The sequence below is a fragment of the Plantactinospora sp. ZYX-F-223 genome (assembly GCF_039649625.1).
Taxonomy (GTDB): Bacteria; Actinomycetota; Actinomycetes; order Mycobacteriales; family Micromonosporaceae; genus Plantactinospora.
Genome location: NZ_JBDJAV010000054.1, coordinates 1 through 56,634, shown reverse-complemented (window position 1 = coordinate 56,634; position 56,634 = coordinate 1). Strand labels below are relative to the sequence as shown.

At 72.2% G+C, this 56,634-nt stretch carries 56 protein-coding genes and 3 tRNA genes (1 of these 59 only partly in view); 39 read left to right on the top strand and 20 right to left on the bottom strand.

Annotated elements, in window-relative coordinates:
- Nucleotides 1-1,489, top strand: partial view of a hypothetical protein gene (locus AAH979_RS36230; RefSeq protein ID WP_346262637.1) — the 3' portion only. The gene continues 32 nt to the left of window position 1, outside the view; the window shows 1,489 of its 1,521 coding nt (coding positions 33-1,521); its start codon lies off the left edge, out of view; the stop codon is at nt 1,487-1,489.
- A gap of 16 nt (nt 1,490-1,505) precedes the next feature.
- Here the strand turns inward: AAH979_RS36230 and AAH979_RS36225 are convergent, their stop codons facing one another.
- The 9 genes from AAH979_RS36225 to AAH979_RS36185 all read right to left on the bottom strand — a co-directional run bounded on the left by AAH979_RS36225 (nt 1,506) and on the right by AAH979_RS36185 (nt 11,723).
- Nucleotides 1,506-2,675, bottom strand: coding sequence for an aminotransferase class I/II-fold pyridoxal phosphate-dependent enzyme (locus AAH979_RS36225; RefSeq protein ID WP_346262636.1), 1,170 nt, complete (start codon nt 2,673-2,675; stop codon nt 1,506-1,508).
- A gap of 74 nt (nt 2,676-2,749) precedes the next feature.
- Nucleotides 2,750-3,280, bottom strand: a complete 531-nt coding sequence (locus AAH979_RS36220) for a hypothetical protein (protein ID WP_346262635.1) — start codon at nt 3,278-3,280, stop codon at nt 2,750-2,752.
- 190 nt (nt 3,281-3,470) lie between these two features.
- The gene (locus AAH979_RS36215; RefSeq protein WP_346262634.1) at nt 3,471-3,800 is read right to left on the bottom strand and encodes a hypothetical protein; all 330 of its coding nucleotides are present in this window, start codon (nt 3,798-3,800) and stop codon (nt 3,471-3,473) included.
- A gap of 384 nt (nt 3,801-4,184) precedes the next feature.
- The gene (locus AAH979_RS36210; protein ID WP_346262633.1) at nt 4,185-4,691 is read right to left on the bottom strand and encodes a hypothetical protein; all 507 of its coding nucleotides are present in this window, start codon (nt 4,689-4,691) and stop codon (nt 4,185-4,187) included.
- A 117-nt stretch (nt 4,692-4,808) separates the two neighbouring features.
- Complete coding sequence (locus AAH979_RS36205; protein ID WP_346262632.1) at nt 4,809-6,710, bottom strand: ABC transporter ATP-binding protein; 1,902 nt, start codon at nt 6,708-6,710, stop codon at nt 4,809-4,811.
- Nucleotides 6,711-6,987: 277 nt separating this feature from the next.
- Nucleotides 6,988-9,330, bottom strand: a complete 2,343-nt coding sequence (gene lon / locus AAH979_RS36200) for an endopeptidase La (protein WP_346262631.1) — start codon at nt 9,328-9,330, stop codon at nt 6,988-6,990.
- A 172-nt stretch (nt 9,331-9,502) separates the two neighbouring features.
- The gene (locus AAH979_RS36195) at nt 9,503-10,504 is read right to left on the bottom strand and encodes a cellulose binding domain-containing protein (protein WP_346262630.1); all 1,002 of its coding nucleotides are present in this window, start codon (nt 10,502-10,504) and stop codon (nt 9,503-9,505) included.
- A 119-nt stretch (nt 10,505-10,623) separates the two neighbouring features.
- Complete coding sequence (locus tag AAH979_RS36190) at nt 10,624-10,863, bottom strand: DUF397 domain-containing protein (RefSeq protein WP_346262629.1); 240 nt, start codon at nt 10,861-10,863, stop codon at nt 10,624-10,626.
- A gap of 5 nt (nt 10,864-10,868) precedes the next feature.
- On the bottom strand, nt 10,869-11,723 hold the full coding sequence (locus AAH979_RS36185; protein WP_346262628.1) for a helix-turn-helix transcriptional regulator: 855 nt from the start codon (nt 11,721-11,723) through the stop codon (nt 10,869-10,871).
- Nucleotides 11,724-11,989: 266 nt separating this feature from the next.
- Between AAH979_RS36185 and AAH979_RS36180 the strand changes: the two genes are divergently transcribed.
- Both AAH979_RS36180 and AAH979_RS36175 read left to right on the top strand, forming a co-directional pair.
- On the top strand, nt 11,990-12,295 hold the full coding sequence (locus AAH979_RS36180) for a hypothetical protein (protein WP_346262627.1): 306 nt from the start codon (nt 11,990-11,992) through the stop codon (nt 12,293-12,295).
- Complete coding sequence (locus AAH979_RS36175; RefSeq protein WP_346262626.1) at nt 12,292-12,603, top strand: hypothetical protein; 312 nt, start codon at nt 12,292-12,294, stop codon at nt 12,601-12,603. The genes AAH979_RS36180 and AAH979_RS36175 overlap by 4 nt, the downstream gene beginning before the upstream one ends.
- 122 nt (nt 12,604-12,725) lie before the next feature.
- Here AAH979_RS36175 and AAH979_RS36170 read toward each other — a convergent pair whose 3' ends face one another.
- From AAH979_RS36170 to AAH979_RS36160, 3 genes are all read right to left on the bottom strand, one after another.
- Nucleotides 12,726-13,328, bottom strand: coding sequence for a hypothetical protein (locus tag AAH979_RS36170; protein WP_346262625.1), 603 nt, complete (start codon nt 13,326-13,328; stop codon nt 12,726-12,728).
- The gene (locus AAH979_RS36165) at nt 13,328-14,203 is read right to left on the bottom strand and encodes an ATP-binding cassette domain-containing protein (RefSeq protein WP_346262624.1); all 876 of its coding nucleotides are present in this window, start codon (nt 14,201-14,203) and stop codon (nt 13,328-13,330) included. The genes AAH979_RS36170 and AAH979_RS36165 overlap by 1 nt, the downstream gene beginning before the upstream one ends.
- An 81-nt stretch (nt 14,204-14,284) precedes the next feature.
- Entirely contained in the window at nt 14,285-14,587 is a 303-nt protein-coding gene (locus tag AAH979_RS36160; protein WP_346262623.1) for a hypothetical protein, read from the bottom strand.
- 186 nt (nt 14,588-14,773) lie between these two features.
- Between AAH979_RS36160 and AAH979_RS36155 the strand changes: the two genes are divergently transcribed.
- The 5 genes from AAH979_RS36155 to AAH979_RS36135 all read left to right on the top strand — a co-directional run bounded on the left by AAH979_RS36155 (nt 14,774) and on the right by AAH979_RS36135 (nt 21,434).
- On the top strand, nt 14,774-16,984 hold the full coding sequence (locus tag AAH979_RS36155; protein ID WP_346262644.1) for an ATP-dependent RecD-like DNA helicase: 2,211 nt from the start codon (nt 14,774-14,776) through the stop codon (nt 16,982-16,984).
- Between the two features lie 171 nt (nt 16,985-17,155).
- Nucleotides 17,156-17,461, top strand: coding sequence for a CU044_2847 family protein (locus AAH979_RS36150; protein WP_346262622.1), 306 nt, complete (start codon nt 17,156-17,158; stop codon nt 17,459-17,461).
- A 6-nt stretch (nt 17,462-17,467) separates the two neighbouring features.
- Nucleotides 17,468-18,322, top strand: coding sequence for a hypothetical protein (locus tag AAH979_RS36145; protein ID WP_346262621.1), 855 nt, complete (start codon nt 17,468-17,470; stop codon nt 18,320-18,322).
- Nucleotides 18,303-20,768 (top strand): sigma-70 family RNA polymerase sigma factor, encoded by a 2,466-nt coding sequence (locus AAH979_RS36140; RefSeq protein WP_346262620.1) that lies wholly within the window; start codon nt 18,303-18,305, stop codon nt 20,766-20,768. The genes AAH979_RS36145 and AAH979_RS36140 overlap by 20 nt, the downstream gene beginning before the upstream one ends.
- An 87-nt stretch (nt 20,769-20,855) precedes the next feature.
- Entirely contained in the window at nt 20,856-21,434 is a 579-nt protein-coding gene (locus AAH979_RS36135) for a CGNR zinc finger domain-containing protein (RefSeq protein ID WP_346262619.1), read from the top strand.
- Nucleotides 21,435-21,577: 143 nt separating this feature from the next.
- Here AAH979_RS36135 and AAH979_RS36130 read toward each other — a convergent pair whose 3' ends face one another.
- Nucleotides 21,578-22,486, bottom strand: coding sequence for an A24 family peptidase (locus tag AAH979_RS36130; protein WP_346262618.1), 909 nt, complete (start codon nt 22,484-22,486; stop codon nt 21,578-21,580).
- A 431-nt stretch (nt 22,487-22,917) separates the two neighbouring features.
- Between AAH979_RS36130 and AAH979_RS36125 the strand changes: the two genes are divergently transcribed.
- From AAH979_RS36125 to AAH979_RS36070, 12 genes are all read left to right on the top strand, one after another.
- Nucleotides 22,918-23,478: a hypothetical protein gene (locus AAH979_RS36125; protein ID WP_346262617.1), complete on the top strand. Its 561-nt coding sequence runs from the start codon at nt 22,918-22,920 to the stop codon at nt 23,476-23,478.
- Nucleotides 23,472-24,425, top strand: a complete 954-nt coding sequence (locus tag AAH979_RS36120; protein ID WP_346262616.1) for a hypothetical protein — start codon at nt 23,472-23,474, stop codon at nt 24,423-24,425. Before AAH979_RS36125 ends, AAH979_RS36120 begins: the two co-directional genes overlap by 7 nt.
- Nucleotides 24,422-25,081 (top strand): SAF domain-containing protein, encoded by a 660-nt coding sequence (locus tag AAH979_RS36115; protein ID WP_346262615.1) that lies wholly within the window; start codon nt 24,422-24,424, stop codon nt 25,079-25,081. Before AAH979_RS36120 ends, AAH979_RS36115 begins: the two co-directional genes overlap by 4 nt.
- 2 nt (nt 25,082-25,083) lie before the next feature.
- The gene (locus tag AAH979_RS36110; protein ID WP_346262614.1) at nt 25,084-25,887 is read left to right on the top strand and encodes a ParA family protein; all 804 of its coding nucleotides are present in this window, start codon (nt 25,084-25,086) and stop codon (nt 25,885-25,887) included.
- Between the two features lie 55 nt (nt 25,888-25,942).
- Complete coding sequence (locus tag AAH979_RS36105; protein ID WP_346262643.1) at nt 25,943-27,442, top strand: CpaF/VirB11 family protein; 1,500 nt, start codon at nt 25,943-25,945, stop codon at nt 27,440-27,442.
- A gap of 94 nt (nt 27,443-27,536) precedes the next feature.
- A complete protein-coding gene (locus AAH979_RS36100; RefSeq protein WP_346262642.1) occupies nt 27,537-28,433 on the top strand; it encodes a type II secretion system F family protein in 897 nt (298 codons plus the stop codon).
- Nucleotides 28,434-28,614: 181 nt separating this feature from the next.
- Complete coding sequence (locus AAH979_RS36095; protein WP_346262641.1) at nt 28,615-29,484, top strand: type II secretion system F family protein; 870 nt, start codon at nt 28,615-28,617, stop codon at nt 29,482-29,484.
- 34 nt (nt 29,485-29,518) lie between these two features.
- A complete protein-coding gene (locus AAH979_RS36090; RefSeq protein ID WP_346262613.1) occupies nt 29,519-29,764 on the top strand; it encodes a hypothetical protein in 246 nt (81 codons plus the stop codon).
- A gap of 3 nt (nt 29,765-29,767) precedes the next feature.
- Nucleotides 29,768-30,253 (top strand): TadE family protein, encoded by a 486-nt coding sequence (locus AAH979_RS36085; RefSeq protein ID WP_346262612.1) that lies wholly within the window; start codon nt 29,768-29,770, stop codon nt 30,251-30,253.
- Between the two features lie 11 nt (nt 30,254-30,264).
- A complete protein-coding gene (locus AAH979_RS36080) occupies nt 30,265-30,747 on the top strand; it encodes a TadE/TadG family type IV pilus assembly protein (RefSeq protein ID WP_346262640.1) in 483 nt (160 codons plus the stop codon).
- Entirely contained in the window at nt 30,744-31,217 is a 474-nt protein-coding gene (locus AAH979_RS36075; protein ID WP_346262611.1) for a hypothetical protein, read from the top strand. The genes AAH979_RS36080 and AAH979_RS36075 overlap by 4 nt, the downstream gene beginning before the upstream one ends.
- A 15-nt stretch (nt 31,218-31,232) precedes the next feature.
- Nucleotides 31,233-32,426, top strand: a complete 1,194-nt coding sequence (locus tag AAH979_RS36070) for a LysM domain-containing protein (protein ID WP_346262610.1) — start codon at nt 31,233-31,235, stop codon at nt 32,424-32,426.
- Nucleotides 32,427-32,536: 110 nt separating this feature from the next.
- Here the strand turns inward: AAH979_RS36070 and AAH979_RS36065 are convergent, their stop codons facing one another.
- Entirely contained in the window at nt 32,537-33,853 is a 1,317-nt protein-coding gene (locus AAH979_RS36065; RefSeq protein ID WP_346262609.1) for a S1 family peptidase, read from the bottom strand.
- Nucleotides 33,854-34,092: 239 nt separating this feature from the next.
- Between AAH979_RS36065 and AAH979_RS36060 the strand changes: the two genes are divergently transcribed.
- Nucleotides 34,093-35,238, top strand: coding sequence for an ATP-binding protein (locus AAH979_RS36060; protein ID WP_346262608.1), 1,146 nt, complete (start codon nt 34,093-34,095; stop codon nt 35,236-35,238).
- A complete protein-coding gene (locus tag AAH979_RS36055) occupies nt 35,235-35,933 on the top strand; it encodes a LuxR C-terminal-related transcriptional regulator (RefSeq protein WP_346262607.1) in 699 nt (232 codons plus the stop codon). The genes AAH979_RS36060 and AAH979_RS36055 overlap by 4 nt, the downstream gene beginning before the upstream one ends.
- 54 nt (nt 35,934-35,987) lie before the next feature.
- Here AAH979_RS36055 and AAH979_RS36050 read toward each other — a convergent pair whose 3' ends face one another.
- Entirely contained in the window at nt 35,988-36,836 is an 849-nt protein-coding gene (locus tag AAH979_RS36050; RefSeq protein WP_346262606.1) for a Rieske 2Fe-2S domain-containing protein, read from the bottom strand.
- Nucleotides 36,837-36,942: 106 nt separating this feature from the next.
- Here AAH979_RS36050 and AAH979_RS36045 point away from each other — a divergent pair, with 106 nt between their 5' ends.
- The 5 genes from AAH979_RS36045 to AAH979_RS36025 all read left to right on the top strand — a co-directional run bounded on the left by AAH979_RS36045 (nt 36,943) and on the right by AAH979_RS36025 (nt 40,970).
- Entirely contained in the window at nt 36,943-37,986 is a 1,044-nt protein-coding gene (locus AAH979_RS36045; protein ID WP_346262605.1) for an NAD-dependent epimerase/dehydratase family protein, read from the top strand.
- A gap of 114 nt (nt 37,987-38,100) precedes the next feature.
- Entirely contained in the window at nt 38,101-38,460 is a 360-nt protein-coding gene (locus AAH979_RS36040) for a nuclear transport factor 2 family protein (protein ID WP_346262604.1), read from the top strand.
- Nucleotides 38,461-38,530: 70 nt separating this feature from the next.
- Nucleotides 38,531-39,058 carry a DUF402 domain-containing protein gene (locus AAH979_RS36035; RefSeq protein WP_346262603.1) on the top strand — a complete coding sequence of 176 codons (528 nt, stop codon included), beginning with the start codon at nt 38,531-38,533 and terminating at the stop codon, nt 39,056-39,058.
- A 119-nt stretch (nt 39,059-39,177) separates the two neighbouring features.
- Nucleotides 39,178-40,140, top strand: coding sequence for an EamA family transporter (locus AAH979_RS36030; RefSeq protein WP_346262602.1), 963 nt, complete (start codon nt 39,178-39,180; stop codon nt 40,138-40,140).
- A 62-nt stretch (nt 40,141-40,202) separates the two neighbouring features.
- Nucleotides 40,203-40,970 (top strand): crotonase/enoyl-CoA hydratase family protein, encoded by a 768-nt coding sequence (locus AAH979_RS36025; protein WP_346262601.1) that lies wholly within the window; start codon nt 40,203-40,205, stop codon nt 40,968-40,970.
- A gap of 34 nt (nt 40,971-41,004) precedes the next feature.
- Here AAH979_RS36025 and AAH979_RS36020 read toward each other — a convergent pair whose 3' ends face one another.
- The 4 genes from AAH979_RS36020 to AAH979_RS36005 all read right to left on the bottom strand — a co-directional run bounded on the left by AAH979_RS36020 (nt 41,005) and on the right by AAH979_RS36005 (nt 46,353).
- The gene (locus AAH979_RS36020) at nt 41,005-41,589 is read right to left on the bottom strand and encodes a pyridoxamine 5'-phosphate oxidase family protein (protein WP_346262600.1); all 585 of its coding nucleotides are present in this window, start codon (nt 41,587-41,589) and stop codon (nt 41,005-41,007) included.
- Nucleotides 41,590-41,808: 219 nt separating this feature from the next.
- Nucleotides 41,809-43,446, bottom strand: a complete 1,638-nt coding sequence (locus AAH979_RS36015; RefSeq protein WP_346262599.1) for a glycoside hydrolase family 13 protein — start codon at nt 43,444-43,446, stop codon at nt 41,809-41,811.
- Between the two features lie 410 nt (nt 43,447-43,856).
- Nucleotides 43,857-44,858 carry a LacI family DNA-binding transcriptional regulator gene (locus tag AAH979_RS36010; RefSeq protein WP_107262679.1) on the bottom strand — a complete coding sequence of 334 codons (1,002 nt, stop codon included), beginning with the start codon at nt 44,856-44,858 and terminating at the stop codon, nt 43,857-43,859.
- Between the two features lie 52 nt (nt 44,859-44,910).
- Complete coding sequence (locus AAH979_RS36005; RefSeq protein ID WP_346262598.1) at nt 44,911-46,353, bottom strand: NAD(P)/FAD-dependent oxidoreductase; 1,443 nt, start codon at nt 46,351-46,353, stop codon at nt 44,911-44,913.
- Between the two features lie 332 nt (nt 46,354-46,685).
- Between AAH979_RS36005 and AAH979_RS36000 the strand changes: the two genes are divergently transcribed.
- From AAH979_RS36000 to AAH979_RS35990, 3 genes are all read left to right on the top strand, one after another.
- Nucleotides 46,686-48,062, top strand: coding sequence for an extracellular solute-binding protein (locus AAH979_RS36000; protein WP_346262597.1), 1,377 nt, complete (start codon nt 46,686-46,688; stop codon nt 48,060-48,062).
- Between the two features lie 85 nt (nt 48,063-48,147).
- Nucleotides 48,148-49,104: a sugar ABC transporter permease gene (locus tag AAH979_RS35995; protein ID WP_346262596.1), complete on the top strand. Its 957-nt coding sequence runs from the start codon at nt 48,148-48,150 to the stop codon at nt 49,102-49,104.
- 12 nt (nt 49,105-49,116) lie between these two features.
- Complete coding sequence (locus AAH979_RS35990; RefSeq protein WP_346262595.1) at nt 49,117-50,004, top strand: carbohydrate ABC transporter permease; 888 nt, start codon at nt 49,117-49,119, stop codon at nt 50,002-50,004.
- On the opposite strand, the gene AAH979_RS35985 is transcribed toward AAH979_RS35990, so the two are convergent.
- Nucleotides 49,994-50,941 (bottom strand): phytoene/squalene synthase family protein, encoded by a 948-nt coding sequence (locus AAH979_RS35985; protein WP_346262594.1) that lies wholly within the window; start codon nt 50,939-50,941, stop codon nt 49,994-49,996. The two genes, AAH979_RS35990 and AAH979_RS35985, sit on opposite strands and share 11 nt — an antisense overlap.
- 217 nt (nt 50,942-51,158) lie before the next feature.
- Between AAH979_RS35985 and crtI the strand changes: the two genes are divergently transcribed.
- The 9 genes from crtI (at nt 51,159) to AAH979_RS35940 (ending at nt 56,585) form a co-directional block, all read left to right on the top strand.
- Nucleotides 51,159-52,646, top strand: a complete 1,488-nt coding sequence (gene crtI, locus AAH979_RS35980; protein WP_346262593.1) for a phytoene desaturase family protein — start codon at nt 51,159-51,161, stop codon at nt 52,644-52,646.
- 182 nt (nt 52,647-52,828) lie between these two features.
- The gene (gene idi, locus AAH979_RS35975) at nt 52,829-53,476 is read left to right on the top strand and encodes an isopentenyl-diphosphate Delta-isomerase (RefSeq protein WP_346262639.1); all 648 of its coding nucleotides are present in this window, start codon (nt 52,829-52,831) and stop codon (nt 53,474-53,476) included.
- The gene (locus AAH979_RS35970) at nt 53,466-54,392 is read left to right on the top strand and encodes a MerR family transcriptional regulator (protein WP_346262592.1); all 927 of its coding nucleotides are present in this window, start codon (nt 53,466-53,468) and stop codon (nt 54,390-54,392) included. The genes idi and AAH979_RS35970 overlap by 11 nt, the downstream gene beginning before the upstream one ends.
- 90 nt (nt 54,393-54,482) lie before the next feature.
- A complete protein-coding gene (locus tag AAH979_RS35965) occupies nt 54,483-55,280 on the top strand; it encodes a polysaccharide deacetylase family protein (RefSeq protein WP_346262591.1) in 798 nt (265 codons plus the stop codon).
- Between the two features lie 138 nt (nt 55,281-55,418).
- Nucleotides 55,419-55,491: transfer RNA gene (locus AAH979_RS35960), tRNA-Glu, on the top strand.
- 35 nt (nt 55,492-55,526) lie between these two features.
- Nucleotides 55,527-55,603, top strand: a tRNA-Asp gene (locus AAH979_RS35955).
- A 104-nt stretch (nt 55,604-55,707) separates the two neighbouring features.
- Nucleotides 55,708-55,781, top strand: a tRNA-Phe gene (locus tag AAH979_RS35950).
- Nucleotides 55,782-55,941: 160 nt separating this feature from the next.
- A complete protein-coding gene (locus tag AAH979_RS35945) occupies nt 55,942-56,205 on the top strand; it encodes a hypothetical protein (protein ID WP_346262590.1) in 264 nt (87 codons plus the stop codon).
- Nucleotides 56,202-56,585, top strand: a complete 384-nt coding sequence (locus AAH979_RS35940; RefSeq protein WP_346262589.1) for a hypothetical protein — start codon at nt 56,202-56,204, stop codon at nt 56,583-56,585. The genes AAH979_RS35945 and AAH979_RS35940 overlap by 4 nt, the downstream gene beginning before the upstream one ends.
- Nucleotides 56,586-56,634 lie beyond the last annotated feature (49 nt).

The following is a 56,634-nucleotide window of genomic DNA, read 5'->3' as shown; positions in this document are numbered from 1 at the left end:
CGGGGCCGGGATCCGGCCGGGCGCGGTGGCGGTGCTGACGCTGCCGCGCGGCGGGTACGGCGCCGTCCAGGTGGTCTCCGTCGGCGACGAGACTCTGCTCGCGTACGCCCTGGACTGGTATTCGGCGCAGCGGCCGACCCTGGCGCAGCTCGCCGGAGCCGGTCCGCTGCGCCTGCGGCACCACAGCCACGACGGCGGGGTGGCGGCGATCAACGTGCGGCGGGACGGCCCCGTCCCGCTCGACTTCGACTGGCTCGGTGACCAGCCGCTCCGGCCCGGCGCGCCCGAGACCTCGGCCAGCTACGCCGGCTGGTCCTACCTGCCCGACCAGGTCTACCGGCAGCGCGAGTGGGACCTGCGGCTGCCGGAGCGGGTGAAGGCGGAATACCGGGCGGCGCGGACCCGGGGCCAGGTCGAGGTCGATCTCGGCGGCGAGCCGGCGACGATGGGCGCGGCCACCTGGCGCCTCGACCTCACCGGCTCCGCCCTGCTGCCGCCGACCGGCGACGTACGCTGGGCCGGCCTCGACGCGCTGCCCCGGTGCAGCACGCTGACCTGGCGCGGCCCGGCCCGCGGGTTGCCCGAGGCGCTCGCGGCCCGGCCGATCGTCTCCAGCCTGACCTGGCACGATCCCCCGGCCGAGGTCGACCTCGCGGCCAGCAGCCTGACCGACCTCACCCTGCACGGCTCGGGCGTGCGGACCCTGCGGCTGCCGCCCACCCTGCTGCGCTGCCGACTCGCCGGCAGCGTGCCGGCCACCGTCGACGCGGCCGAGCGGGGGCGGTGGATCAGCCTGAGCGTCGAGGTCACCGACACTCCGGTGCCGGTCCCCGCCGGGCTGCACGGCGTACGCCGCCTGGGGCTGCGCGGCGGCGGGGTGATCTCGGCGGCGTCGCTCGGCGAGCTGGCCGACCTGGAGACGCTCCTGTTGAGCTGGCAGAAGGCGCCCGGCCTGCTGGTCGACCCCGACCCGCTGGCGACGCTGCCCCGGCTGTACGCCGTCGAACTGCTCGACGGGTTCGGCTGCGCCGCCGACACCCTGCCCGAGCTGCCGGCCCTGCGCCATCTGGAGGTCGACGGGCTGCGCCGCTCGGTGGTCGCTCCCCTGCGGTCCCGCTACCGGGGCACCGGCGCCGCGCTGCTGCTCCGGGGCGCGAAGTCCGACGCGTGGCTGGAGGCAAACTTCGGCAACCCGTTCCGGGACTGGGTCGATGACGATCCGCGCGGCGGCACGGCCGCCTGCCGGGCGTACGCGACCGCGCTGCGGGCCGTCGACCGGCTGCCGGCCGACGGCGCCGGGCGGGTCGAGGCGGCCGAGCCGATCCTGCGGGCCCTCGTCGACGCGCTCAACCGGATCGAGCAGCGCTACGAGATTATCGACACCGTCAACCGCGAGCAGGCTGGGGACGCGTTCCTCGCCCTGGCCGACCGGGCCGGCGTACCGGCGGATCTCGCCGACACCTGGTTCGACGACTGGCGCGACTTCTGAGCCGCCGCCAGGGCGGTCAGCGCAGTGCGGCGGCCATCCGGCGGACCGCCTCCGTGACCAGTTCCGGAGAGGCCGCCAGGTTGAACCGGGCGTGTCCGGCACCACCGGTCCCGAACAGCGGCCCGGAGACCAACGCGACCCGGCCGCGATCCAGGAACACCTGCGCGGGGTCGGCGGGTGCACCGGAGTCGCCGACCGGCAGGGTCAGGCCCCGGCAGTCCAGCCAGGTGAGATAGGTGCCCTCCGGCGGCCGGTACCGCACCTGCGGCAGGTGCTCGGCGAGCAGGTCACCGAGGAGCCGGCGGTTCTGGTCGAGCCCGGCCAGCAGCTCGTCGAGCCAGCCGCCGCCGTAGCGGAGTGCGGCGGTGTGCGCGAGCGCGCCCAGATGGCTGGCACCGTCGCCGGCCACCTTCGGCATCCGGGCCAGGTCGTCGGCGGCCGCCGGCCCGGCGACCGCCAGCGCCGCCTTCACCCCGGCCAGGTTCCACGCCTTCGACGCGGAGTACAGCGCGAGGCCGCGTTCACCGCCGGGCATCGAGAGGTACGGCCGGAACGTCACGCCCGGATAGATCAGCGGCGCGTGGATCTCGTCCACCACGACGCGTACGCCGTACCGGTCGGAGAGCTCGATCACCATGGCGAGTTCGTCGGCGGTGTGCACGGTGCCGGTCGGGTTGTGCGGGCTGCACAGCAGGTAGGCGGCCCGCCGGCCCCCGGCAACGGCATCGGCGAAGGCCGCCGCCAGGGCGTCCGGGTCGAGCCGGTACTCCGCGTTCAGCGGTGCCTCGACGACCCGCCGGTCAGCGCCCCGGAGAAAATCGTAGAACGGCGGATAGACGGGCGGGTTGATCACCACCGCGTCGCCGTACCCGGTGACCAGCTTGACCATCTCGACGACGCCGAGCATCACGTCGGGGACCAGCCGGGTGTGCTCGATCTTCGGGGCCCAGCCCCAGCGTTCCCGGGCGAATCCGGCGAGCGCCGAGGCGTAGTCCGTACCGTCCGGCGGGTAGCCGGTGTCACCGAGCGCGACCGCCTCGGTCAGCGCCCGCGCGACCGGCTCGGCGAGCGGCACGTCCATCTCGGCAACCCAGAGCGGCAGTACGTCCGGCGGGTACCGCCGCCACTTCTCGCTGGTACGGCGCCGCAGGTCGGCCAGGGAGAGGGTCTGCAAGGGGTTGCCCACCAGGCAACGGTACTTGCCCAGGCACTCCAGCTGCCGGGGCCCGGGCCGACAGGCGCAATCCGGGTTCGGCCCGGTCAACCGTCGATGACCGGGCCGAACACCCGGTCGCGGTCGAACGGGCAGGTGGAAGTCTCGTCGCCGCCGAACAGCTCGGCGACGAGGTCACGGGCGCTCGGCAGCACCGGAGGCGGCATCCGCCTCCCGTCCCGCCACTCGGCGTCCCAGCCGCCGTCACTGTGGATGGCGAACCCGTCCGGCAGCAACCGGTGGCAGCGGAGCAGGATGGCGCTGACGGCGAGGTCGTAGGGCTGGCGTCCGGTCTTGCAGAACCCGGTCACCCGGCCGTCGGCGCTCTCGTGGCGGTAGCCGGGCCAGCGGGGTGCCAGCACCAGCGGCTCACCGTCCTCCTCGTCCTCGCCGCTGCCGTTGACGGCGATGACCTCGTACTCCGGTGGCAGCGTTCCCTCGAAGGGATCCCGGCAGAGCCGTACGCCGGCCGCCGCCACCCGGTCGAGGATGCGCTCGGCGTCGGCCCGCATCTGGGGCCACGCTTCGAGAAACGGCGTGCTCCGGGGGTGGTACGAGAAGTAGTGGGTGTAGCCCATGGCTGGGATTGTCGCCCGATCAGGGCAGGCCCGCTGCCCCGGCCGGTGCACACCTGCCACCCTGGCCGGGAAGAGTCGGCTACCCGTGGTACACGGAGTTTCCCGGCGGACGAACGCCCGCGAGAATGCCGGGGCAAAGGCCCGGACCGGTCGGCTGACCGGCCCGGACCTTTACCCGTGATCGGCACTGTCAGCCAGCGCCCTGGCAGCCACCCCTCACACTGTTGCTCATCGGTGAGATGTAGTTCCCCGACTGGTCTATAGCGCGAACGCTCCAGATTATGTCCGGGTCCCAGCCATAGAAGACGTCGATTGTCGAGCGGGTACCGGATACCCAGACTCCGTCGGCGAAGATCCGATAGCCGAATGCGCCCGGTACGGCCGTCCAGCTCAGCGACATCTCCTGACCGATACACACCGGACGCAGCATGGTGGGTGCCTGCTGTGTCGCGGTGGCGCCCGCGACCGGCTCAGCGGAGGCCGGGGCGGCCCCCAGCAGCAAGGCACCGGCAACCAGCACGGCCGCTCCCCACACGCGCGCCGCGCGTAATGGTTCCGTTGGCATCGTCGTTCGTCCTTCCTATCGTCGGAAGTGATTGCGTGTGAGGCCTCGTCTGGTCACACGCCGAACTAGGACGTCCGGTTCATCCTCGCGCCAAGCTCCATCCCGGCCCTGTGCGCCCGACTGCCGGCGAGCGGCCGTGACAAGGGCCCAGCTCCGCCCCTGGGTCAGCGTTCGCCGCGCATGCCTGGCAGGGACGTGCCCTGAAGCACCGGTGACGGGCCGGCGGCACGGCGGCCGGGCCGACCCACCCCGCGAGCGGATATCCGCCGCGGGTGGGCAATCACCGCCGGATCCGGCACCACCACGGCGGCTCGGCCCGCGTACCTCCGCACCCGTCGGTTACGGCATCTGTACGGGATATGACCCCGGTCCGTACGGCATCGAGCTCGGCTGCACCGGATAGGTTTCCCGGCGCTCCGCCTGGGCGAACCCGGCGGCCCGGCTGTTCACCTGCGGCCAGCCGCCGGCCTCGTGGAACAGTCGCAGCGCGGTCGCCACCACCTCGGCCAGCGACTCGTTCGCCTCGATCTCGATGGTGGCGCCGGGGGTGTCGATCCGGACCTTGGTCGGACTGGCCGAGCCGTCGCCCGACGACCTCGACGCCCCCTCGTCGGTCGGGGCCGACGCCGGCTCGGGCGCCGCAGGTGTCGGCGTCGCGGGGTGCGGAGTCGGCGCCTCGGCGGTGGCCGGGGCGTCCGGCGCACCGGGAGTGGCCGGTACCTCCGGCGGCGAGGTCTCGGGGGTCGGCGAGGTCTCCGGCACGACCTCCGGTGCGATCTCCGGCGGCGCCGGCTGGGCGGGAACCGATCCGGCAGACGACACGGGTCGGGATGGCTCGGCTGTCACCCCACCATTGTCGGGTCGGGCCGCGCCGGTCTGCCATGCCACCCCCGGTGCCGTGCACCTCCTCGGCGACGAACCGGTCGAGCACCCGTCCCCCACACCGTCACCGCGTCGCGGCGGTCAGCCGGCGACCAGCGCCTCCTCCTCAGCCCGGGGCCGCTCGTCCTGCTCGAACTGGGTCCGGTAGAGCTCCTCGTAGCGGCCACCGGCGGCGAGCAGTTCGTCGTGGGTGCCGCGCTCCACGATCCGGCCCTCCTCCACCACCAGGATCTGGTTGGCGGCCCGTACGGTGGAGAGCCGGTGCGCGATCACCAATGCCGTACGGTCGGCCAGCGCCTCGCCGAGCGCCGCCTGCACCGCCGCCTCGGAGGTGGAGTCGAGGTGTGCGGTCGCCTCGTCCAGGATCACCACCCGGGGCCGGGCCAGCAGCAGCCGGGCGATGGTCAGCCGCTGCCGCTCGCCGCCGGAGAGCCGGTAGCCGCGCTCGCCGACCACGGTGTCGAGCCCGTCGGGCAGTCCCTCGATCAGGTCCGCGAGCCGGGCCCGGCGCAGCACGTCCCACAGCTCCTCCTCGGTCGCCCCGGGCCGGGCCAGCAGCAGGTTGGCCCGGATGGTGTCGTGGAACAGGTGCCCGTCCTGGGTGACCAGGCCGAGGGTGTCCCGGATCGAGTCGGCGGAGAGGTCCCGGACGTCCTGCCCCGCCAGGCGTACGGCACCGGAGTCGGCGTCGTAGAGCCGGGGTACGAGCTGGGCGATGGTGGACTTGCCGGCCCCCGAGGAGCCGACCAGGGCGACGAGTTCGCCCGGCTCCACCCGGAACGACACGTCGTGCAGCACGTCGACCCCGCCCCGGGTGTCCAGGGTCGCCACCTCCTCCAGCGAGGCCAGCGAGACCTTGTCGGCCGACGGATAGCCGAAGGTCACCCCGTCCAGCTCGACCGAGACCGGCCCGTCCGGCACTCGGCCCGCGTCGGGCTTCTCGGTGATCAGCGGCTTGAGGTCGAGGATCTCGAAGACCCGCTCGAAGCTGACCAGCGCACTCATCACCTCGACCCGGGCGCTGGCCAGCGCGGTCAGCGGGGCGTAGAGCCGGGTCAGCAGCAGGGCGAGCGCGACCACCGCACCCGGCTCCAGTTGGCCGCGCAGCGCGTAGAAGCCACCGAGGCCGTACACCAGGGCGAGCGCCAGCGCCGAGACCAGGGTGAGTGCGGTGATGAAGACCGACTGGACCATCGCGGTGCGTACCCCGATGTCGCGGACCCGGCGGGCCCGGTCGGCGAACTCGGCCGACTCCTCCGCCGGCCGGCCGAAGAGCTTGATCAGGGTCGCCCCGGGCGCGGAGAACCGCTCGGTCATCTGGGTGCTCATCGTCGCGTTGTGGTTGGCGGCCTCGCGCTCCAGCCGGGCCAGCCGGGTGCCCATCCGGCGGGCCGGCAGCACAAAGACCGGCAGCAGCACGAGTGCGAGCAGGGTGATCCGCCAGGAGATCCCGATCATCACGACCAGGGTGAGCAGCAACGTGACGAGATTGCCGACCACCCCGGAGAGGGTGTCGGAGAACGCCCGCTGCGCGCCGATCACGTCATTGTTGAGCCGGCTGACCAGGGCGCCGGTGCGGGTCCGGGTGAAGAAGGCGACCGGCATCTTCTGCACGTGGTCGAAGACCGCCGTACGCAGGTCGAGGATCAGCCCTTCGCCGATGCTCGCCGAGAGGTAGCGGGTCAGCAGCGCCAGGCCGGCCTCGGCCAGCGCGACGACTCCGATCAGCACGGCCAGCCCGACCACCAGGTCGGTGCTCCCGCCGCCGACGATCCCGTCGACCACCCGGCCGGCCAGCACCGGCGTGGCCACCGCGAGCACCGCCATCACCACGCTGAGCAGCAGATAATGGGTCAGTCGCCGGCGGTGTGGCCGGGCGAAGCCGGCGATGCGGCGGAGCGTGGCCATGGAGAACGGGCGCCTGTCCTGCTGGGCGTGCATCGCGTGGTACAACGAGTTCCACGCCGTGACTTCCATATCCATCGCTGGCACCCTCCGTGAACACCGAGTCGCCCGGACCCTACCGGCGCCCACCGACATTAGGACCTCAAGCAATATCGAGGTCAACGTCCGGCGGAATCGTCGGGCCGGTACCCGTTACTGGCACCCGCAGGCCAGGCGACCGTGGCCGGATACCACCGCCACCCGGCGCCGCCACCGACCTGAAGGCCCGGCGACGCGGACGGCAGGGCCCGGCGGCGGAGACGGCGACGGGCCGCCCGCGCATCGCGGACGGCCCGTCGGTGGTTGTCGGGTCAGGTCAGGCGGCGGCCAGCGCCGGGCCGTCGGCGGTGTCGAGCAGCCCCGGGTCGTCCGCCGGCCGCAGGGCCAGCGCCAGTACGTCCGCCACGTCGGCCAGGGTGTGCACGGTCAGTGCCTCCCGGACCTCGGTGGGCAGGTCGTCCAGGTCCGGCTCGTTCCGGGCCGGGATGATCACCTCGGTCAGCCCCGCCCGGTGCGCGGCGAGCAGCTTCTGCTTCACCCCGCCGATCGGCAGTACCCGGCCGGAGAGGGTGACCTCGCCGGTCATGCCGAACTCCGGGCGTACCGGCCGGCCGCTGGCCAGCGAGGCCAGCGCGGTGACCATGGTGATGCCGGCGCTCGGCCCGTCCTTGGGCACCGCACCCGCCGGTACGTGCAGGTGGATCCGCCGCCCGGCCAGCGCGTTCGGGTCCAGCCCCAACGCCCGGCCGTTCGACCGGAGGTAGGAGAGCGCGATGTGCGCCGACTCCTTCATCACGTCGCCGAGCTGCCCGGTCAGGGTCAGCCCCGGCTCGCCCTCCATGCTGGTCGCCTCGATGAACAGCACGTCACCGCCGGCACCGGTCACCGCCAGCCCGGTCGCCACTCCGGGCACCGCCGTCCGCTCCGCCGACTCCGGCGTGAACTTCGGCCGCCCCAGGTAGCTGGCCAGGTTGTCGGTGTCGACGCGTACCGGACCCTCGGTCGAGGCCAGCGCGACCGCGACCTTGCGCAGGATCTTCGCCAGCGCGCGTTCGAGCTGGCGTACCCCCGCCTCGCGGGTGTGCTCGGCGGCGATCCGGCCCAGCGCCTCGTCGGAGACGCTCACCTCGTCGGCGGTCAGTCCGGCCCGCTCGATCTGCCGGGGCAGCAGGTGGTCCCGGGCGATCGCGACCTTCTCCTCCTCGGTGTAGCCGTCCAGCGTCACCAGCTCCATCCGGTCCAGCAGCGGGCCGGGGATCGCCTCCACCACGTTGGCGGTGGCCAGGAAGAGCACGTCCGACAGGTCGAGGTCGACCTCCAGGTAGTGGTCCCGGAAGGTGTGGTTCTGTGCCGGGTCCAGCACCTCCAGCAGGGCGGCGGCCGGATCACCGGCGTACCCCGCCGAGATCTTGTCGACCTCGTCGAGCAGCACGACCGGGTTCATCGAGCCCGCCTCGCGCAGCGCCCGGACGATCCGGCCGGGCAGCGCGCCGACGTACGTCCGGCGGTGGCCACGGATCTCGGCCTCGTCCCGGATGCCGCCCAGGGATACCCGGACGAACTTCCGACCCAGCGCCCGGGCGACCGACTCGCCGAGGCTGGTCTTGCCGACTCCGGGCGGGCCGCCGAGGGCGAGCACCGCGCCCGAGCCACGGCCGCCGACCACCTGGAGGTTGCGGGCCGCGCGCCGGTTGCGCACCGCCAGGTACTCCAGGATCCGGTCCTTCACGTCGGCCAGGCCGGCGTGGTCGGCGTCCAGCACCTGCCGGGCCTGCACCAGGTCGGTGTTGTCCTCGGTACGCGTGCTCCACGGCATCTCCAGCACCGTGTCCAGCCAGGTACGGATCCAGCCCGCCTCCGGGGAGGCGTCGCTGGCCCGCTCCAGCTTGCCGACCTCGCGCAGTGCCGCCTCGCGTACCTTGTCGGGCAGGTCGGCGGACTCGACCCGGGACCGGTAGTCGGCCGAGCCGTCCGGCTCGTCCTCGCCCAGTTCCTTGCGGATCGCGGCGAGCTGCTGGCGGAGCAGGAACTCCCGCTGGGACTTCTCCAGCCCCTCGCGGACGTCCGTGTTGATCCGCTCGGTGACCTCCTGCTCGGCCAGGTACGCCTTCACCCAGCCGACCAGCAGTTCCAGCCGGGCGGTCACGTCCGGTGCGGCCAGCAGTTCGATCTTCTGTTCCAGGGTGAGCCACGGCGCGTAGCCGGCCGAGTCGGCCAGTTCGGTCAGGTCGGTCATCCGCTCGACCGCGTCGATGACCTGCCAGGCGCCGCGCTGTTGCAGCAGTGACGTCACCAGTGCCCGGTACTCCCGGGCGAGTTCCTTGGCCCGGCCGGCCGGTGCCGGCTCGGTGACCTCCACGGTCTCGACCCAGAGGGCCGCACCGGGGCCGGGCACACCGGAGCCGATCCGGGCCCGGGACAGCCCGCGCACCACGGCGGCGGGTTCGCCGCTGGGCAGCCGGCCGACCTTCTCGATCGTGGCGATGACGCCGATGGAGCCGTACTCCCCGTCGACCCGGGGCACGGCCAGAAGCTTCTTGTCGCCCGTGGCCCGGGCGGCGTCCACCGCTGCCTGGGTGGTCGCGTCCAGGGTCACCGGGATGACCATGCCGGGCAGCAGGACAGCGTCGGTCAGAGGAAGAACCGGAAGAGTTGCCATCACACACCTGCCATCGTTAGTTGAGCTTGTACGACTCAAGTAACAAACGGTGCCCCATGTTCCGGCTTGTGATCCAGACCACTACGACGATCCGGAGTCCTCGACCGGACCGGACGGTCAGCCCAGTGGGGCCCGGCCGGCGCAGGGCCCCTCCAGCAGCAGACCGATGCCGCTATCCGGCCTGGCAGGGCTGGCCGTTCAGCGCGATACCGCTGGGTGGGAAGGTCCCGGCGGCGAGGTACCCGACGGTCACCGTGACGCCCGGCGCGATCACCGCGTTCCAGCCGAGGTTCCGGGCGGTGACGATGCCGCCGGTGTGGCCGACCAGGGCCGCGTTCCAGATAGCGGCGATCCGCTGCGAATCCGGCAGCCCCCAGGACAGCGTCCACCCGTCGACCGTGGTCGGGGCTATGTTCCGGACCGAGATCCAGGTCTCCGGGCCCCGGCGGTAGTAGGAGGCCGCGCAGGTCGGCGCCGGTCCCGTGGTCACGGTCACCACGTTGGACAGCGCCGAGGGATTGCCCGCCTCGTCCACCGCCCGCACCGCCAACCGGTAGGTGGTGCGGGGCGCCAGTCCCGAAACGGTGGTGCTGGTGCTGGGATAGGCGGGTGGCAGCAGGTAGACCCGTCCGACCACGGTGTTGCCGGTCAGGGTGAGCGACAGCACCTCGTACTGGGCGAGCAGCACGTTGTCGGTGGACAGGCCCCAGCTCAGGCCGACGGTGGTCTCCCCGACCGCTCCGACGGTGAGGGCGACGGGTGGGGTCGGCGGCTGGCTGTCCCCCGGCGGCATGGTGAAGCGCAGCGACGGCGGCGCCGCCGAACGGTTGCCCGCCGCGTCCAGCGCCCAGACCCCGAAGGTGTACGTCCGGGACGGCAGCATTCCGCTGATCACGATGCTGTTGGTGGGAGTCCGGTGCAGCATCGCGATGTCGGTGAAGATCTGCGACACGTGGTACTCGGCCACCCCGACGTTGTCGGTCGAGGCGGCCCAGGTGAGCTTCACCGAGTTGGCGGTGGTGCCGGCGACGGTGATCGGGCCGGGCGCGGTCGGCGGCTCGGTGTCCTCCGCCGCATGTGCGGTGCCGGCGGTACCGGCCAGGGCGACGACGAGGAAGGGCAGGATCAGGGTACGGGGCCAGTGGCGGGCCGGTCGGGACGGACGACTGCGCACGGGAATCCTCGCTCTCGACTACCGACGCCGGGACGCCCAGACGTCGGGATATTCATCGTGAACGATGGATTGGCGCCCGGGATCCCCCACCCGGCCAGTAGTCGACGGGTGCGGCTCCGTCAGTTCTCCGGACCGAGAAGGCCGCTCCGGACGGCGCCGAGAAAGGCCGCCCAGCCGGCGCCCCGGTAGACGAGTACGGGCCCACCACGGTCCTTGCTGTCCCGCACCGCGACCCGCCCACTGCTGTCGAGCACCGGACCCGCCTCCACACAGTTTCCGTCCCCGTTGCCGCTGCGGGTACTGACGTGCCAGGCCACCTCGGGCAGCGCGACGGCCCGCACTGCGTCGTGTGTCGCCATGTGGCTCACTCCAGATGTGCTTCCAGATCCGACAGGAACGCGAGAGTGGCCTTCTCCGACAGGGCCACCTTGCGCAACCGATCGTACGTCCGGAGCAGAGTCTCGGCCGAGTCGCCTTCCACCACGACGTTGCCGGCTGTGGTCGAGATGTAGCCGGCCACCGGGTAGGGCGGGCGCATCTGGAACACGTCGAAGGCACCGTTCGGGCTCGGGTGTGCACCAACCTCCGCAGGAAGCACCAGCACCTCGACGTGCCGATACCGGGACACCTCGCGCAGATGGGCAAGCTGCGCCCGCATCACCTCGGCGCCACCGACCAGCCGCCGCAACGAGCCCTCGTCGATAACAGCAGAGAGCCGGACTGGCTCGTCGCCCTCCAGCCGCTGCTGTCGAGTCATCCGCAGCTCGATGAACCGGACGATCTGCTCCTCCGTGACATCGGCATGAGCTGCGCGGATCAGTGCTTCGGCGTACTCGCGGGTTTGCAACAGGCCAGGCAGCACGCCGACCTGGAAGGAACGGATCTCGGTCGCCCGGCTTTCCAGCCAGATCCAGTCGATGAGCGAAGCCGCGACGTTGGCGGTGAAGCCGTCCCACCAGCCCTTCTGCCAGGCGTCCTCGGACATCGTCTTGAGGTCTTCCCGGCGCTGCCGGTCGTCGATCCCGCAGATGTCCAGGTAGGCGAGCACTTCGGGCACTCGGGCCGGCAGCATGCCGGACTCGATGCGACTGACGGTGGACGGGTCGCGCTTGATGAAATCGCCGACCGCCTTCAAGGTCAGCTTCCGCGACTCGCGCATCTCGCGGAGCTGTTGACCGAGCCACTGCGCCCGCAGTGTGAACGCCTGCTCGTTCGGCATGACACCCCTCCTCGCCGCCGATTGCCCGGAAGCAGCATCCAGCAAGACCCGACAGGATGCAAGCTTGCACAGACCTCGATTGATGTGCATGCTGAACGTACATCCACAGTCACCTGATGCGATACCCCGGAAGCCGGATGGGCGCTCGGTCGCCGACGGCACGGCCCGCCGGACCCGCCTCTTCCCCGCAGAGCGGCGGGCTGGGCGGTCGGGCGCCCATCCACCTGCCCGAACGACACCGACCCTCGGGACTGAGGGGACAGCCGATGACGACATACCGCTCCCGGGCGAGCGTCGAAGCAGAGGCGGCGCACCAGATGCTCGCCGCGCACGTACCCGATGTGGAGACCGGAGTCTGTCCGATCTGCCTGGTCGCCGGCCCGTGCCAGCCGGCGAACACTGCGGCGAACCGCCTGGTCGAGCTTGGCCTGCCAGTACTGCCACCGACCATCCCACGCCCCGGGCGAGCCCGACTTCTGGCGTACGTCGGGCCGGTGCTCCGGGCGGCACCGCTGCTCACCTTCGGCTGGCGCCGCCGCCTCGGACTTCTGGACCGCGACGGTGCCGGATGACCGCGCTGCCGTTCGACCCGCTGGACCCGCCCGCCGAGCCGCCGCCGGGCTGCCCGATGCCCACGCTGTGGCGAATCGCGTACGCCCTGCATCAACTCCATCGCACCGACGGCGACCACTGCGTCTGCGGTGCACGCCATCCCTGCACCCACCGGCGAGCCGCCCTGCGTGCCCTGGTCGAAGCCTGCGGCATACGCCTGCCGGTGCCGCGCGCCGACATCTTCGACCTCTGGCACGGCATCCTCCTCCTCACCCCCGCCACCCGCCCTGCTCACCTGGACAACAGAGGCGCTACGCCGCAGTGGTAGCGCATCTGATGTCCAGGTCGATGCCGGGCCGGCGGTGACTTTCCGACATTTCGGGTCGCGTGGGCAGCCGCCCCGGTGCCCGCCGGGTGGCCAGGTCGGGGACAGTCAGTCGGCCAGGTCAGTCAGTCGGTGGTGAGGTCGCGGCGGGTGGCTATCGCGGCGGCGGCCAGGGCCAGCGCGGTCCAGGCGGCGGCGATCAGCAGGCTCGTCCGGTCACCGCCGCCGGCGCCCAGGAACGCGGAGAACGGCAGCGGCGCGGAGAGCCGGCCGAGTAGTCCCTCGACGAAGACGAACCAGCCGGCGTACCCGAGGAACAGCCAGGTGGGGCGGCGTACCACCGCTGCGTTGGCGGCGCCGAAGACCGCCATCACCGGCACCAGGGTGAGGGTGTTCCGGTACTGCGTCAGGTCGCCCTTGGCCAGCACGGTCACCCCGCTGACGGCGGCGAACCCGACCGCCACGATCACGCTGGCCACCACCTGGCCGAGCAGGGTGAGCAGTCGAGCCGGTCGGGCCAGATAGAGCAGCACGGCCGTACGGTGCTGGAAGTGCTGGGTCACGCCCAACACAGCGAGGCCGAACGCGCCCATCCCGGCCAGCAACGCCCAGGCGTCCACGTTCACCGCGCCGAAGAGCGCACCCAGCACACTGAACACGGCGATCGAGACCCAGCTCGACCGGATCGTGGCCATCCGGTACAGCTCGCTGCGGACCAGTGCGATCATCAGGCCGCCGCCAGGTTGAGGAAGATCTGTTCGAGGTTCGGGGCGTCCTCGGTCAGCTCGTAGATCGGCACCCGCGCCTCGAAGGCGATCTCACCCGCGTCCTCCGGGGAGAGGCCCACCACCTCCAGCACGTACCCGTCCGCACTGACCCGGCCGCCGGCCCGCTCGAACGCCTGCCACAGCCGCCGGGGGTCACGGCCCCGGATCCGCAGCCGGCGGGTGGCGCCGCCGTACAGCTCGGCGAGGGGGGCGGCGCAGCTGACCCGCCCCCTGGCGATGATCACCACGTCGTCGATGAGCTGGGCCAGCTCGGCGAGCAGGTGGCTGGAGATCAGGACGGTGCCACCTGCCCGGGCGTGGTCGCGCAGCAGCTCGCGCAGCCAGGCGATCCCCTCCGGATCGAGCCCGTTCGCCGGCTCGTCCAGCACCAGCACCGGCGGGCTGCCCAGCAGCGCGGTGGCCACCGCGAGCCGCTGCCGCATGCCGAGCGAGTAGTCGCCGGTGCGCTGGTCGGCGGCGTGCGCCAATCCCACGTACTCGATCAGGTGGTCGACCCGGGACCGGCCGGCGCCGGCCAGGACGGCCTGGGTGACCAGGTGGGCCCGGCCGGTCTGGCCGGGATGGCTGACGCCCTGTTCAAGGACGGCGCCGACCTGCCGCAGCGGGTGCGCCAGATCGCGGAACCGCCGCTTGTTGACCAGCGCCCGGCCGGACGTCGGCCGGCTGAGCCCGAGCAGCATCCGCAGGGTGGTGGTCTTGCCCGAGCCGTTCAGCCCGAGGAATCCGGTCACCCGGCCCGGTACGGCGGAGAAGGTCACTCCGTCCACGGCCCGGACCCGCCGGTACTGCTTCGTCAGTTCGATGGCCTCGATCATCCCGGCCATTCTTACCCGGCCCGCCGCGCCACCGGGGACAGCGGATCCCCCTCCCCGGTGGTCGCGACCCCCGCAGCGCGGCTACATCCGCTGGAGTTCGCCGGTCTCGTCGAGTTCACGCAGCCCGGCGGCGCCACCGAACTCGCGGTCGACCATCTGCTGGAAGGCCGGCGGAACCGGCCGGCCGGTCGCCGCGTACAAGCGCTTGATCGCCGCGCCTGGGCGGCGGATGTCGTCCAGCATCCCCGGGTTGATCCGGTCGAACTCCGCCTCGATAAGGCGGGTGGCGGTCTCGCCGACCGTCTCGCCCCGGGCGTTGGCCAGCATCACCAGGAGTTCGTGCAGCTCACCGTCGATAACCAGGGCCCGCTCCCCGTCGTCCATGGCCTCACGCTAAGCCGGGTCGCCCCGCGACGGGCGCGGATCGACCGAGGTGGCGACTGCCGGGGACAGCGGGCTCAGGGTGGCGGCTGGCCATCGGGTGGCACGGCTGTGTTGCATGATGCTCCGGTGACCGGAGAGCAGGCGCCGACCGCCGAGCGCCGACCCACCGACCGGCCGCCGGGTGGGGTGGTGCTGGAGGCGGTGCTGGAACGGATCACCTACGCCAACGAGGAGACCGGCTACACCATCGCCCGGTTCGCCACCGAACGGACCGGGTCCGACCTGCTCACCGTGGTCGGCTCGCTGCTGGGGGTGCAGCCCGGCGAGAGCGTACGGCTGGTCGGGCGCTGGAGTTCGCACCCGAAGTACGGGCGGCAGTTCGAGGTGCAGTCGTACACGACGGTGCTGCCGGCGACGGTGCAGGGCATCGAGCGGTACCTCGGCTCTGGGCTGATCAAGGGGATCGGGCCGAAGATGGCCGAACGGATCGTCGCGCACTTCGGCGTCGACACCCTGCGGGTGATCGAGGAGGAGGTCGGGCGGCTGGTCGAGGTCCCCGGGCTCGGTCCGAAGCGGACGAAGCTGATCGCCGCCGCCTGGATCGAGCAGCAGTCCATCAAGGAGGTGATGGTCTTCCTCCAGGGCGTCGGGGTCTCCACCTCACTGGCCGTACGCATCTACAAGAAGTACGGCGACGGGTCGATCTCGATCGTCCGCAACGAGCCGTACCGGTTGGCCGCCGACGTCTGGGGGATCGGCTTCAAGACCGCCGACACCATCGCCCAGGCCGTCGGCATCCCACACGACAGTCCGCAGCGGGTCCGGGCCGGCATCCAGTACACCCTCTCCGAGGCCGCCGACGCCGGGCACTGCTACCTGCCCGAACCGAATCTGGTGGCGGACGCCGCCGAGATCCTCGGGGTCCCCGTCGAGCTGGTCCGGGACTGCCTGGCCGACCTCGCGGCCGACGAGGGCGTGGTCCGGGAGGCGGTGCCGAACCCGAGCAGCGAGGGCGGCACGATCCCGGCGGTATATCTGGTGCCGTTCCACCGGGCCGAGTCCGCGCTCGCGGCCAGCCTGCTCCGGCTGCTGCGGCACCACAGCGACCGGATGCCGGCGTTCGCGAGCGTGGACTGGGCGAAGGCGCTGGCCTGGCTGCGTACCCGGACCGGTGCCGACCTGGCCCCGGAGCAGGAGGCCGCGGTCCGGCTCGCGCTGACCTCGAAGGTCGCGGTGCTGACCGGCGGACCCGGCTGCGGCAAGTCGTTCACCGTCTCGTCGGTGATCAAACTCGCTGCCGCCAAGGGCGCGAAGATAGTGCTGGCCGCGCCGACCGGCCGGGCCGCGAAACGGATGACGGAATTGACCGGATATCCGGCCGCGACCGTGCACCGGCTGCTGCAACTGCGGCCCGGCGGCGACCCGACGCACGACCGGGACAACCCGATCGACGCCGACCTGGTGGTGGTGGACGAGGCGTCGATGCTCGACCTGATCCTGGCGAACAAGCTCGTCAAGGCGGTCGCGCCCGGCGCGCACCTGCTGCTGGTCGGCGACGTCGACCAGTTGCCCTCGGTCGGTGCCGGCGAGGTGCTCCGGGACGTGCTGGGCGCCGAGTCGATCCCCCGGGTCCGGTTGACGAAGATCTTCCGGCAGGCGCAGAAGTCCGGAGTGGTGGTCAACGCGCACCGGATCAATGCCGGCCAGTCGCCGCTGCTCGGCGAATATCCCGACTTCTTCCTTTTTCCGGTGGACGAGCCGGAGGCCACCGCCGAACTGGTGGTGGACATCGTCGCCCGCCGGGTGCCGCGCAGGTTCGGCCTGCGTCCCCGGGACATCCAGGTGCTCACCCCGATGCACCGGGGGCCGGCCGGCGCCGGCAGCCTGAACACCGCACTGCAACAGGCGATCTCGCCGTACCGGGAGGGGCAGCCGGAGCGCCGGCACGGTGCGCGGATCTTCCGGGTCGGCGACAAGGTCATCCAGATCAGGAACAACTACGACAAGGGCGCCGCCGGGGTCTTCAACGGCACCGTCGGGGTGGTCACCGAACTGTCGGTGGAGGACCGGAAGCTCACCGTCCGCACCGACGAGGCCGAGGAGATCGGGTACGACTTCGACGAGCTCGACGAGCTGCAACACGCGTACGCCATCACGGTGCACCGGTCGCAGGGCAGCGAGTATCCGGCGGTGGTGATACCGGTGACGATGAGTTCCTACACGATGCTGCAACGGAACCTGCTCTACACGGCGGTGACCCGGGCCCGGAAGCTGGTGGTACTGGCCGGGTCGCGCAAGGCGCTGGCCATCGCGGTCCGCACCGCCGGCACCGGTCGCCGGCACACCGCACTCACTCACCGCCTGAGCGGCCCGAGCTCGCTCCGACCCGCTATGTGACGTGAATCACGCGCCCAGTCTCAGCGGATAGACCTGCAAAAATCCGGATAAGACCCGCTGATACACCATTCGACAGCGTCTCCGCCGCATCGATGTCTCGTTAGGACTCTTGCCGTCCGGCGTACGCCCGCCGCAGCGGCCCGAGTGTCCCCCTGTCACCGGACGGAATACATGTCGAACACAACGGTCAGAGTCGAGGTCTTCCCGACGGACGACGCCGGTCTCCGCCAGATCGGGCCGAGTCGCCGACTCACGACGCTGCTACAGGAACGCGCCGACGAGATCGGCACCGCCGTCCGGGACATCTCCCGGATGCTGCGCGAGTCGGTGGACACCGAACCCGACGACACCGGATTCCGGGTGTCGAACGTGACCTCGACCTTCGGGCTCAGCCTCGCCACCAGCGGCGGTGTCGTGGTCACGCGCGCGTCGGCGGAGGTCTCGTTCGAGGTCACCCTCACCATCGAACGTGCCTGAGCCCTCGTGGAGTCGCGGAACTCGTACCTGGTCAGGATCCGTCCGCGCGACAAGCCCGACGCACCACCCGGATACACCGTCGGGTTCCTGGTCAGCAGCCACTGGGTGATCACCGCCGGGCACTGCCTCTCCAGGCTGGCCGAGGACGAGCCGGTCCGGATGACCCTGGCCGGCAGCGGAACGGTCGACGGGCGGGTGGTGCGGATCGCGCAGCGGGACGACCTCGGCCTGATCTGCGTCACCGGCACGCCGCCCCGGGCGGTGGTCCGGCCGGTCCTGGCCAGGGCCGCGGACAACGACGGATGGGTGGCACCGGCCCGACCCGAGGCCAGCCCGCACCGGTTGACGGGCTCGGTGCTCAACGCCGACCTCCGGCACCGGTGCGCCGGTGGCGGTGAGATCGCCGCCCTCGAACTCAAGGTCGAACAGGAACTCGGCGACTACCACGGCTACAGCGGCGGTCCGGTCGAACGGGTACCGCGCCCGTCCGACGAGCCCGGCCCGCCGGTCGTACTCGGCATGCTCGTCGAGCAGGCACCGAAGTGGAACCGTTCCGGAGACGCCACCAACGTGCTGATCGCGGTGCAGGCCGAGTACGCCCTCGCCGAACTCGACGTCCTCGCCGACGCCCGGCGGCTGGCCCAGGAGAACACCCGGGCACTGCAACGGGCGTCCGACGCCGAACCGGTCGCGCTGACCCAGGAGCTCAGGGAAATCAACGTGATGGGCGACCAGCTCGACCGCATGATCAGCCGGGGCCTGCTGGGGCGCCGGAAGGCCCGCCGTTTTCTGCACAAGGTCCTGGATCGGACCCTCCGGTACTGGATCGCCAGGAGCAACCGTGACCGAATCCGCACCTGACGAACTCGTACTCGACGAGGTGTTGCCCCGGGCCATCGCGGAGGCCGAGGCGGCGTTGCGGCGGCCGAACCGGGGACGGGCCGGGCTCGACCTGCTCCGGCCGGCGGTAACCTCGCTGGCCGCCTTCGACACGAAGCGGAACCCGGGTGCCGTGCACCGGCTCGCGATGCTGCTCACCCGGCTCGGCCTGCACGCCGAGGCCGGGCGGCTGCTCGACTGGGCGGCCTGGCGGACCACCCGGGGCAGCGACGCCTGGCTGGCCACCGAGAACGTCCGGGCGATCCTGGCGGCGGCCCGGGGCGAGCGGGACCGGGCGGCGCTCCTGCTCGACCTGGCCCTGCGCACCACCGACCGGCTCTCGGTGACCAGCGCGAAACTGCACGCCAACCTGGCCGTCCTCTGCCTGGAGACCGGCGAGTCCGGCCGGGCCGCCCGGCACGCGACCGCCGCGCTGACCGCCGCGATCAGCACCGAGCGTCCGGCGGAGTGGCCGGCCGACCTGCTGGCCAGCGCGGAAGCCAGCGCCATGCAGGCGATCGAGCGGTCCGCCACCGATCCGCCGCGTACCGCCGAGGAGTTGCGGGACCTCGCCGAGACCCAGTTCGCGCTGGCGATGCGGCGCCGACGGCTCGACCTGGTGGAGTCGGCGATCGAGGTGATGGAGCTGGCCGGCCAGCACCTGACCGCCCGGCTGCCCGCCACCCATCCGGAGGCCGTACGGCTGCGCGAGAAACTGGCCACCGCCGAGGACCGGTACGCCGACCTGCGCGCGGCGAGCCCCGCCACCCCGCTCCCGGTCGCCGCCCGGCCTGTCGCCGTCACCCCGGGCTGGCCGCCCGCGCCCCCGCCCGACCCGGCCCGGGAGGGCGTGCCGGAGGCGTACCACCTGGTCGTCGACCGGTATCTGGACAGCGTCTTCCGGTTCGTCTACTACCGGGTCGGCGACCGGCGGCTCGCCGACGAGTTGACCTCGACCGCCGTACGCCGGGTGCTGCACCGGATCGACACCTTCACCGGTCCCGACCGCGAGCTGGGCGCCTGGCTGATCGGCACCGCCCGCCAGGTGTTGGCCGACCACCCGCCGGACGACCGGCCGCTGCCGCCGGTCGACGACCCGGACCACCCGGCCCGGGACAGCGGCGCGGAGCTGGTGAACGGTCCCCTGCTGACCGCGGTCCGGCGACTCGACGCCGAGCAGCGGGACTGCCTCGTCCTCCGGTTCCTCCAGGCCCTCTCGGTGGCGGAGACCGCGCGGGCGATGGGGCAGACCGAGAGCCGGGTCCGGGCCGTACAGCACCGGGCCGTCCGCGCGCTCACCCGACTGCTGCCGCCCGGCCCGCCACCGCCCTGGCCGGACGTTACTCGGCGGCGGGTGCACCGGGTCCGGTACCTGCTGCGCAAGCTGCTCCGCCCCAGCCCGCCCGATCTCTTCCGGGGCGACGGCGAGGACAGCGGGTCGGCCGCCGGCCGGGGCGTCGTGCACGGTGCCGACCGGCTCATCGTGCTCGGGCTCCAGCTCCGGGCCATCCCGACCACGCGGTCCAGCGGCGCTGTTGCGCCGTGCCCACAGCACCCGATCGCCTGCCCGCCGCCGCTGAACCCTCTTCAACCCGAACAGAGCGGCGCGTACGCCCCGACTCCGACCTGGGGCCACGGCGGGCCGTTGGGGAAGGTTGACCAGGGTTCACTGCTCACGCCGGACTCGGACGCCCGGCTGCGGAGCATGCTGCTGGCGATCGTCGGCGGAGCGGCGGTCACGATGGCCGGAGCCGACGGCGCCGCACCGGGCACGCCCGGCGGTGCGGTACGGAGCGGATCCCGGATCGTCGTGACGGGGCGGGCCGGGCAGAACGCCAAGGGCCGCCGCGGCCGGGGGTGGAGACGGGGCCGGGCCCGGGGCCGGGACGCCGTCGTGGCCAGCCTCGGCGTCGTCACGATCGCCGTCTCCGCACTTGCGGCCGGAGACGGGAGCACCCGCCCGGCCCGTCCGGTGTACGCGCTGGACCGCTCCGGCGCACCGGTCCAACCGGAGCCGGCCGCCTCGGCGCCGAACCAGGGCCGGCTGCTCCTCGGGATCGCGCGGTCCCGGTTGGACGAGGCGAGCGCCCACCGCGACAGCGGGGAGGACCTCGGCGCCCTGCTGGACGGCGTGGACGACGACATCCGGCAGGGCAGTCGGCTGCTCACCACCTCGGCCGTCCGGCGGCGGGACCCGGCGGCACTGGACTCGGTGGACGCCTTTCTCGACGGGCAGCACCGGCAGGTGGCCGAGTTGCTGGTCCGGGCCACCCCCACCGAACGGGACCGGGTCGCCGAGTCGGTCCGGCTGCTGGACGCCGTACGCTGCCGGGTGGACCGGTTGCGTACGACGTTGAGCTGCGACGACGGGGCACCTGAGGGCGTGGACACCCTCGGTCCGCTGCCCGCCGACTGCGCCACGCGATAACGGCCGAAGGAGTGGTCCCGGACTCGACGGCGCAAAACATATCGACAGGCGTTTCCGTATCTGGCGCCGGGTGCGTACGGTGGCGCCATGAGGCAGCCCGGTGACCGTGCTCCCGCACCCGGACCGCTAGCGCTGGTGCAGGATCTGTTGAACACTGTCGATATCGAGGCGGGCCGCGACCGGCTGCGTACGATCGCCGAACTCACCGCCTTCGCCGCCGCGCACGGCACGACCGGACTCAGCTTCACCGACTCCGACGTGACCGAGACGAGGCGGTTCCGGGAGGCGTTGCGGGACGCCTGCCGGGGGCACGCCGGCAGCGAGGTGCCGGCCGCGTCCGCCGCCGCGCTGCGCTACACCCTCGCCACGTCCCCGCTGCTGCTCACCATCGACCGCACCGGCGCGGCGCGGGCGATCCCGATGGCCGGGCTCGGCGGGTCGGCGGCGCTCATCGCCAGCGTGGCGGCCGCGATCCTGAACGCCGCCACCGCCGGCACCTGGCCCCGGCTGAAAGCCTGCGCGGCGCACCGCTGCCAGTGGGTGTACTACGACCACAGCCCGGCCGGACGGGGCCGCTGGTGCACGATGAGCATCTGCGGCAGCCGGGCCAAGATGCGCGCCTACCGGGCCGGCCGGTCGGCCGCCCGCTCCGGCGCCGCTGGCTGACCCGTCCTCGGTGCCCTGGCGGCGGCCTCGTGCGCTGGTGCTCTCCGTGCGCCTCTGGTCTCCGAGCGCCGCTGGTCTCCGAGCGCTGGTGGCCGCTGAGCACTGGTGGCCGCCGAGCGCTGGTGGCCTCCGAGCGCTGGTGGTCAGCTCAGGGCCAGGGTGCCCAGGGTGCCGAGGACCAGGAACGGGCCGAACGGGAGGTGGCCGCCCCAGCCGATCCGGCGGGTGACGAGCAGGACCAGCCCGCACAGCGCCGAGGCGCCGAAGGTGAGCAGCGCGCCGAGCACCACCGCCGGCCAGCCCAGCCAGCCGAGTACCGCGACGGCGCTCAGCGCCAGCTTGGCGTCGCCCAGCCCGAAGCCCCGGCGGCCGAGCAGCAGGGTGGTGCCGGCGAGGAACAGGGCCGCCCCGAGCCCGGCCAGTACGGGCCGCCACCAGGCCGACGGGTCGCCGGCGACCAGGGCCGCCACGCCGAGCAGGCCCAGGGTGCCGGCCGCGGCGGCGTAACTGAGCCGGTCCGGCAGCCGGTGTACGGCGACGTCGACGAAGAGCAGCGGCACGGCGCACGCCACCCACCAGCCGAACGCGATCGACTCGATCGGTGACCGGGCCGCCACGACCACCGCCGCCACCGCGAGGAGCAGGGCGAACTCGACGACCAGCGGTGGGGCGCCGACCCTGCCGCCACAGCCGGCGCACCGGGCCGCCGGGGTGAGCGGGCGCAGTGGACCGGCCAGGCCGATCGGGGTACCACAGTGGTCGCAGCCGGACCGGCGCGGCTGGCCGTACGGCACCGACTCGGCAGCGACGAGCCAGCGCAGCGCCGGGGCGACGCACAGCAGTGCGAGACTCCGGGCCGGCCAGCGGGAGCCGGGCCGGTTCTGAGTACGCAGAGTAACTTCATGATCGCATTTTTCGGATCTTCCCTGGTCCGGCGGGCGCGTGTCCGCCGAGTGGGCAACGGCCGGATCGCGCTGTCGCGGCAGCCCGGCAATCCCGGCCCGGCCACCCGGAAGCCCCGGTACGGAAGCTGTCAGATCATCGTCATCCATGGCATTTCGCTCCACCGGGCCGGCACAATCGGAACGGAAGGGGCGGCGGATCCATCCCGCCCGCCACCCATTGATCAAATGTGAACCATCGACCGACATCTTATGATCGAGATGCCGGTCGCCAACAGAGATCGTAACCGTACGTATTCTCTCAAATAGCCCCTGTTGTATCGTCGGCGGTCAGCCTATGCTCGCCATCTGGACGGCGCACAACCGTCGACCAACAGGCAACAAAAAGATCGATTGGCAATACCACACCCAGAATCTAGATCGACTCACCCGAATGTGGATGCAGCGGCGCCGGGCCCGGCCGAGGGCCTTCGGGGCGGAGCGGCCGTGCCCACGTCACGGCCGACGGATCGACTCGGCGGGAGCAACCCGGTCAACTCCGCTCAGGTGGGCGGTCAGCGGCGCAGCAGGAGGAGGCACCGTTGCGAACGCGGCAACCGGCGTACCTCTGGAGCGCCCTGCTCGCGGTGACGCTGCTCGTCGGCGGCACCGGCTGCGGCAACCGGCCGGGCAGCGCCGCGCCGCGCGGCACCGGCTCCGAGCCGGCCGCCAGTGCCGACGCCCGGGCCGCCGAGGCGGAGAAATCCGCGCTCGCCGCCTACGCCGGCTATCTGGCCGCCGTCCGCAAAGCGGAGCAGACCGGCGATCCGCTTGATCCGCAACTGCGGAAATATCTCGCCGATCCACTACTGACCCGGGTCAGGCTCACCATTCGCGACGCGAAGGAGCACGGCGCGATGCGTACCGGAAAGCTCGTCTCCAATCCGACGGTCACCGCGGTCGACCTCGACTCCGACCCGGCCACCGTCTCGATCCAGGACTGCATCGACGCCACCGGCTACCGGCTGGTCTACAAGAAGGACAAGAAGGTGGTCCCCGGTTCGGCCAGCGGCCGGCACCTCGCCACCGCGACCGCCACCCGCTATCCCGACGGCCGCTGGCTGATCAACGTCGGCGCGTCGCATGAGGACCAGCCGTGCTGACCCGGCGGGCGAGGGCGACCGGTGCCGTGGCCGGGCTGACCCGGCGGGCGCTCGCGACCGGTGCCGTGGCCGGGCTGGCGCTGGCCGCCGCGCTGGTGGTGCCCGGTGGTCCCGCCGGAGCCGACCCGGTCGCGGAGTGCCCGCCCGGGCAGGGCAACTGCGACGTCTGGGAGCACCTGCCCGGCGAGCCGGGCGACGACGACGGCGGTTCGGGCTCCGGTGACGGCGGCGGCTCCGGCGGCGGAGACCGGGTCTGCGAGAAGGACGACGGCACGGTGGTGCCCTGCTACGACAACGTGCTCGGCTGGTTCAACAGCGCCGACGACTGCTACTACAAGCGGGCCGAGCCGCAGCCGACGGACGTCGAGCCGGGGAAGACCGCGTACCTGCGGACCTGTAGCGCGGCGGGCAGTTCCGATCTGGTCTTCCTGACCGACCCGCCGGCCGGGTTTGCACCGCCGGACCCCGAGCAGATGGCGCTGGACCTGTTCGCCAACCTGACGCTGGACCTGCCGGAGATCCGGACCGCGCCGAGCGGCGCACCCGGGCTGGTCGGCGTGCCGGTCTGGCTCTACGACGCGTCCAGTTGGGAGCCCGAGCGGAGGACGGACGTCGAGGGCGGCGTGACGGTCTGGATCGAGGCGATTCCGACGAAGATCGTCTGGCGGATGGGCAACGGCGAGACGCTGGAGTGCACCTCGGCGGGCATCCCGTTCAAGGCCGGCGTCCACGACCCGCGCCAGCCACCCCGCGAGGCGTGCGCGTACCCCGGCTATCCGCGGGCTAGCAGCACCAAGCAGGGCGGGCGGTACGAGATCACCGCGGTCAAGCACTGGACGGTGCCGTGGGGCAGCAGCACCGGCGAGGGTGACCAGGACGCCCTCTCCACCAGCCGCGACGCCACGACCTCGATCCAGATCGACGAACTTCAGGTGGTGACGAGGTGACCGTGGCGACCAGTCCGACCACAGGGGCGCCGATCGACGCGCCGATCACCCCGCCCCGGATCGTCCGGCAGCGCCGGATGCGACCCGGGCTGCTCGGCCTCGCCGTACTGCTGATCGCGCTCGGCGGGCTCGGGTCCGCGTTCGCGATCACCTCCGTACGCGCCACCGGCAGCTATCTCGCGGTCGCCCGGGCCGTACCGGTCGGCACCGCGCTCACCGCCGACGACCTGGTGGCGGTGCAGGTGGCCGGCGGCCAGGGCCTCGAACCGGTGGCCGCCGACCGGATCGACGAGGTACTCGGCAAGCGGGCCACCGTGACACTCACCCCGGGCACCCTGCTGACCATGGCGCAGCTCACCGACAAGCCGCTGCTCGGCCCCGGGCAGCAGCAGATCTCGGTCGGGCTGCGCCCCAGCGAGGTACCCGCGAAGCGGCTCCGCCCCGGCGACAAGGTGCTGCTGTTCAGCACGGCCGGCGACGATGCCCGGGGCGCCGCCGCGCCGGCCACCCGGTTCCAGGCCACCGTCATCGACATGGCCGCCCCGGCCAGCAACTCGGTGGTCCTCTACCTCGCGCTCGCGGCCAAGGACGTCCCGGCGGTGGTGGCGCTGGCCACCAGCGACCGGATCGCGGTCGTGCTGAACGCGGCAGCCTGACCGTGGCCATCGTCGCCCTCGTCTCGGCCAAGGGATCCCCCGGGGTCACCACCACCGCGCTCGCCTGCACGCTCACCTGGCACCACCGGGTGGTACTGGCCGAGTGCGACCCGTCCGGCGGATCGGTGCTGGCCGGCTATCTCGGCGGGGCGCTGGCCGGGCCCCGGGGCATCGGCGAGCTGGCCGTCGGTGAGTTGCGGGACGGCAACCTGGAGGAGGCGTTCTGGTCGCAGCTCGTCGACCTCGACGCGCCCAAGCGGGAACGGCTGCTGCTGCCCGGCGTGGTCGACCCGGCGCAGGCCGGCAGCGTCGTACCGCTCTGGCAGCGGTTCGCCGACTTCTTCACCGGGCTGGCCAAGGGCCGTCCGGCGTACGACGTGCTGGTCGACTGTGGACGGCTCCAGGTGGTCGGGCCACCGTGGCCGCTGCTCCGGGCCGCCGATCTCGTGCTGGTCGTCACCACCGCCCGGCTGCCGCACCTGTCCAGCGCCCAGGCCACCATCCGGGCGATCGAGCGGGACTTCGCCGAACACCGGGTACCGGCCGACACGCTGCGACTGCTGCTGATCGGCGGCGAGCACGGCCGCAGCGAGGTGGGCAAGGCACTCCGGCTGCCGGTCATCGCGCAGTTGCCGGACGATCCGCGTACCGCCGAGGTGCTCAGCCACGGCGGGACCGTACGCGCCAACCGGCCGCTGATGCGGGCGGCCAGCGCGCTGGAGGTGCCGGTCCGGGCGGTCCTGGACCGGCGGCGGGCCCGGCTCGGCTGGCCGGCCGCGATCGAGGGGGTGCCGGGTGCGGTTTGAGCCGGTCTACTCCGACCCGCGTCCCCAGGACCCGGACGCCGCCTCCACCACTCCGATCTGGCAGGTTGTCCCGCACAACGGGCACCGGCCCGTACCGCTGCCGAGCGGTGGCGAGGTGCCGCCGTACGCGGTGGTGCCACAGCCGGTGACGCCGCCCGTCCCGCCCCGGCCCCGGGTCGACTTCGCGGTGGTCCGGGAACTCCGGCGCGAACTGAGCGAACGGCTGACCCTGTGGCAGCGCGGCCGGGAGTTCAGCACCGCGGAAGAGGACGTCGAGCGGGCCCGGCTCGCCGTGGCGGTGGTCGCCGAGTACGCCGACTCCACCCGCCGGGCCGGTACCCCGATGTCGGCGGCCGAGGAACGGATGCTGCTCGACCAGGTCAACGCGGAACTGGTCGGGCTGGGCCGGTTGCAGACCCTGCTGGTCGACAACTCGATCGAAGAGGTGCACATCCTCGGCTGCGACTCGGTGCGGATCACCCGGCGCGGCGGTGGCGTCGACTGGGCCGAGCCGATCGCCGACAGCGACGAGGAGATGGTGGAGATCCTCCAGGCGGCGGCGCGCCGGGCCGGGGCCACCGAGCGGTCGCTCTCCACCTCGAAGCCGACCCTGGACCTGCAACTGCCGGACGGCAGCCGGCTGGCGGCGGTCTTCCTGGTCAGCCACCGCCCGTACGCGGTGATCCGTAAGCACAACACCATCGAGGTCACCCTCGACGAGATCACCGGTGCCCGGGCCGACCTGGACGAGATGCTCGACGTGCTGATCCGGGACTTCCTCCGGGCGGCGATGCGGGCCGGGCTGAACATCATGGTCGCCGGGCTGGCCGGGGCGGGCAAGACCACGGTGGTCCGGGCGCTGATGGACGAGATCCCGGCCGACGAGCCGTACGTGCTGCTGGAGGAGAGCCGGGAGCTGCTGCCCGCCCGGCGCGGACGCAAGCACCGGGCGGTGATGAGCTTCGAGTCCCGGGAGGGGCACGGCGACCGGGGGCCGGACGGCCGACCGGCCGGTGAGGTGACCATCGCCGACCTGATTCCGGTGGCGCTGCGGATGGGGGTACTCCGGATCATCGTCGGGGAGGTCCGGTCCCGGGAGATCGTGCCGATGCTCCAGGCGATGACCACCAGCCGGGGTTCGATGTGCACCATCCACGCTCGTAGCCCGGCCGGGGTCAGCGAGCGGATCATCGAGCTGGCGCTGTCACACGGCCGGGAGATGACCGTCGAGCAGGCCCGCCGGATGGCCGGGAACGCGCTCGACCTGATCGTCTACGTCACCATCGAGGACGAGACCGCGATCGGTGGCCGCAAGCACCGGTTCGTCTCGCACGTCGAGGAGGTCATCGGGGTCGGCGAGGGCAACCGGATCACCACGACCACCGTCTTCGGGCCGGGGCCGGACGGCCGGGCGGTCCCCCGCCACCTGCCGGAACGGGTCCGCGACCAGTTGCTCCGGGTCGGGTACGACGCGCGACTGCTGACCCGCTACATCGAGGCGGGTACCGGCGCGTGGCGGCGGCCTCGGCACAGTCGGCTCGGGCGGCCGGCATGACGACGTGGCAGCCGGTGACGTCGGGTACGGCCGCACGGGGCAGGGCCGGGCCGGTCGCGGGCCGCCCGGCGGGTCCGGGGGTGGCATGGTGACGCTGCCGTCGAACGTCGAGCTGATCGCCGTGCTCTCCGGGATCGCCTGCGCGACCGGGCTGGTGCTGGTGGTCGCCGCGCTGGTCGGTACGAAGCGGCCGGCGGGACCGCGCCGCGACTCGGTGCTGCGCCGGCTCTGGCTCGGCAACGGGACGAGTGCCCGGGAACGGCGGGCGCACCAGACGCTGCTGGTCGGGGCGATCCTGGCCGGGGCGGTGGGATTCCTGCTCACCGGGCTACCGGTGGTCGGCCTGCTGGTCGCCGTCGCGGTGCCGGGTGTGCCGTGGCTGCTCGGCACCGGGCGGGCCGAACGGCGGGCGATCAACCGGATCGAGGCGATCGGCGAGTGGACCCGCCGGCTGAAGGACGTCTCCGGCACCGGCCAGGGCCTCCAGCAGGCGATCATCGGTACGGTCGCGACCGCGCCGGACCAGATCGACGAGGAGGTACGCCTGCTCGCCGCCAGGCTGGCGGCCGGCTGGCAGGGTCGGGCCGCACTGCTGGCGTTCGCCGAGGAGATCGGTGACCCGGTCTGCGACCAGGTCGTGGCCGCGCTGATCCTGCACCTGACCGACCGGGGCGAGCGGCTCGGTGACGTGCTCGGGGCGATCGCCTCGGCGGCGGCGGCCGAGGTGGTGACCCGGCGCGAGGTGGAGGCGAAGCGGGCGCAACCCCGGTTCGCGGTGCGCTTCCTGACCGGGATGACCCTGCTGGTCCTGGCGTACGGGCTGGTGAACCCCGACTACATGGAGCCGTACGGTACGCCGGACGGGCAGTTGGTGATGGTGCTGCTCGGTGCCGCCTTCGTCGCCCTGCTGGCCTGGGTACGGGCGATGAGCCTGCCGCCCCGGCCGGCCCGGTTCCTCGCCCCGCCGGACCAGGAGGAGGCGCTCCGGTGAGCGCGAGGAGTGAGCCGGGTTTGCGAGCCCCGCAGTCGCGAACGACAGCCAGCACAGCGAGCGCGAGGAGTGAGCCGGGTTTGCGAGCCCCGCAGTCGCGAACGACAGCCAGCACAGCGAGCGCGAGGAGTGAGCCGGGTTTGCGAGCCCCGCAGTCGCGAACGGACCGGAGGACGGTGTGATCCTCAACTGGCACCTGACGTTCGGGGTACTCGGCGGTGCTGCGGTCGGGTTGGGACTGTTCCTGCTGGTCCGGGAGGCGTTGCCGGCGACTCCGGCGCTCGGTCCGGCGCTGCGCCGGCTACACCAGCCGGCCGGGTTGAGCCGGCCGGGCCGGGCTTCCCGCCACGACCTCGACTGGCTCGTCGGGGCGGCCCGCTGGCTGCGTCCACCGCATCGACAGCTCGCGCTGATCGGGCAGTCGGCCGAGCAGTACACGCTGTCGCTGCTGCTCTCCGGGTTGATCGGGCTGGCGACTCCGGCGGTGTCGACCGCGATCCTCTTCCTCGCCGGGATCCGGCTGCCGTTCGTGGTACCGACCGTCGGCGCGCTCGGCTTCGCGCTGCTCTGTGTGCTGATGGCGCACCGCAGCGTACTGGTGAAGGCGGAACGGGCCCGGCGCGAGTTCCGGCAGGCCGTCTGCGCCTATCTCGACCTGGTCGCCCTGCAACTGTCGGCCGCGCACGGTCCGGTGCAGGCGCTGGAGCGGGCGGCCGAGGTCTGCGACGGCTGGGTGTTCGAGCGGATCCGGGAGGCGCTGCGACTGGCCCAGCTCCAGATGCACTCGCCCTGGGACGAGCTGCGGGAACTGGCCGAGAAGATCGGCATCCCGGAACTCGGTGACGTGGGGGCGATCATGCAGTCCTCCGGCGCCGAGGGCGCACAGGTGCACGACTCGCTGCGGGGCCGGGCCGACTCGCTGCGCGACCAGATTCGGACCGACAACCTGGCCCGCGCCGAGGCGGTGACCAGCCGGCTGGACGTGCCGGGCGCGCTGCTGGTCTTCGTACTCGTCGGCTTCGTCCTCTATCCGTTCGTGGCCCGGATCTGACCCCGACCCACCGTTGCACTGAAGGGAGACCGCAATGTCGATCATCAATTACCTGCACATTGCGTTCGTCGTGCGGATCGCCGAGCTGCGCCGTACCGGTGAGGGGGATCGGGGCGACAGCCCGGTCCCGACCGCAGTGATCATCTTTGGTCTGGTGGCCGCGGCCCTGGCCGTGACCGTCGCCGTGTCGCGCAGCGTCACGGACTGGATGGACGCCATTCCGGAGCCGGGCGGCGGCGCGGACACCGGCGGCGACCCCGCTGGACTGCCGCAGGACTGATCCGTGCCACGACCGCGCGGCAGCATCCGGTACCGGCTCCCGGCGACGACGGCCGGGGCCCGGTGGCGCCGGATCGTGCGCGTGGACCGGATGGCCGGCGCGGAGCGGGACCGGGGTGCCAACCCGGTCGAGCTGGCCGTGCTGATGCCGGCCATCCTGATCCTGTTGCTCGCCTCGATCCAGGCCGCCTCCTGGTTCATCGCCCGGGCCACCGCGCTGAACGCCGCCCAGTCGGCGGTGAGCGCGCAGCGCGCCTACCAGGCCGAGCCGGGGGTGGGGCAGCAGCGCGCCGAAGACTTTCTGGAGCGGGCCGGTGACTGGCTGATCGGCTGGGAGGTCACGGTGACCGTCCCCGAGCCGGACGACACGCAGGTGAGCGCCACCGTCACCGGGGAGCCGCTCCGGGTGATGCCGCTGATCTCGCTGCCGCCGATCAGCGAGACCGCCTTCGGCACGGTGGAGCGGTTCACCGACGAGGAGGCGCCGTGATCGGCGCGGGCATGCTGCGCGGAGTGCGCGGCCGGGACCGGGGTTCGGTGTCGGTGGAGACCGCGATCCTCACCCCGGCCTTTCTCGCCCTGGTGGCGCTGGCCGGGGTCGCCGGCCGGACCGCCGTCGCGCACGAGGCGATCGATGCCGCCGCGCACGACGCCGCCCGGGCCGCCTCGATCTCGCGTACCGCGGGCGACGGGCGGGACGCGGCGCGGGCGGCGGTACGGAGCCGGCTCGACGCGGAGGGGCTCGCCTGCTCGGACGAGCCCGAGTTGGACTTCGCCGGTACGGTCAACGGCCAGCGGGCCGGCTTCGACGAGGTGTACGTCACCGGCCTCGGCACCGACGCCTCGGTGGTAGTCACGGTCACCTGCGACGTCTCCGTCCGGGACCTGCGGATGCCGCTGCTGCCGGGAGTGCGGACGTACAGCACCGTCGAGGCGACCTTCGCGTCCCCACTGGACCGCTACCGTGGCCGGAGCGCCCAATGAGCGCCCGGGGCTGCTCCGCAGGTAACCGGGTCGGGCCGGGTCACCCGGTCGGTCCGGATGCGGGGCGGGTCAGCCTGTTTCTCGCGGTCGCGCTGATCGGGGTACTCGCGATCATCGGGCTGGCGTACGACGGCGCCGGCCAGCTCCGCACGATGCAGCGCGCCGACAACCTGGCGGCCGAGGCGGCCCGGGCCGGCGGCCAGGCGATCGACCTGGGGCAGCTACTCCTCGACGGCACCACCCTGCTGGACCAGACTGCGGCGAGGACCGCCGTCGGCAACTACCTCGCGAGCGTGGACGGCGTCGACCGCTGGGACGTGGACTTCGCGGTCGCCGGGGACAACTCCACGCTGACGGTCACCCTCGAACTCGACTACGACACGGTCTTCCTCGACCTGTTCGGTTTCGCCGACAACATCACGGTGCCCGGTACGGCCACCGCGACACTCCTCACCACGACGAACCGCTGAATAGGGGGCATCGTCATGCCTGCATCCCGGGCGGCGCGCCGCGCCGGCCAGTTCTGCACCGGGCTCGGGGCGTTGATCGTCCTGATCGGACTGCTGGTCGGGGCGCCCCTGGCGCTGCTGGCCCTGGCCGGCAACCCGCTACCGGACCACCTACCGGGGTTGGACGAGATCGGCACCGCGCTGACCAGCCGGGACGACGGTCAGCTCTTCCTCCGGGCGCTGGCGGTCGTCGGTTGGGCCGGCTGGGCCACCTTCGCCCTCTCGGTCCTCGTCGAGATCCCGGCCCGGATCCTGCGCCGGCCGGCGATCCGGCTGCCCGGACTCGGCCGCCAGCAACGCTGGGCCGCCACCCTGGTCGGCTCGGTGGCGCTGGTCCTGGCGGTCAGCCCGGCCGCCACCGCCGCCAGTACGGTCCTCGGGACGACGGCGGCGGCAGCGGCCCAGCCGGGAATGGCGGCCCGGCCGGGGACGGCGGTGCAGCCCGCTGCCGCAGGGCAGTTGGGCATCACAGGGCAGCCGGTCGGTGTGCCGCAGGTGGTGAACGGGGGGCAGCCGGTCAGCGGCGAGGGACCGGCCTCGGGGCCGGCGCCGCACTGGCTGGCGGCGGAGCCGGCGTCGGGACCCGCGCCGCAGTGGCTGGCCGGCGAGCCGGAAGAGCGGGCCGAGCAGCCCGAGCCGGTCTACCGGGTGGAGAAGGGTGACTACCTGGGCCACATCGCCGGCCGCTACCTCGGCGACTTCGACCGCTATCCGGAACTGGCCCGACTCAACGAGATCCGTGATCCGGACCGGATCCGGCCGGGCCAACTGCTGCACCTGCCCCCGAGCGCCGAGGACCGGGGCGCACGCCAGCACGCCACCGGGCTGGTCGCGACCCCGCCGCCGCCCGGCGGCTGGCCGGAGACCGTACCCGTGGATCCGGCGCCAAAGGCCGGGCAACCCGACGCGCCGCAACCACCGGCCGGTCCGCAGCCGCCCGCCGACCCGCCGCCCGCCCAACGGTCCGGTGGTGACGGCGACGGCACCAGCTACGCGGTCACCGCCTCCCGGGCCGGTGCGGCGGAGGAGCTGAACCGTCCGCTCGCGGTCTCGGCGGTGATCGCCGTGGCCAGCATCGTCGGCGCGCAGGTGGGTGCGGTCTTCGGGCTCCGGAACCGCTCGGGCCGCCGCCCCATCTTCGGCAACGGCCGGCACCGGCCACGCGACTGAGCGAGCCGAGACAGGACGGTCTGAGCGGACAGCGGAGCTCCGGTGTCGAGGATGTCGGAGGACACCCCTCGCTACCGGAGCTCCACAGCGCCTAACCGGCCGGCTCAGCTCTAGTTCTGCAATACGGTGGCATCGAGGTGGACCCGCACCCGACCGATCCGGGTGAAGTAGCTCGCCACGCCATCCGAGGCACCGCTGTGGCCGCCCCGGGCAGTGTTCCCGAAGAACCACGGGCCGCCGCTGTCACCGCCCGTCGAGACATCGTCATCGGTGACATCCAGACCGCAGTAGCGATGGCCGCTCAACGTCCGGCAGGTGTCGGTGTCGGCGACGTGGGAGCAGCGGTACCCGCTGTTCCGGCCCCAATGACACACGGCCGAGTTGATCGGTGCGTTGCCGACCGCCGTCACCGTCCGGTCTCCGCCAGACTGCCGGCTGGTCGCCCGGAACTGCTTGTTCGTCGAGTGGCCGTTCTCGGTCAGGGTCCGGTGGAACTGGAAATCGATCGCGTCGTTCGGGGTCTGGCCCGGGTTGGTGCTGATGACCCCCGTGGCGTTGCCGTACCGGAGCGCGTTGTTGCAGTGCCGCGCCGTCAGCACACCCCGGTTGCCGTAGCGGACCACGGTGAACCCTGCGGTGCAGTGGGAGTCGCCGTTGGCCAGGTTGAGGTCCCGCCCGCCTTCGACGGTGCGCTCGACGACGCCGACCTGGTCGCCATCGAGTTCGAGCACGACGTCGATGGGGAGCTGTCCCCCGACGGTGCCTGCGGTCAGCGCCTCGTGGAAGACCGAGTCGAGCGCGCTCATCCGGGTGATCCCCCCGACCGGCGCGTACTGGAGACGCAGTACGCGTCGCTCGTGGTCGTAGCGGGTCCCCGCCGACCGGATGACGTCGGTGCGGGCCGCCAGGGACGTGGTGAGCGCGTAGGCCAGGTCGGCCAGTTCCTTTGAACTGGCCGGCGCACCGTACCGCACCTCGGTGTTCACCGGTAGACGCTCCAGCTCGGCGATAACGTCGGCGCTCGGCTTCGCGGTGAACTGGATCCAGTGACCGGCCGCCCCGCCCGGGCTAGCCAGACCGGCCCGTACGAACGTGTCCGGCCTGGTCTCCTCCAGCTCGGTGATGTAGGCACTGAACTCGTGGATGCCCTGGTGCGCCGCGACGACGGCGGAGAGGTCCTGTCCGCTCTCCTTGGCGTACGTGGTCAGGTCCTGCATCGTCGCGTCGTCCAGAGCCAGGGCCGACCGGCCCGTCCCGGTCACTCGGAACGTGCCCGCCGACGTCGGCACGGCCCGCACCGGCACGCTCGCGTTCACAAAAATTGCCGCATTGTTCTTGGTGTCGTTGCCACTGGCGGGGGCTCCGGCGACCACTGTCAGGCCAGCGGTGACCCCCAGCGAGGTCAGCAGGGCCAGGACTCGTCGCATCTACTGCGTCCTCTCGGACAAACTGGTGATATCAAGCGCCGTTGGCTGAAGTACGCTGATCATCGCGTTTCGCGGGTTCGCTGTGACCCAACGAATCCGCAGGGTTTCGTCGGTCCCAGGCCGTCGGCCACGCGGGGAGGACTATGAGCAGGCGGAACGGGCTCTGGCGGGTCGCGGATCTGCCGACGACCAGGGCCGGCGTCGAGCGGGCGTTCTCGTACTTCGTCGCGGGAGTCCGGTTGGGCACGCTCGCGCAGATGGCCCCGGCGGTACACATCGGAGTCGCGACGTCACCGCAGGGCGTCGGCTACCTCGCGTGCTGGCTCGCCGCAGCCTGCGCGGCCATCGCGGTGAGCGTGGTGACCCTGGTACGCCGTCGCCCGCTGGGCGCGGCGGGTTCGGCAGCGGACTTCGCGCTGGCCTGCCTGTTGCTCGTGCTGGGGCCGCTGGTGCTGGCGCCGGGGGAACGCTTGGGTACCTGGGTCGCGTTCCAGCCGGCCTACGCGCTGTCGATCATCATCACGGCTGGCGGGGTCCGCGGCCGCACCCACTGGGTGGGCGGCCTCCTCGGCGTTATCGCCTGCTACGTGGTGTATCTCCGCGGCGAAGTCGGGGCAGACATGATCCCGACCGCCATCGGCAACGTCCTCACCTACGTGGTGTACGCGCTGGTCGCCCGCATGTTCTTCGGATACACGCGCCGCATCGCGCACGACGCTGACGCCTCGCGTGCTCGCGCGGCAGAGCTGGCACGGCGCGAGGAGAAACGACGCGCCCAGGTGATGATGCACAACGGGGTCGCCCTCATGCGGCTGCTCACGGAGCCGGGGACCGACGAGTCACGCTCCCGGCTCATCGACCAGGCCGAGGCGGAACTGCGGCGGATGCGCTCCTACCTGCGTGGCCGGGCGCCGGACGGAGACGTGCCCGCCGGAGGGGCCAATTCCGACGCCCCCGTGGTGCTCGCCGCAATGATCGAGCGGGTGTGCGACCGGTTCGCCGACCTGAACGTCGATGCCTTGCTCGACCTCGGCGCCGACCTGAAACTCCCCGCCGCGCAAGCCGAGGCGCTTGAGCGCGCGCTTGAGAGTCTGTTGCTCAACGTACGCGTGCACGCCCGGGCAGAGGCAGTCGTGGTCCACCTCGACCGGGGCACGGATGGGAGCTGGACGCTGACCGTGCGCGACGACGGCGTCGGCTTCGACCCGGCGTCGGTGACCGCCGGAGTCGGGCTGCGCGAGGTCGTCGTGGGCGAACTGCGGCGGCGCGGGCTCGACGTCGAGATCGAGTCCGCCGTGGGTGAGGGAACGACAGTGACGATCTCGTCCGGCCCTGGGCCGGCGGTCGTTGGTCCGGACCGGGACGCCGTCACGGACGCGGCATGAGGCCCCCGGTGGCGGTCGTCGACGACGCGTCGCTGATACGCGAGTCGTTCGGCCTGCTCATGCCTGGTCTCGACGTCGTCGCTGCGGTCGCGACCGTGGAGGAGTTGGTGCGCCTCCGCCCCGAGGTAGAGGTGGTCGTGCTCGACCTGCACCTGGCGAACCTCGAACAGCAGCCCGACGTCCGGCAGGGCATCGCCGCGATCCGCGCGCTGACGCACTGCGGCTACCGGGTCTGCGTCTACAGCCAGGAGGAGCGCCGCTTCGTCCTTGCGGCGTCCATCGCGGCGGGTGCGAGCGGGCTGGTCTCCAAGGCGCTGCCGACCCGCCGGGCCGAACAACTCCTCCTCGACGTCGCCGCCGGTGGCACCGTCATACCTCAGTCGGTCGTCGGGATACTCGAGGTTCTGGTCCGGCGGGACAGCATCACCCTGCTCAGCGAGCGCCAGCGCCAGATCCTGCACGGCCGGGCCCGCGGACTGACCTACGCCCAGATCGCCAAGCAACTGTTCGTGAGCGAATCCACGCTCCGTGGCTACTGGCTCGACCTGACCCGGTCGCTCTCCGATTCCCTGCGCAACCTCACACCGGGCGAGATCGAACGAGCCCTCGGACTCGCGCCGGGAGATCTCCTGGAATTCTGGTCCGGGGAAGGGACTGACGTAAAGGGCTGGTGGCGCGGCGGCATGGGCAAGTGAGCTGATCTGACGGACCCGAAGTGGCAGATCGTGGCGACCGAGTGTTGGCGATCCTCAGGGAAGGCGGGTCTGTAGGACGCCGCCGACCACTCGGGTGGGCAGGACCTGCTGGTCGCTGCTGGCCGGGCCGTGCACCACCTCGCCGCCGTCCAGCTCGAAGGTGCTGCCGTGCCAGGGGCACTTCACGCAGGTACGCCCGTTCTCCCGGACGACCTGGCCGGCGCCGAGTGGGCCGCTCTGATGGGCGCACCGCTCCAGCATCACCGTGACGTCGTCGCCGTCCCGGTAGACGACGACCGCGATGTCGTCGATCCGGCGGGTCAGCAGCTTGTTCTGTGGCAGGGCGGACATGTCCGCCAGCGCGTGCCAGCCGTCCTCGATCCGGCGCAGGTCCGGAACCCCCTGGTTGACACTCGCCGCCTGCTTGTAGGCGAGGTGCCCGCCGAGGAACCCGCCGCTGCTCACGGCGGCCATGCCGAGGTAGCCGAGGGTACGGCCGAGGCCGTGCCGCCCGGTCAGTCGGGCGGCCAGCGAGCCGGCGTACAGCGCGATGGCCATGCCGTTGGCGAGCGCGTGCACCAGTCCGACCCGCTGCTGCTCCCGGGAGAGCGACCCCCAGTCGTTCCACCCGGAGATCGCGGTCGGCACCGCGGCGACCGTACCGATCGCCACCAGGGTGGTGGCGGCCCGCCGCTGGTGGGGCATCAGGTCGAGCACCGCCGTACTCAGCCAGGCGCCGATCGGCACCTGGACCAGTGCCGGGTGCAGCGGATGCCCGATCGGCACCCCGTGCAGGAAGTCGCGCAGCCGCTGCGGCCGGATCGCCGCGGCGACGATCCGCTGCATGCGTTCCGCCGTCCGGTCCAGGCCGGTCGCCTGCTCAAGTCTCAGGATCGCTCGCACCGACCCGGACTACCCGCCGCGTGGCCGGACAAACCTCGCGTCCTCGCGGATCAGCCGGATACCCCCGGACGGGTTACCGGGAAGCACTCGGGGTAGACCGGCCGACATGCGGATCGCCATCACCGGAGCCACCGGCAACGTCGGTACGGCGTTGCTGCGTCGGCTGGCCGGCGAGCCGGACGTCGAGGTGATCGGCATCGCCCGGCGCTGCCCGCCGCCGGACGCCGGGCCACCCTACGACGGGGTACGGTGGCACGCCGCCGACCTCGGGGACCCGGCCTGCCTGCACCCGCTCGCCGAACGGCTGGCCGGGATGGACGCCGTGGTGCACCTGGCCTGGCAGATCCAGCCCAGTCACCAGCGGGCGCGGCTGCGCCAGACCAATATCAACGGCAGCCGGCACGTCGTCAACGCGATGCTGGCGGCCGACGTGCCGAAGCTGGTGTACGCCTCCTCGATCGGGGCGTACGCGCCGGGGCCGAAGGACCGGCGGGTCGACGAGAACTGGCCGGTCACCGGCATCGGGCGGTCCGGTTACAGCGTCGACAAGGCGGCCGTGGAGGCGATGCTCGTCGACGCCGAGCGGGACTATCCGGTGCTCCGGGTCACCCGGCTGCGTACCGCGCTGGTCCTCCAGCACGACGCCGGAGCCGAGATCACCCGGTACTTCCTCGGCCGGTTCGCCCCGATCTCGCTGCTCCGCTCGGGCCGGCTGCCGGTGGTGCCCCGGCACCGGCGGCTCCGGGTCCAGGTGGTGCACGCCGACGACGCCGCCGAGGCGTACCTGCGGGCGTTGCGCAGCGACCGGACCGGCGCGTTCAACATCGCCGCCGAACCGGTCGTCGACGGGCCGCTGGTGGCGGCGGAACTGGGCGGCTGGGCGGCGCCGCTGCCGCTGGGACTGCTTCGGTTGCTCAGCCAGGTCGCCTGGCGGACCCGGCTGGTGCCGGTGGACGAGGGCTGGCTGGAGATGGGCGCGGCGGTGCCGCTGCTGGACTGCTCCCGGGCGGAGCGGGAGTTGGGCTGGCGGCCCCGGCGGGACGCCCGGGACGCGCTGCGCGACCTGCTCGCCGGGATCGCCGCCGGCTCGGGGACGGCCAGCCCGCCGCTGCGGCCGATCGAGCGGATCGCCGGCCGTCAGGCGGCCTGACCCGCCGCGCGGGGATGGGCCTGTCGGGGGGCACGGAGCCGGCGATGGGCCTTTCGGGTACGGAGCCGGGAAGGGGCGGGCCTCGGGCACCTGCCGGTGGCACAGTGGGGCACCATGGACCGGACTCGGGTGCAGGACTGGATCGCCGGCTACGAGCGGGCCTGGCGTACGCCGGGAACCGAACCCCTCTCCGCGCTCTTCACCCCGGACGCGAGCTACCTGCCGGGGCCGTACCGGGAGCCGGTGCTCGGCCTGCGGGACATCGGCGAGATGTGGGAGGCCGAGCGGGAGGGCCCGGACGAGGAGTTCGAGATGACCAGCGAGATCGTGGCGGTGGACGGCGACGTCGGGGTGGCCCGGATCGAGGTCCGGTACGGCAACGGCGAGGAGTTCCGGGATCTCTGGATCATGACCTTCGCCGGGGACGGCCGGTGCGCGGCGTTCGAGGAGTGGCCCTTCTCGCCACCCTCCTGACCGACTGGTACGCCCCCCGAGGCTCCGGTACCGTCGGCCGCGACGGCACCAGCGGCGGGAGCGGTACGGCATGACGGTCCGGGACGGCGACCACGACCACGGTGGCGAGATCCTCGCGGTCGGCCAGCCGGTGACGATCCATCTCGTCAAGGCGCCCCGCCCGGACCTGCGCTATCCCGCGTCGGTGCTCTCCGACGACGGCATCCACCTGGCGGTCCGGGCGCCCTGGGCCGGCGACGTGGTCCGGGACATGGGCTTCGTCCGGTTCGAGCCGGGTGACCTCTGGACCGAGCACTACTGGCGGGACCGGTGGTACTCGGTCAAGGAGGTCTACGACGCCGCCGGCAGGCTCAAGGGCTGGTACTGCGACGTGGCCCGGCCGGCGACCGTGCGGGACGGCGTGGTCGTGGTACCTGATCTCGACCTCGACCTGTGGGCGTCCGCCGATCTGAGCCGGGTGCTCCGGCTCGACGAGGACGAGTTCCTCGCCAGCGGCCTGCCCGAGCGGGATCCGGCCACGGCGGCCCGGGCCCGGCAGGCCCTCGACGAGCTGGCCGAACTGGCCGCCGACGGCTTCGACATGCTCACCGGGCGATAACGCACTGCCGACCCGCCGCCTCGTCGGCGCGACGCGGCGGCGGATCACCGGGCGGCACCCCGCGCACCGGCCGGTAATCCGCTCGCCTCCGAGGCGGCCCGGGCCGGAGGATGATCGGCATGTCCGGGACGTACACCTGCACCGTGGGCCCGGCGGGGCCGGAGCCGGCGCCGGCCGGCGCGGGCCGGCTCGCCGCCCTGGTCGGGCCGGACGCGGTGCCGCCGCCGCTGCTGATGCTGCTCGGCATGGTCTCCACCCAGGTCGGCGCGGCGATCGCCACCCAGCTGTTCCGGACCACCAGCCCCGGCGGTACGACCGCGCTGCGGCTCGGCTTCGGCGCCCTGGTGCTGCTCGCGGTGGCCCGGCCGACACTGCGGCTCGGGTGGCGCACCGCCGGGCTGGTGGCGGCGTTCGGGGTGGCGATGGCCGGGATGAACCTCGCCTTCTACACCGCCCTGCAACGGGTGCCGCTCGGCATCGCGGTCACCATCGCGTTCACCGGCCCGCTGCTGGTCTCGGTCGCGGCCAGCCGCCGGCTCCGGGACTTCGGCTGGGTCGCCCTGGCCGGGCTCGGGGTGGCGCTGCTCGCCGGCCTGCTCGACCTCGGAGCCCTGGCCGGCTCCGGCTCCGGCGGTACGGGCCGGCTCGACGCGACGGCGCTGCTCTGCTGCGGGCTCGTCGCGCTGGGCTGGGCCGGTTACGTCGTGCTCGGCAAGGCGGTCAGTACCCGGCTGGGCGGGAGTCGGGGGCTGGCCCTGGGGATGGCGGTCGGGGCGGTCTGCGTACTGCCGTTCGGGGTGGCCGGCAGCGGGGCGGCGCTGTTCGACCCGTGGACCATGACGCTCGGGCTCGGGGTCGCGCTGCTCTCCTCGGTGCTGCCGTACTCGGCCGAGATGGCGGCGCTGCGCCGGATGCCGGCCCGGGTCTTCGCGGTACTGCTCAGCCTGGAGCCGGCGGTGGCAGCGCTGGTCGGGCTCACCCTGCTGCACGAGACGCTGGGCTGGCCGCATCTGCTCGGCATCGGCTGTGTCGTCGCCGCCTCGCTGGGCGCGATCACCGGCCGGCCCGACCGGTCCGGCTGACGCGGAGCCGGTGACGAGATCGGGGGATGCGCACCGGGGTCCGGTGCGGGCATCCTTGTCCGGTGGGCGTACGAGTCGAGGAGAACGGTCCGGTGCGGACGGTCGTACTGTCCCGGCCGGAGACCAGGAACGCGGTGGACGGCCCGACCGCGCGGGAGTTGGCCGCCGCGTTCCGGGGCTTCGACGCCGACACGCGGGCCTCGGTGGCGGTGCTCTGGGGCGAGGGCGGCACGTTCTGCTCCGGCGCCGATCTGAAGGCGATCACCACGCCCAGCGGCAACCGGGTCGAGCCGGAGGGCGACGGCCCGATGGGCCCCACCCGGATGCGGCTCGGCAAGCCGGTGATCGCCGCCGTCTCGGGGTACGCCGTCGCGGGCGGGCTGGAGCTGGCGCTCTGGTGCGACCTGCGGGTCGCCGAGTCCGACGCGGTCTTCGGGGTGTTCAGCCGCCGCTGGGGCGTACCGCTGATCGACGGCGGGACGGTGCGGCTGGCCCGGCTGATCGGGCAGAGCCGGGCGATGGACCTGATCCTCACCGGCCGCCCGGTGCCGGCCCCGGAGGCGTACGAGATGGGGCTGGTCAACCGGCTCGTCGAGCCGGGCGGGGCACGGGCCGCCGCCGAGGCGCTGGCCGCCGAGATCGCCGGTTTCCCGCAGACCTGCCTGCGCAACGACCGGCTCTCGACGCTGGCCGCCGCCGGCCGGCCGGAGGACGAGGCGATGCGCACCGAGCTGGCGTACGGGATGAACTCGCTCGCCACCGACGCCACCGAAGGGGTGGCCCGGTTCACCTCCGGCGAGGGCCGGCACGGGTCGTACAGCCCGGCGTGAGGCCCGGCCTGCGGGGGGCAGACCGGCGGGCGGGTCAGGCCGGTAGCGGCGGCAGCGGGAGCGGCAGCGCGGGCAGGCCGTCGAGGCTGCTGCCGACGTGATCCTTCCGCTCGCAGTACGCGGCGAACTCCTCGTCGGTCTTCCGGCCGAAGTAGTCGGCGTGCAGCGTCCGCTCCTCGCGGTAGTCCATGAACGGGACGGAGTAGCCGCAACTGTCGCTGATCCGCCCCGCGCTGACCAGCACGATCGCCCGCAGACCCGGTGCACCGGCCTGCTCCGGGAAGTGCCGGACCAGCTCTGCCCACCGGGGGTCGTCCCGGAACACCGCCTCGCCCTGGCCGTGCACCCGGACGATGTTCGGCGGACCGTCGAAAGCGCACCACATGAGCGTTATCCGCCCGTTCTCCCGCAGGTGCGCGACGGTCTCCGCCCCGCTGCCGCCGAAGTCGAGATATGCCACGGTCTGCTCGTCGAGCACCGCCAGCGACCCGGCGAGCCCCTTGGGCGAGAGGTTGACGTGCCCGTCGGCGGCGAGCGGCGCGGTCGCCACGAAGAAGACCTTCTGTGCCTCGATGAAGCTGCGGAGCCTGCCGTCGATCCGGTCGTACTTCTTTCCCATCCGGCCATCCTCCCTGGTCAGCTCCGGCCCACCGTAGTAGCGCCGGGCAACTCCCAGCGGCCGGGAAGGGGCCGGCGGGCTACCGCGGCGGTGAGCCCACCGGCGGCGGGGTCGGCGTCCCCGCCGCCGGCGTGCACCACCGCGACACCGGTGAGGTCGGCGTACTCACCGGTGCCAGCGCCACCGCGCGGACGGTGGCCACGACCGGCCCGCGCACCGTCAACTCGGGTCGGCGGTACGCAGCCAGACGGCGGTGTCGGAGGGCAGCAGATCACCGTCCACCGGCCGGCTGGCCAGCAGGCGGCTCTGATGCGGCGGAAGCTCCACGGGAGCCTCGGAGAGGTTCACCACGCAGGCGAACCCGGGATCGCGGGCGAAGGCCAGTACCCCGTCCGGCGCCGGCAGCCAGCGCAGCGTGCCGTCGCCGAGGGCCGGCAGGCTCCGGCGGATCCGGATCGCCTCGCGGTACAGCTCCAGCATCGAGTGCGGGTCGTCGGTCTGCGCCTGCACGGTCTGGTCCTTCCAGGCAGCCGGTTGCGGCAGCCAGGGCGGGGCCGAGGCGTCGTCCGGGCTGAACCCGAACGGTGCCGTGTCCCCCGACCACGGCAGCGGCACCCGGCAGCCGTCCCGGCCGGGGTCGACGAATCCGGAGCGCGGATACATCGGGTCCTGCCGCAGCGCCGGTGGGATGTCCTCGACCTCCCAGAGCCCCAGCTCCTCGCCCTGGTAGACGTACGCGGCGCCGGGCAGCGAGAGCGAGAGCAGCGCAGCGGCCCGGGCCCGCACCGTACCCAGTTCCAGGTCGGTGTACGTCCCCTCGCGCTTGCTGGCGAAGCTGAACGTGGTGTCGGCCCGGCCGTACCGGGTGACCACCCGGGTCACGTCGTGGTTGGAGAGCACCCAGGTGGCCGGGGCACCGATCGGGGCGTGCTCGGCGAGCGTGCCGTCGATGCTCTCCCGCAGCTTGGCCGCGTCCCAGGCGCAGGTGAGGAAGTCGAAGTTGAACGCGGTGTGCAGCTCGTCCGGGCGCAGGTAGTTGGTGAACCGCTGCCGGTCGGGCAGCCACACCTCGCCGATCAGGGCCCGCGGCTCCGGGTAGCTGTCGGCGATCCGCCGCCAGCTCCGGTAGATGTCGTGCACCCCGTCCAGGTCGTGGAACGGATGCGGCGTCCCCTCCACCACCTCGGGCAGGGTGGCGTCCTTGAGCAGCAGCGCCGCCGAGTCGATCCGGATGCCGTCCACACCCCGGTCGAACCAGAACCGCAGGATCTCCTCGAACTCGGCGCGTACCTTCGGGTGGTCCCAGTTGAAGTCGGGCTGCTCGGCGGCGAACAGGTGCAGGTACCAGTCGCCTGGGGTGCCGTCCGGGTTGGTGGTCCGGGTCCAGGTCTGGCCGCCGAACTCGCCGACCCAGTCGGTCGGCGGCTGGTCGCCGTCCGGGCCGCGGCCGGGGCGGAACCAGAACAGCTCCCGCTCCGGTGCACCCGGGCCGCCGGCCAGCGCTGCCTGGAACCACGGATGCCGGTCCGAGCAGTGGTTCGGCACCAGGTCGGCGATGATCCGCAGGCCCTGGCCGTGCGCCTCGGCGATCAGCTCCTCCACCTCGGTGAGCGTGCCGAAGACCGGCTCGACCGCCCGGAAGTCGGAGACGTCGTAGCCGGCGTCGGCCATCGGCGACGGATACCAGGGACCGAACCAGATGGCGTCGACGCCCAGCCCGGACAGGTAGCCCAGCCGCTTCCGGATGCCGGCGATGTCGCCGATGCCGTCGCCGTTGTCGTCGGCGAAGCTGCGCGGGTAGACCTGGTAGATCACCGCGTCTCGCCACCACCGGCGGCGGCGCTCTGATGTGGACACGAGTACCTGCTCTCTGGATCGGTCCGGTGAGCTCTCCACCGGTACCTGCACGCTGGGTCCGGGCGGTCGTAATGTGATGGGACCTCTGATGTGCCGCGTTTCGTGCCGATGACGATACAAACTCGATTGCGGCACCGCAATAATGCGACAGAATTCTGAAAGATGACGACTCAGATCGTCCGGCTTCCGGCGGGCGGCAGAGCTGTGCCGAGCAGGGCGCCGGGGCGCGGAGGAGCCCCCGCGCGGGGTCGTGAAAGTGCCCGGTCAGCCGAGCCGGGTCGGTCGAGGCGGGTCAGCCGCAGACGTGTGGGGCCGGGGCTGCGGCGGCGCGGCCGGGCGGGCGGGCCACCGGCCCGACGACGTGCGGGGCACCGGGCCGCGCGACGTGCTCGGCGCGGGTAACCGGTCCGTCAGTGCCCGGGTGCCGGCGCGGTCGAGCCGCGTACCACCAGTTCGGGCTCGAAGAGCAGCTCGTCGGTGAGCACCCCGACACCCTCGATCTGGTTCACCAGCAGGTCCACCGCGGCCTGGCCCATCATCTCGATCGGCTGCCGGACGGTGGTCAGCGGCGGGTCGGTACAGGTCATCAACGCCGAGTCGTCGAAGCCGACCACCGAGATGTCGGCCGGCACCGACCGCCCCAGCCGGCGGGCGGCCCGGATGGTGCCGAGCGCCATCACGTCACTGGCGCAGATGATCCCGGTCACGCCCCGCTCGATCAACTTGCTCGCCGCGACCCGGGCCCCCTCCATGGAGAAGCTGGACCGCTCGACGCACTCCTCGTCGTCGGCCCAACCGGCGACGTTCGCCATCGCGGCGAGCTTCCGGCGCGACGGCACATGGTCGGCCGGGCCCAGCACCAGGCCGATCCGCTCGTGGCCGAGTGACCGCAGGTGCCCGTACGCCTGCTCGACCGCCACCGCGTCGTCGGTCGACACGCACGGGAAGCCCAGCTCGTCGACGCCGGCGTTGACCAGTACGACCGGCAGGCCCCGGTCGGTGAGCCGCCGGTAGTGGTCGTGCGGGGCGTCGGCCAGCGCGTACGAGCCACCGGCGAAGATCACCCCGGAGACCTGGTGGTCCAGCAGCATCTCCACGTAGTCCATCTCGGAGATTCCGCCGATGGTGCGGGCGCAGAGCGCCGGGGTGAGCCCCCGCTGGGCGAGCGATCCGGTGACCACCTCGGCCAGGGCCGGGAAGATCGGGTTCTGCAACTCGGGCAGGACGAGCCCGACCAACCGGGCCCGCTCGCCGCGCAGCTTGCTGGGGCGCTCGTAACCGAGCACGTCCAGCGCGGTGAGTACGGCGACCCGGGTGCTCTCGGAGACGCCGCCCCGGCCGTTGAGCACCCGGCTCACCGTGGCCTCGCTGACCCCGGCCTTCCGGGCCACCTCGGTGAGTCTTCTGGTCACGGCCGCGATCGTACGACAGCCAGTTGCAAAAACCGAACCGAAGTTCGCCGGGCTACTGCAACAAACCCCGCACCGCCGTCTCGATCGCGCGATGGAAGGTCGGATAGGCGTAGATCATCCCGGCCAGCGTGCTCACCGGGACCTCGGCGTGCACCGCCACCGCCAGCGCGCTCAGCACCTCGCCCCCGACCGGGCCGGCCGAGGTCGCGCCGACCAGTACGCCCCGGTCGACGTCGGCGACCAGCTTGATGAAACCCTCGTCGCCCACCTGGTGGATCCAGCCCCGGCTGGACTCGGAGAGCGGGGTGAAGCTGGTCCGGACGTTCAGCCCCCGCTCCCGGGCCTGCCGCTCGGTCAGCCCGACCGCGCCCACCTCGGGATCGGTGAAGGTCACCCGGGGCAGCGCCCGGTAGTCCGCCCGCGGCCCGTCGCCGGCCGCCCCGTCGAGCACGCCGGCCCGGCGCAGGATGTCGTCGATCGCGATCCCGGCCTGGTACATCGCCATGTGGGTGAAGGCGCCGTGCCCGGTCAGGTCGCCGACCGCCCAGATCCCGTCGGCGGCCCGCATCCGGTCGTCCGTCTCCACGAACCGCCGCGTCGGGTCCAGCCCGACGGTCTCCAGGCCCAGCGTGTCGAGTACGGCCCGCCGGCCGGTGGCCACCAGCAGCCGTTCGCCCCGGAGTTGGTCGCCGTCGGTCAGGTGCACGGTGAAGCCGCTGCCGTCGTGCTCCACCCGCTCGGCCCGGGCCCCGGTGTGCACCGTCACCCCGTCCGCGCGCAGCGCCGCCGCGACCCGCTCCGACGACTCCGGCTCCTCCTGCGCGAGCACCCGCTCGCCGGCCTCCACCATGCCGACCCGTACGCCGAACCGGGCGAGCACCTGTGCCACCTCCGCGCCGATCGCCCCGCCGCCGAGGATCACCACCGACCCGGGCAGCTCGGCCAGCTCCATCGCCTCCCGGTTGGTCCAGTACGGCGTGCCGGCCAGCCCCGACACCGGCGGGATCACCGGGGTGGTGCCGGTACCCAGCACGACGCCGACCCGGGCCCGGAACGTCTCGTCGCCGACCCGCACCAGCCCGGGGCCGACCAGCCGGCCGGAGCCCCGGACGAATCGGCCACCCTTCGAGGTGAACCGCTCGACCCCGGCGTCGTCGGTCCAGCCGGCGGTGGCCTCCTCGCGGATCCGCTTGGCCACGATGCTCCAGTCCGGCTCGACCCGGGCCTGCCCGGCCAGGTGGTCGACCCGGCGCGCCTCGGCCAGCGCGTTCGCCGCCCGAATCATGATCTTGCTCGGCACGCATCCCCAGAACGGACACTCGCCGCCGACGAGGTTGCGCTCGATGCCGACGACCGAGAGGCCGGCGGCGGCGAGCCGGTTCGCCGTCTCCTCACCGCCCACGCCCAACCCGACCACCACCACGTCCACGACCGCCGTCACGTCCGTGGACACGATCTCGTCGGCCGCCACGTGCGCCCGCTCCTGTTCAGCCATACCCGCCAGCTTTCCCGATCCGCCCCCCGGTCAGCCAGGTGCCGAGCGGCTGAAGCCATCTTCCACTGAAACACCCGAAGGCGCCTGATTTCCCCCCGGCCCTCATGCACTTGTCATCATCTGCCGTAATCAAGTCGTGTCTTTTCATCGCACGATCGATATCTTGCTGAAATGAGTTCGCCTCGCTACAGTGACCCCACTCACACTCGACGCCACACAGCTCCAGGGCCGGTCACATGGCGGGTGCAGACCAGCAGCAGGGCACGGCCACGGTGACGATCCCGCGGATCAGCACAGGTCATGGAGACTCCCGTTCCCGAAGGGATGGACAGATGTCCGTACCGCAGTACCGGAAGGTCGCGGCGCTGGCGCTCGTGGCCGGCCTGGGACTCAGCCTCACGGCATGCTCCACGAAGAGCGACGACAACTCCGACGCCGGCGGCAAGGTCACCATCACGGTCGACTGCCAGCCGGTCGGCTCCCAGAAGGAGTTGTTGCAGAACTGGAACGCCGATGTCGCCGAGTTCCAGCGGCAGAACCCCGACATCGTCATCAAGAGCGTGAGCGTCGGCGAGCAGTGCAACAACCCGCCGGACTTCACCGCCCGGCTCGCCGGCGGCACCGTGACCGACGTCTTCTACGGGTACATGACCGACCTGGCGCAGGTGCTGGACTCCGGCCAGGCGATGGACATCACCGAGTACGCCAACAAGGAGACCGTGCCGACCTGGGACAGCGTCGACCCGGCGCTCAAGGAGGTCTTCACCGACGGCGGCAAGCTCTACGCCGTACCGGTGAAGAACTACTCGATGGGCCTGGTCTACAACAAGGTGCTGTTCCAGCGGGCCGGACTGGACGTGAACAACCCGCCCAAGACCTGGGCCGACGTCCGGGCCGCCGCCAAGAAGATCTCGGCGCTCGGCAACGGCATCGCCGGCTACTCGGAATACAGCGCCGGCAACACCGGAGGCTGGCACTTCACCGCCCTGCTCTACTCGCAGGGCGGCCAGATCCTGACCCCGGACGGCAAGAAGGCCGACTTCAACAACCCGATGGGCCGGCAGGTCCTGCAGAACCTCAAGGACATGCGGTACGGCGACAACAGCATGGGCGCCCGCCAACTGCTCCAGTGGGGCGACCTGCTGACCAACGCCGCCGCCGGCAAGGTCGGCATGTTCATCGGTGCGCCGGACTCCACCCAGGCGATCGTCAGCCAGTTCCAGGGCAAGTTCCAGGACTGGGCGATGGGCCCGATGCCCGGCCAGGACGGACCGGCAAAGGGGACGCTCGGCGGCGGCGAGGGCTACTTCTTCAAGAAGGGCCTCACCCCGGAGCAGGTCAAGGCCGGTCTCAAGTGGATCGCGTACCAGAAGCTGACGCCGGGCAAGGGCCAGTTCGACTACGCCCGGGCCAAGCCGCAGAACTACCCGGTGGGCCTGCCGCAACCGCTGCTCTTCGCGGGCGGCAGCGAGGCGCAGAAGCAGGAGCTCGAACTGCGCAAGGCGAACGCGAACCTCGACACCGCGAACTTCGCGCTCTTCGAGGCGAACCCGGTCCCGATCAAGGGTGAGCCGCGCAACGCACAGGCGATCTACGCGGTGCTCGACGCCGCGATGTCCGGGGTACTGACGAACCCGAACGCGAACGTCGACGCGCTGCTCAAGACGGCCGAGGACAAGGTCAACCAGCTCCTGGCCGCCGAGAGCTGATCCCGCTGGGGTGGGGGCCGGCGCGACCGGCCCCCACCGGCGTCCCCGCCGCACCGTACGGTCACCGACTTTTCCAGGAGTTGCCTTGGCGACCACCACCGCCCCGGGTACCACCAGGCCGGGTCGCGCCACGCGGCCGTACCCGGAACGGCCACGGCGTAGCACCGGCCTCGGCCGGAAGGTCCGGGACAACCTCACCGGACACGCGTTCCTGATCGGCGCGGTGGCATGTTTCGTCGTCTTCTCCTGGTACCCGATGATCCGCGGCATCGTGATGAGCTTCCAGCGCACCCGGCGGGGCGAGACCACCTGGGTGGGCTGGGACAACTACCTGCGGATCCTCGACGACCCCAGCTTCTGGCCCGCCTGGAAGAACACCATCTACTTCACGGTCCTGGCACTCGTCCTCGGGTACGCGGTGCCGTTCTTCGTGGCGATCCTGCTCAACGAGTTCCGGCACGCCAAGGGATACCTGCGGATCCTGGTCTACCTGCCGGTGATGTTGCCGCCGGCCTCGGCGCTCTTCCTCTTCAAGTACTACGCCTACGACCCCAGCGAGGCCGGGCTCTTCAACGCGATCCTCAAGGGGCTGCACCTGCCGACGTCGGAGTGGATGCAGTCTCCGGAGATGACGATGCCGGCGATGGTGATCGCCTCGACCTGGATGAACATGGGCAGCGCGGTGCTGATCTATCTGGCGGCGTTGCAGAACATCCCCGGCGAGCTCTACGAGGCGGCCGAGCTGGACGGCGCCGGGATCTGGCGGCGGATTCTCAACGTGACCATCCCGCAGACCCGGCTGATCCTGCTGCTGCTGGCGATGCTCCAGATCGTCGCCACGATGCAGCTCTTCATCGAACCGCTGATCCTCGCCAACGGCGCGGGCGCGGAGGACTCGGCGACCTCGGTGGCGTACCTCATCTACCAGCACGGGTTCTTCCAGAACGACCTCAACGGCGCGGCGGCGCTCGGCGTGATCATGCTCGTGGTGCTGGCCGGCTTCTCCGCCGTCTACGCCCGGCTGACGGCGAAACAGGACTAGGACGGGCAACCAATGGCACAGGACTCCGGCACCCGGACCCTCATCTCCGCCGCCCAGCTCCGCCGGGGACGCGGCAAGGTCGTCTACTGGGCGCTGCTCACCACCGTCGTGGTGGTGTTCACGCTGGTCTTCCTCGGTCCGCTCTACTGGATGGTCACCGGCGCGCTCAAGTCCGGTCAGGAGATCGCCCAGACCCCGCCGACGCTCTTCCCGCAGGATCCGCAGCCGCAGAACTACGCGGACGCGTGGAACAACCTCGACCTGGCGAAGCTGCTCTTCAACACGTTCTACTACGCGGCCGGGGCGCTGCTGTTCCAGCTCGTCCTGGACACCGCCGCGGCGTACTCGCTGTCGAAGCTGCGACCGGTCTTCGGCAACGCGATCCTCGGCCTGATGCTGGCGACGCTGATGATCCCGGCGATGGTCCTGATCGTCCCGCAGTACGTGACCGTGATCGACCTGCCGATCCTGCACATCAACCTGCTCGACTCGCCGTTCGCGATCTGGCTGCCCCTGGTCGCGAACGCGTTCAACATCTTCCTGCTGAAGCGGTTCTTCGACTCGATCCCGGAGGACCTGATGGCGGCGGCCGTGATGGACGGGGCGACGCCGCTGCGTACGCTCTGGTCGATCATCCTGCCGATGTCGCGCCCCATCCTCGGGGTGGTCTCCATCTTCGCCGTGACGGCGGTCTGGAAGGACTTCCTCTGGCCGAAGCTGGTGATGCCGTCCCCGGAGACCCGTACGGTCAGCGTCGGCATCTACGCCTTCTCCGGCGGTACGCCGATGAACGTCGTGATCGCCGCCTCGGTGATCGCCGCGATCCCGACCGTGGTGATCTTCCTGATCTTCCAGCGGAACATCATGTCCGGCCTGACCACCGGCAGCATCAAGGGATAGCCAACGGCTCGGCGGCGCCGCGCCGCACCCCGGTCGGCGCCCCGGGCACAGCCACCGGGGCACCCGTCGGGGTCAGCAGGGCCCGGGCGACGACCGCCGCCCGGCGTCCGCGCGGCACGACGGCCCGGCCGGCGAAGACGTCGTACCCGGCGGCGACCACCTCGTCGAGGATGCCGCCGTAGAGCAGGTAGGCGGTGCGGATGCAGGACTGCGAGGCGGGTGCGAGCAGGGTCACCCCGGACGCCGCGGCGACGTAGTGCTCCCGGGCGCGGCTCACCTCGTACTCGATCAGTTGCCGGATCGGCGGCGTCGCCCGCCCCCGCCGAGCGGCGGCGACCAGGTCGGCCGGGGTGACGCCGAACCTCGCCAGGTCCTCGGCCGGCAGGTAGACCCGGCCCCGGGTCAGGTCCTCGGCGACGTCCCGGATGAAGTTGGTGAGCTGGAAGGCGAGGCCGAGCTGCCGGGCCGGCTCGCGGGCGGCGGCCGGATCGGTGCTGCCCAGGATCGGCAGCATCATCGTGCCGATCGCCGCGGCCGAGCCCGCCATGTAGTCGAGCAGGTCGGCGTAGCGGGGGTAGCTGGTCACGGTCAGGTCCATCGCCATGCTGCGCAGGAAGGCCGCGAAGTCCGCCCGGTCGAGGTCGAAGACGGCGATGGTGTGCAGCACGGCCGGCAGCAGCGGGTCGGTAACCGGCTCGCCCCGCAGCCCGGCGAGGAACCGCTCGGACCAGTCGGCGAGCCGGGCGGACCGGACCGGGGTCGGTAGTTCCTCGGTCCGATCCACGATCTCGTCGGCGTACCGGGTGAAGCCGTAGAGCGCGTGCACGTGCCGCCGTTTCCAGGCGGGCAGCAGCCGGGTCGCGAGATAGTAGGTCCGGCCGTGCCGTCTGTGCAGCTCACGGCAGCGTTCGTAGGACCCGCCGAGACTGGTGTCCACCGACCCTCCAGGGGCTAATCGACGCATCAATCGACGCAACTCGTAGGCTTCAGGGTACGCTCGACCCGCTCTCGCGCGCGTGGGTCGCGGCCTGTCCAGGTGCCGGGTCGCGGCCTGTCCAGGTGCCAATAAGGGATCTTTCAGTAACAAAAACGAGAAGAATGGTGCCCTGCTGACCTTGGACCCAGGATGATGGTCGGTTCCAGGAGGTGATCGGGTGCGAACCGTACGTGGACGGACCGACCGGGTGGTGGTGGTCGGCGCCGGCCTGGGCGGCCTCGCCTGCGCCCTGCACCTGGCCGGCGCCGGACGCCAGGTGACCGTGCTGGAGCGCGAGCCCGTACCGGGCGGGCGGGCCGGCCGGCTCAGCGTCGACGGGTACGAGTTCGACACCGGACCGACCGTGCTGACCATGCCCGACCTGATCGCGGAAGCGCTCGGGGCGGTCGGCGAGGAGTTGGACGACTGGCTCGACCTCGCCCCGCTCGACCCGGCGTACCGGGCGCACTATCCGGACGGGTCCACCCTGGACGTCGTCACCGACACCGCGCGGATGGCCGCGGAGATCGCCCGGGTCTGCGGTCCCCGGGAGGCCGACGGCTATCTGCGGTTCGTCGACTACGCCCGCCGGCTCTGGCAGCTCGAACGCGCCGACTTCATCGACCGCAACCTGGACCGCCCGACAGACCTGCTCACCGCCAACCTGCTCCGGCTGCTGGCCGCCGGTGCGTTCCGGCGGTTGCAGACCAAGGTCGACCAGTTCTTCGCCGACCCGCGCACCCGGCGGATCTTCTCGTTCCAGGCCATGTACGCCGGCCTCGCCCCGCACGACGCGCTGGCCATCTACACCGTGATCTCCTACCTCGACTCGGTCGCCGGGGTCTACTTCCCGCGCGGCGGCATCCACGCCCTCCCCCGGGCGCTGGCCGGTGCCGCCGAGAAGCACGGCGTGCAGATCCGGTACGGCAGCACGGTCGACCGGGTGGAAACCTCCGCGGGCCGGGCCACCGGGGTACGCACCGCCGACGGCGAGTTCGTCCCCGCCGACGTGGTGGTGCTGAACCCGGACCTGCCGGTGGCATACCGTGACCTGCTGCCCGACGGTGCTGCGCCGCGCCGGCTGCGTTACTCGCCCTCCTGTGTCGTGCTGCACGTCGGCGCCGGGCAGGGCTACCGGCGCATCGCCCACCACAACATCCACTTCGGGCGGGCCTGGCGGCGCACCTTCGACGAGGTGATCCGGCGCGGCGAGCTGATGTCGGACCCGTCCCTGCTGGTCACCAACCCGAGCCGGACCGACCCGTCGATCGCGCCGGCCGGCCGGCACGGCTACTACGTGCTCGCCCCGGTGCCCAACCTCGACCGGGGTGCCGGGCTGGACTGGCGCGGCGACCTGCCCCGCCGGTACGCGGACGACCTGCTCGCCACCCTGGAACGCCGGGGTTACGCCGGGCTGGCCGGCAGCGTCGAGGTGCTCCGGATCGTCACCCCGGCCGACTGGGCCGACGCGGGGATGGCCGCCGGCACGCCGTTCGCGGCCGCGCACAGCCTGTGGCAGACCGGCCCGTTCCGCCCCGGCAACCTGCACCGCGACCTGCCCAACGTGGTGTTCGTCGGTTCCGGCACGCAACCCGGGGTGGGCGTGCCTATGGTGATGATCTCCGGGAAGCTCGCCGCCGCCCGGGTGACTGGAGGTGGCAGATGACAGCCGACCGCGACACGCCGGGCCGGAGCGACGACGCTGGCCGGAAGGGCGGGGCAGCCCGGGGCGACGAGACCGAGCGCCGCAGCGGCGGGGCAGCCCGGGGCGACGATGCCGCGAGCCGTGGCGGAAACGACCGGGGCGACGCCGGAGAGCGGGGCCGCCCGACCGACCGGGAGCGGCACCTGGTGGAGCTGGTCAACGAGGCCGGCATCCCGCTCGGGGCCCGTACGGTCGACGAGGCGCACCGGCCACCCGGCCAGTTGCACCGGGCCTTCTCCGTACTGCTGGTCGACCCGGCCGGCCGGATCCTGCTCCAGCAGCGGGCCGCCGCCAAGACCAGGTTCCCGCTGCGCTGGGCCAACAGCTGCTGCGGGCACCCGGAGCCCGGCCAGTCGCTCGACACCGCCGCCGGCCGGCGGCTGCGCGAGGAACTCGGCATCGAGGCGGTGCCGCTGACCGAGATCGGGGTGTACCTCTACCGGGCCGAGGATCCCGGCACCGGCCGGGTGGAGTACGAGTACGACCACGTGTTGCGGGGCGACTTCGACGCCGACCGCGCGGTGCTGCCCGACCCGGACGAGGTGGCCGACCTGCGCTGGGTACACCCCGACGAGCTGCGGGCCGGGCTCGACGCCGACCCGGAGGCGTACGCCCCGTGGCTGGCCGGGGTGCTGAGCCGGCTGACCGGCCCGGCACCATCGTCCCCGGCCGGCGCACCATCGTCCCCGGCCGGGCCGCCACGCCGGGCGGAGAACCGCGGCCGGTGGGAGCAGGTCCCGGCCCCCACGGGTCAGGAGGACAACCCGGCGGAGCGGTCGGGTGGCCGATGACGGGCTGAGCGCCGGAGCCGTCGCGCGGCGGCTCGGCATCGCCGTCACCACCCTGCGGAGCTGGCACCGGCGGTACGGGCTGGGCCCGACCCGGCACGTGCCGGGTCAGCACCGGCGGTACAGCGTCGAGGACCTGGACCGGCTGGACGTGATGCGCCGGCTCACCGCCGAGGGGATCGCCCCGGCCGAGGCGGCGGACTGGGCGCGCCGGGGCGCCGTACCCGAAAAGGCGCCGGACCGGGGCGGGCCGTTGCCGGCGCGGGCCGGCGGAGGCACGGCCATCGCGGTCGGTCGGGCCGGTCCGGCGGCCCGGGGCCTGGCCCGGGCGGCGATGCGGCTCGATCCGCTGGCGATGCGGGCGGGCATCGGCGCGGCGATCGAGGCCGGCGGGGTGGTCGCCACCTGGGAGCGGATGCTCCGGCCGGTGCTGGTCGGCATCGGCGAACGGCACGCCGCCAGCGCGGCGTTCATCGAGGTGGAGCACCTGCTGTCCCGCTGCGTGTCGGAGGCGCTGGCGGCGGTACCTCGACCGCCCGCCGGCGGCTCGTCACCCCGGATCCTGCTCTCCTGCGCCGACGAGGAGCAGCACAGCCTGCCGCTGGAGGCGCTCGCCGCCGCGCTCGCCGAGGTCGGCGTGCACTGCCGGCTGCTCGGCGCACGGGTGCCGGTGACGGCCCTGGTCGACGCCGTGGGCCGGACCGCCCCGCAGGCCGTGGTGGTCTGGTCGCACCGATCGGCGACCGGCGACCCGACCCAGCTCACCGCAGTGCGGGCCGGCCCCTGGCGACCGCCGCTGCTGGTCGCCGCCGGTCCCGGCTGGCCGCCCGGGTTGCTGCCTCCCGGCGTACGCACCCCGGCGACGCTGGCCGAGGCGCTGACGATGCTACGGGACGTACCCGGATCTTCGGGGCGCTGACTCGGCTACCGAGCATTCGGGACATCGCCACCGTACGCACTCCGCTAACGTGGGGCAGCCGTAACCCGAAAACCCCTCGGGAGCCGCTCGATGACCCGACGTACGGCGCTCGCCGCCGGCCTCGTCCTGTTGGTGCTGCTGTCCACCGGTTGCGCGAACGAGAAGCCGCTTCCGGCCAGGTCACCGCTGCCCTACCCGCCGATTCCCCAGGTGACCACGACAGCGCCGGCCACCCCGACCCCGCAGCCGCCGCCGAAAAAACCGAGCCGGAAGAAGCCGGCCGCCCGGGGCACCGTCGGCCCGCTGAACACCCAGCGGCTGACCGGGGTACGCGCGGTCGCGCTCACCTTCGACGACGGCCCGCACCCGCAGTGGACGCCGAAGGTGCTCGACCAACTCCGCAGGGCCAGGGTCCGGGCCACCTTCTGTGTGGTGGGGGTGAAGGTCCGCGCGCATCCCGCGCTGGTACGCCGGATCGTGCGCGAGGGCCACACGCTCTGCAACCACAGTTGGCAGCACGATCTCAAGCTCGGCAAGAAGAACACGGCGCAGATCCGGGCCGACCTGCGCCGGACAGATCAGGCGATCCAGCGGGCCGTGCCCGGGATCAAGGTCCGGTACTACCGCCAGCCCGGCGGCAAGTGGACCCCGTCGATCGTCGCGGTCGCCAAGTCCCTCGGCATGAAGTCGCTGCACTGGGACGTCGACCCGGCGGACTGGGACGACACCAGCAGCTCGGAGATCCGCCGTCGGGTCGCCCAGCAGGCCCGGCCCGGTTCGATCGTGCTGCTGCACGACGGCGGCGGTGATCGAAGTCGCACCCTCGGCGCCTGCCCCCAGGTGATCAGCTCGCTGAAGCGGAAGTACGGGATAACCCGGCTTCGGTGAGATAGTTTGGGGTGGTTTGTCCGATAGCCAATACCGGTTTGGTCGGGCGGCTGGCCATCACGTATGCTTTCGGAGCCTCCGGCGGGGCCGGATGGGAGCACAGCCGCTGAAGTTGTCATGTGCAATGATGGCGGGGCCGCCCTCATCGTCTAGCGGCCCAGGACGCCGCCCTTTCAAGGCGGTAGCACGGGTTCGAATCCCGTTGGGGGCACGACCCCGGCCTCGGCCGGGCAGCAGTAAGAGCAAGGTCCTGTGGAGCAGTTGGAGTGCTCGCCGCCCTGTCAAGGCGGAGGTCGCGGGTTCAAGTCCCGTCAGGACCGCCAGCGCCGCTCGCCGCGCGTGTGCACGCGCGGCGTTCTGCGTTTCGGAGCAGGTTACCCAGGGCGGCAGCGGGTCGGTCACCCAGGTAACATGAACCGAGTAACCCGGCCAGGTAGCTCAGTTGGTACGAGCGTCCGACTGAAAATCGGAAGGTCGGCGGTTCGACCCCGCCCCTGGCCACATAGCCTTTCGCCGGGCTATCAGAACGCCTACCAGCGGAAACGCCGGTGGGCGTTCTTTATTTTCGACATCACGGTACCCGAAGGGGAACCTGGGCACTGTTGACCGGCTCCGGCAATCGCCCTGGCCGCAACAGGTATGAACCCCTACGCTATAAGGTATGACTCAGCGGGTGACGGTCAGCCTCCCAGACGACGTCGCGCGACGCCTCGCACAAGAACCCAACGCCTCAGCCTTCGTCGCCGAAGCCATCCGCCAACGCATGACCCGTGAAGAGGGACGCAAACTCCTCGCCGAACAAGGCTTCGACATCACCGACGAAGGCGTCGCCCGCGCCCGCGCCCGCCTCGCCGAAGCCGACCGGAAGTGGACCCCCGAACGGCGCCGGCAACTCCGTGAGCAGGTCGGACGCGCGCTCGGGTGACCGCGCCCATCAGAATCGTCCTCGACACCACCGCGATCACCGGCTACGCGGGCACCTCCGTGGCGGTCGGAGAGGTGATCACCGAGGTCGGGGAAGAAAACGCTCTCGTCGCCCTTCCCATCGCCTGCCTCGTCGAGGCGTACCGGAGCGTCCCGGATGACCAGCTTCCCGCGATCGGTTTGCTCGTCGGGCATCCCAGCATCACGGTCGTCGACACTGACCCGGCCGACTGGCTGGCCCTCGCCGGCCTCGCCCGGGACCTGGGGCGCTCGGACGTCGCCGCAGCACTGCTGTTGGCGATCGACTCCGACGGCTACGTGCTGACCGCCGAGCCGGACGCATACGGGAACCCCGACGACATGCCCGTCATCCCGATCTAACGTTTCGCGCCAGGAATTCGCCTAAGAATCGGGCGAGCGATTCGGGCAT

What these genes read in the sequence shown, in the direction of transcription:
- AAH979_RS36030 (WP_346262602.1), top strand. Translation starts at nt 39,178, where the DNA reads ATGTCCGGGACGTACACCTGCACCGTGGGCCCGGCGGGGCCGGAGCCG.
- AAH979_RS36165 (WP_346262624.1), bottom strand. Translation starts at nt 14,203, where the DNA reads ATGATCGAGGCCATCGAACTGACGAAGCAGTACCGGCGGGTCCGGGCC.
- AAH979_RS36075 (WP_346262611.1), top strand. Translation starts at nt 30,744, where the DNA reads ATGAGCGCCCGGGGCTGCTCCGCAGGTAACCGGGTCGGGCCGGGTCAC.
- AAH979_RS36130 (WP_346262618.1), bottom strand. Translation starts at nt 22,486, where the DNA reads ATGGATGACGATGATCTGACAGCTTCCGTACCGGGGCTTCCGGGTGGC.
- AAH979_RS36035 (WP_346262603.1), top strand. Translation starts at nt 38,531, where the DNA reads ATGACGGTCCGGGACGGCGACCACGACCACGGTGGCGAGATCCTCGCG.
- AAH979_RS36180 (WP_346262627.1), top strand. Translation starts at nt 11,990, where the DNA reads ATGACGACATACCGCTCCCGGGCGAGCGTCGAAGCAGAGGCGGCGCAC.
- AAH979_RS36065 (WP_346262609.1), bottom strand. Translation starts at nt 33,853, where the DNA reads ATGCGACGAGTCCTGGCCCTGCTGACCTCGCTGGGGGTCACCGCTGGC.
- AAH979_RS36090 (WP_346262613.1), top strand. Translation starts at nt 29,519, where the DNA reads ATGTCGATCATCAATTACCTGCACATTGCGTTCGTCGTGCGGATCGCC.
- AAH979_RS36000 (WP_346262597.1), top strand. Translation starts at nt 46,686, where the DNA reads ATGTCCGTACCGCAGTACCGGAAGGTCGCGGCGCTGGCGCTCGTGGCC.
- AAH979_RS36160 (WP_346262623.1), bottom strand. Translation starts at nt 14,587, where the DNA reads ATGGACGACGGGGAGCGGGCCCTGGTTATCGACGGTGAGCTGCACGAA.
- AAH979_RS36020 (WP_346262600.1), bottom strand. Translation starts at nt 41,589, where the DNA reads ATGGGAAAGAAGTACGACCGGATCGACGGCAGGCTCCGCAGCTTCATC.
- AAH979_RS36220 (WP_346262635.1), bottom strand. Translation starts at nt 3,280, where the DNA reads ATGGGCTACACCCACTACTTCTCGTACCACCCCCGGAGCACGCCGTTT.
- AAH979_RS36175 (WP_346262626.1), top strand. Translation starts at nt 12,292, where the DNA reads ATGACCGCGCTGCCGTTCGACCCGCTGGACCCGCCCGCCGAGCCGCCG.
- AAH979_RS35990 (WP_346262595.1), top strand. Translation starts at nt 49,117, where the DNA reads ATGGCACAGGACTCCGGCACCCGGACCCTCATCTCCGCCGCCCAGCTC.
- AAH979_RS36135 (WP_346262619.1), top strand. Translation starts at nt 20,856, where the DNA reads ATGAGGCAGCCCGGTGACCGTGCTCCCGCACCCGGACCGCTAGCGCTG.
- AAH979_RS35965 (WP_346262591.1), top strand. Translation starts at nt 54,483, where the DNA reads ATGACCCGACGTACGGCGCTCGCCGCCGGCCTCGTCCTGTTGGTGCTG.
- AAH979_RS36045 (WP_346262605.1), top strand. Translation starts at nt 36,943, where the DNA reads ATGCGGATCGCCATCACCGGAGCCACCGGCAACGTCGGTACGGCGTTG.
- lon (WP_346262631.1), bottom strand. Translation starts at nt 9,330, where the DNA reads ATGGCAACTCTTCCGGTTCTTCCTCTGACCGACGCTGTCCTGCTGCCC.
- AAH979_RS36185 (WP_346262628.1), bottom strand. Translation starts at nt 11,723, where the DNA reads ATGCCGAACGAGCAGGCGTTCACACTGCGGGCGCAGTGGCTCGGTCAA.
- AAH979_RS36040 (WP_346262604.1), top strand. Translation starts at nt 38,101, where the DNA reads ATGGACCGGACTCGGGTGCAGGACTGGATCGCCGGCTACGAGCGGGCC.
- AAH979_RS36070 (WP_346262610.1), top strand. Translation starts at nt 31,233, where the DNA reads ATGCCTGCATCCCGGGCGGCGCGCCGCGCCGGCCAGTTCTGCACCGGG.
- AAH979_RS36080 (WP_346262640.1), top strand. Translation starts at nt 30,265, where the DNA reads ATGCTGCGCGGAGTGCGCGGCCGGGACCGGGGTTCGGTGTCGGTGGAG.
- AAH979_RS36170 (WP_346262625.1), bottom strand. Translation starts at nt 13,328, where the DNA reads ATGATCGCACTGGTCCGCAGCGAGCTGTACCGGATGGCCACGATCCGG.
- AAH979_RS35945 (WP_346262590.1), top strand. Translation starts at nt 55,942, where the DNA reads ATGACTCAGCGGGTGACGGTCAGCCTCCCAGACGACGTCGCGCGACGC.
- AAH979_RS36190 (WP_346262629.1), bottom strand. Translation starts at nt 10,863, where the DNA reads ATGGCGACACACGACGCAGTGCGGGCCGTCGCGCTGCCCGAGGTGGCC.
- AAH979_RS36005 (WP_346262598.1), bottom strand. Translation starts at nt 46,353, where the DNA reads ATGGCTGAACAGGAGCGGGCGCACGTGGCGGCCGACGAGATCGTGTCC.
- AAH979_RS36205 (WP_346262632.1), bottom strand. Translation starts at nt 6,710, where the DNA reads ATGGATATGGAAGTCACGGCGTGGAACTCGTTGTACCACGCGATGCAC.
- AAH979_RS36150 (WP_346262622.1), top strand. Translation starts at nt 17,156, where the DNA reads ATGTCGAACACAACGGTCAGAGTCGAGGTCTTCCCGACGGACGACGCC.
- AAH979_RS36055 (WP_346262607.1), top strand. Translation starts at nt 35,235, where the DNA reads ATGAGGCCCCCGGTGGCGGTCGTCGACGACGCGTCGCTGATACGCGAG.